The sequence below is a fragment of the Acinetobacter sp. YH1901134 genome (assembly GCF_013416965.1).
Taxonomy (GTDB): domain Bacteria; phylum Pseudomonadota; class Gammaproteobacteria; order Pseudomonadales; family Moraxellaceae; genus Acinetobacter; species Acinetobacter amyesii.
Genome location: NZ_VPEW01000014.1, coordinates 1 through 57671, shown reverse-complemented (window position 1 = coordinate 57671; position 57671 = coordinate 1). Strand labels below are relative to the sequence as shown.

Below are 57671 nucleotides of genomic sequence, written 5' to 3'. Positions count from 1 at the left end.
ATCATCTAGAAAAATCTCGTTCATTTCGTATTTTATGGGCAATGCAGGAATTAGGACTGGATTATCAGGTTCAGTTTTATCTGCGCCAGCCAAATTTGTCTGCTCCCCCTGAGCTTAAAGCCATCCATCCTTTAGGGAAGTCGCCCATATTGCAGGATGATGGACTGGTCTTGGTAGAATCTGCAGCGATCTTGGAGTATTTACAAGAGAAGTATGATCGGCATGATTTTTTTGCAGCCAAGGCGGAACATTCAAAACAACAATATCGCTTTTGGATGCATTATGCCGAAGGTTCTCTAATGCCGTTGTTGGTGATGCAGTTGGTCATGAGCAATGTGCCACGCCATGTACCTTGGGTCATCAAACCCGTCGCTAATCGAATTTGTGATGGGGTCAAAAAAGGTTTTGTACGACCTCGCTTAAAAGAACATATCGAGTTTTTAGAAAACCATTTAGCGGAAAATGAATATTTTGCGGGACCGTTTAGCTTTGCGGATATTCAGATGACGTTTCCATTAGAAGCCGTCATGACCAGAACTCAAGGGCGATATCCACAAATTCAGGCTTTCTTACAACGGATGCAACAGCGTCCTGCATATCGCCGTGCCAAACAACAAGAACAACAGTTGGAAGCACAGCAAGACCGGCGGGATGATTCTGCTTAGCTCACATGATACAAGCGTTCTTTAGGGAAGACGACTTTAAACAGCGAACCACGGTTTTCTTTGGACTCAATTTCAAGGTGTGCCTGATGTTGCATCAAAACGTGTTTCACGATGGCAAGACCTAAACCTGTTCCTCCCGTTTGGCGACTACGTGCGCTGTCCACACGGTAAAACCGTTCCGTTAAACGGGGTAAGTGTTTCGGGTCAATCCCGATACCCGTATCTTCAACGGTAAAATAACCATGCGTACCATCATCATGCCACCCAATGGTCACAGTACCGCCTTTGGGGGTGTATTTAATTGCATTGGTGATGAGGTTACTAAAGGCACTCGCCAATTCCATATCTGATCCGATCAGGTCACAGTGACTATCAATCTCGAGATTCAGTGTATGTCCATAATCCACATTGTAAGCATGTGCATCGTCATATAGTTGGTTCATTAGGCTGGGCATTTCAATGATTTGATTTTTAGCAACTTTTTTATCATTTTCCAGACGAGATAATAATAACAAGTCATTAACCAAAGCATTCATACGGCGGGTTTGAGACTGCATTTGATCGAATGCGCGTTTCCAGCGTGGATTTAAATCTTCCTGATCGGTAAAGGTTTCGATATAACCACTTAAAACCGTAAGTGGTGTGCGTAGTTCATGTGAAATATTATCGACAAAGTCTTTACGCATTTGCTCAAGGTTATGCATGCGCGTGACGTCATAAGCCACCAATAAACGACTTTCGCGACCAAAACGGGTTAATTTGACTTGTACATAATGGTCTTCAAATACCGATGATTTCATTTTTAAACCATCGGGGGCTAAATCGATATTGGTAAAGTATTCGATAAAACTAGGCTGTCTTAAAATACTTAAAATATTGCGCCCTTGATCGAGCTGTTGAATCCCCAAAAGCTTTTCTGCGGCAGGGTTCCACCATTCGATTTGGTGTAATTCATCAATCAATACCACAGCTTCAGCAAGTGCCACTAAGGAAGATTGAGCGCGGTCGATCAGACCAACCATTTCAGCTTGTACAATGCGTTCTTGACGCTGCGCACGGTATACATTAAAGAGCAAAGCCCCCCAAATACCGTCTAAATTTGGCGGGACATCATAGGGACGATTTGAAATCCATTCGTTGACTAAGTACAGCGAACGCATTTGCAATGCAAAGAACACTGCAAAGGCGATTAAGATGCAGATCCATAAGTACCCGATACCAAAGCCGATGAGTGCAGCAATGAGTAGGAAAAATGCCAGAAGTCTCAAATCCTGCTTGGCAAAAGTCCATAAACTGCTGTAACGGAATTTTTTATGTTCACTGGCAAGTTCAGGGACGGGATACGGTTCGTACATAGAAAATTAAAGACCTAAAATGACTAACCCATCACAGCGTCTGCACGGGTAGAGAAACGGTAACCTGTACCACGAACAGTTTGGACATAACGATCGGCTTGGAAAGGTTCAAGAACTTTACGCAAACGACGAATATGCACGTCAATGGTACGGTCCTCAATATACACGTTTCCACCCCAAACCTGATCTAATAATTGAGCACGGGTATAGGCACGTTCAGGATGAGTCATGAAGAAGGCCAGTAGACGATATTCAGTCGGTCCCATATCTAAAATGGTGTTACCAAAGCTGACACGTTGGCTGACTGGATCGAGGATTAAACCATTGGCATCAATGGTTTTTTCACCCCCCAATGCATTTGAGCGACGTAGCACCGCTTTAATGCGTGACACCAACTCACGGGTGGAAAATGGTTTGGTCATGTAGTCATCTGCGCCCGCGTCTAGACCTTGGACTTTATGGTCTTCTTCGCCGCGCGCAGTGAGCATGATGACTGGAATCTCTGACAAATTTTCATCGCGTTTTAAACGACGACATAGGTCTACACCACTCACGCCGCCAGGCATCATCCAATCTAATAAAATCAGTGCAGGACGCTGATCCACAATCATTTGGTGCGCTTGTTTGGCATCTTCAGCTTGCTGACATTGAAAACCAGCCATATCCAGTGAAGTATGGATCATTTCCCGAATCGGGAGTTCGTCGTCGACGATTAAAATATAGTCATCTTTCACAGCGCAATACCCTATTTTATGTAAACGGTAGACCGTTTTATATTTATGACAGGCTTATTACAAAGATTAATTATGACAGTATCATTGCAAAAATGATCTTTCATTGGGGTTTAGAAAGAAATTGTGACAATTTAAATCCTGAAATATTCAACAACATGGGCTTTGCATCATGCTGTTGTCACAAAAAAATCATTCAAAAAATTGTAAAGATCAGTGTTGAGGCCAAAATTTATTTACTGGGTTTTTCAGAAAAAGCATCCAACAAGGCCAAAAAGACCACGCTACATGACGATAAAACCTCATCAATCGGCTGTTTATAACCACTCATGACCCAACGAATCGCGATTTGAGTGACATAACCATTGAGACCAGTTGCGACCATCGAAATTTCACGTTCTGAACGATCAATATTCGGCATCATGAGCATGACAAAGGCATGAATCATACGGTCAAAGCGCATCATAGTTTCATGAATCGTGGCTTGGTTATGTAGCTCTTGTACCAACATAGCATCGATGTAAATGATGCGCGCCATACGGGGATTATTTTTTAAAGTTAACAGTAGGGCGGTTAAACCTGCTTCAATCATTTTTTTAGAATCGGTAGATGCTTGCATGATGGCTTGCATCACATTTTGTTGCAGTTCATCGATTAATTTTAAAAAGATGGTCTGGAACAGTTGCTCACTTTTCTTAAATGATTCGTAAAAATAGCGTTCGGTCAGCTTGGCTTCCAAACAAATATCTTTCACAGTCACGGAAAAAAAGCCATGTGTACCATAGGCTTCTATACCGGCTTCAATCAGTTTTTCACGTCGCGCTTGCTTACGTTCACTGAGAGAAAGCCCTTTAAATTGACGTTCCTTCACATTTTTTGCCTGTTGTTGTTCTGTGTGATTTGTTGCATCTGTCATGAAAATATACGCTGAACTAAAGCAGAATTTTGTCTTATTTTAGCAATAATTTCAGTTTAAACCTATGTTTAAGCATTGGCGATTTCAACAGCTTACACGTCCTAAGATGACATTGACAATATGTATTGTCAAATCTATATTAAGTCGACGAACTGCACACATTGGCAAATGAGATCACGCTGTGATAAAGCCAAGCGGCAGCATAAAGGAATAAGGAATCACAATGAAAAACTTCAAAAATAAAGTGGCTGCCATTACAGGTGCAGGTTCAGGTATTGGTCAGCAATTGGCTGTGCTTTTGGCGAAACAAGGCTGCCATCTGTCTTTAAGCGATGTGAATGAACAGGGTCTAGCTGCAACCGTTGAATTGGTTAAAGCCAGCAATGTACGTGTAACGACGCAAAAACTCGATGTGTCAGACCTTGCAGCAATGAAAGCATGGGCAGCACAGACCGTTAAAGATCATGGTTCCGTGAATATGATTTTTAACAATGCGGGTGTGGCATTGGGTACGACCGTTGAAGGGGCAAGCTATGAAGAACTGGAGTGGATTGTCAATATTAACTTTTGGGGCGTGGTTTATGGCACCAAAGAATTTTTACCGTATATCAAGCAAAGTGGTGAAGGTCATATCATCAATATTTCCAGCTTGTTTGGCTTAACAGCACAGCCGACACAGTCGGCATATAATGCCACTAAATTTGCAGTACGTGGTTTTACCGAATCTTTACGCCAAGAATTGGATATTGAAAATTGTGGCGTGAGTGCGCTATGTGTACATCCGGGCGGGATTCGTACCAATATTGCCAATGCCGCAAAAATGAATGACAGCTTGAAAAGTTTAGGCATGAACCCACAAAAATCGGCACAGTCCTTTAATAAATTCTTGCGTTGTCCACCTGAAGAAGCGGCTCGTCAAATCATTGAAGCAGTACAAAAAGATAAGCGCCGTTTATTGATTGGTAATGATGCAAAAGCGATTGATTTAATTCAACGTTTGCTACCGACGGGTTATCAAAAATTAACTGCCATGGCGACTAAATTTGGTCAATAAGCGGTAATTAAAATCAATTGAAAAGAGCCCACGTCAGTGGGTTTTTTTATGCTCTAGTAATATCAGAAGCGCAATTTGATCCAAATAAAAGAACGATACGCGGTAGTGTCATCCGCAATTGTTTGAGACAAGACGACTTTTAATCACAAATGTTTTTGCGATCCTTTGAATCATTTGATGGTATTGATCGAGTTTTGTCGGTGAGGTGTATTGCACCGCAAGATGGTTTCCTTGCGAAGCACGCTTCTCATTTTGTCGAATGAGAAACAACGTTTCGTAAGAGTACCTCCAGCCGAAGGCTAATCCCGTTATTCAATCCCTAGATGTAAGACTCCATCGAATAGATTTAAAAATCATTTTAAAAATCCGAAATTACTTTTACAGGCGTAACATCAGTTATTAAAAGCCCAAAGCGTATTTCTTATTTCATAAAATGAGATATAAAAATGGAAATAACTGATGATTTGAAATAAGCAACTGTTGAATAACCAACAGTTTTTTGGCGTTAAAACCAACAGAATTTATCAGATTTAAATAATAAAACTTTAAAAAATAAATACTTAAAATGTTGGCACAGTTGTTGCCATATTAGAGTGAACAAAACTCACCACTGTATGGAACATTTATGAGTACTTTTACGCATCGATATCTTTCTGCTTTTCGTGTCCTACAACAGGCATGTTGTTGTGCTATGACACTCGCGATGATGCGCGCTTAAATTCTAAAAGCTGTCTTCGAGTTTCGGTCGTGCATAAGTTGAATAAAACCTACGACCACTCAGATTAATTTTTAAAAAACCCACGCAGTACATTCACTTCATGCACCTTGCATGGGGTTGGGGGATTTTGCACTTTGGGAAAAATGTTAGTGAAACCAAATCATGAAAAAAACCACATTAACCGTTGCGGTCGGACTGATTTTATCCGCAACCAGTCAGCTGAGTTTTGCATCGGATGAAGCACTTCAGCAAGAACTGAGCAGCTTAAAACAACAAATTGAGAGTTTGCAAAAACGCTTAAATGCCGTGGAATCTGATGCGACGAAAAGCCAAGTCGTCGAAACAGCCGCTGTGACGACAGACGATACGACCAACGCCGCTGATGTTGAAGGTGAAACGCAGGTTTCAGAAGTGACCACAGCAACATCCGAAGATATCGACGGCTTACGTACAGATATTGAAAACTATAAGTACGATCAGTCACGTCAATATGAACGTCAAACCACCAAATCGACTCGTGATACAACCCTATATGGCACGGTTCAACTACGTGCCAGTGCGCTCGATGAAACGGGTGTGTTGGGTGTAACCAAATCAACATTTGATATTGGGACTGCGCTAATTGGTGTGCGCGGGAATTTATTCCGGGATTATAACGAAGGCAAAAACCTCGATTATCAATTGTCCTTTGGTTATGGCAAACGCAATGATGGCACCAATAACAGTAACTTTAACTTACTAGATGCCTTTGTTCGCTATAACGCTTTTGCCACCAATGCGGGCCCCGAAACAACCAAACTCAACTTTACGCTCGGTCAGCAGTTATTGCCCTTTGGTCTAGATGTGCAGTCTCCTGAAGATTTGCGTCCAACCATTAGTACCGCTGCAGCTTCGACCTTTTTAGGACTGTTTAATCGTCAAAATGGATTTATCGTCCGTGGAGATGCCAAACCTTTTGTCGACTTTGCATCGAACTACCGTGCGCCGCTATTTGAGTATGCCTTAGGGGTAACCAATGGGAACGCCAGCAATAAGGCAGATGACAACAACGGCAAAGATTATATCGGTCGTGTGGCTTTTACCTTGCCAGTAGACTACGCCAGCATTTTCCGTGAGTTAAAGTTCGGTGCCTCTTATATCAAAGGCGAATCGAAAATTTCAGCCGGCGGAATCACTGACGATGCTGCAAAACGTGATCGTTTGGGTTTCGATATTTATTATAACCACGCCCCATTTGGTGTGACTTATGAATATGTGCAAGGGAAGACCGATTATGTCGACACCGTAGCCCAAGACATCAAAGAAGCCAAAGCGGAAGGGCATACTTTTACCGCTTTCTACACCTTGGGTGATCAGTTCTACAACAGTATTAAATCCAATGCCAAATTTGATGATTTCTGGCCGAAGTCAGTCCAAGGCTATTACCGTTTTGACCGCTATAACCCGAATAAAAACAACGCAAGCTATCTCGACACCGCGAGCGGTCGTATTGGTGAATATGACATTCACTCTTTGGGCTTAAACCTATTTTTTGCGCAAACCACAAAATTCCAATTACAGCTGAATCACTACCTGTTTGATGTCGAAACGGCAAATCAAAAAGACACCAATGAGCTGCAAGCTCAGGTTCAATACACCTTTTAATTCAGATATTTAAACCATTAAGGAACATTTAAAATGAAAATTATCTCTAAAAAAATCGCAGCCACTTTCTTGGCACTTTCAGCACTTGGTCTAAGCGTTCAATTGCATGCTGCTAATCCCAAAGAAATTCGTATTTCTGTATCAGGCGCGGGTGAGGGGGGTAAACCCAAAGTGGGCGGTAGTTTTGTAGCTACAGCACATTTACGAGGTGTGCTCGAACAAGAATTTAAAAAAGATGGCATTAAGGTAAATTGGCTGTTCTTCCCCGGAGCAGGCCCTGCAACCAATGAAGCTTTAGCCAATGGCAAAGTTGACTTTGCATTGCATGGTGATTTGCCCTCATTGGTTGGACGTTCAACGGGATTAAAAACCAAAGTCTTGTTTTCAACAGGGCGTTTTGGCCCAACTTATGTGGTGGTGCCTGCCGGCTCTAATGCCAAATCCTTTGCAGATCTAAAAGGCAAAAAATTCTCCGTCTTTAAAGGCACCAATGGTCAGATCGTCTTTAACCGTGTATTAGCAAAATACAATCTAACTGAGCGCGATTTACGAGTGATTTCGCAAGATGCATATTCGGCACGTACGGCCTTAGCGACTGGTGATATTGATGCCACGATTACTTCACCGTTTAGTTTGCAAGCGCGTGGTGTGGCGAAAACATTACTAGAAATTAAAGATCCCAAAGTTGCACCGATTGCGCACTTTTGGGTGACAGAAAGTTTTGAAAAACAATATCCAGAGGTGGTGCAACGTGTCGTGACGACACTGATTAAACAAGCGCAGTGGAGTTCTCAAGAAGCTAATCGTAGTGCGCAATATAAACTCTGGGCACAAAGTGGCATTCCGTTGGTGGATTATCAAAAAACATGGGATGGTTGGAATTTAAAAGACCGTACTACACCGCTACTAGACGAGTTCCATCGTTCACAAATTGATAGTGCTTTAAAAATTGCCAAAGACGCTCGCTTAATCCGTCGTGATGTAGATACCAAAACATGGTATGAGCCGAAGTATCTAAATAATGCCTTGAAAGAGCTGAAGTTAGAGGGTTACTGGCGCCAATTTAATGCTCAAGGTCAACCGAAGTAAGTCGCAGCCATGAGTCGTCCGATTGAAAGCAATGTAATTGCCAGTCCATTAACCACCAAATTTATGAGCAGTTTTGTGCTGCTCACGATTTTGGCTGGACTGGGTGTGGGTGTCGCACGGGTATTAATTTCCTTGTATGCCGTGCATTTAGAAGCCACCGAATTGCAATTGGGGTTAATTTCAGCAGCGCAAAATTTTGGCATTTTGATCATGGCATTGCCGATTGGCGTGTTGGTACAGCGCTTAGGGTCTTTGAAAATATTCTGCATCGGCAGTGTGTTGGGCGCTGTGGTCTATAGCTTAACGCCACTCAAAGCCGGTGCATGGTATCTCTTTGCGGTGACAGTCTTGGTGAGTTTTGTCTTACCCATGCGCTTTGTTTCGATCAATACCGTTTTTCTGAGCAATTTAAAGCGTTTAGGTCCAGCCCGTGCGGGTTGGTTTCGCGGTTCGCACATGATGGGCTATTTCCTGATTGCACCTGCGCTGAGCGTGTTGTTGATCGAGCATTTCGGCTATGGCGGAAGTTTTTATGTGGTGTCTTTGCTTTTTTTAGGCACCTTGCTGTTGGCTCCGTGGTGCTTTCAACGTAGCACTCCGCAAGCGACGAATCGCCCGCATTTTCACTGGCGGGATATTGTGGCGCCTTTGGCACTCATCAAAACCCATGCCTCACTGCGGATTGTCTGCATATTGGAATTTTTGAGCAGCGTGGCAAATAACTACTTTGGCTTTTTCATTGTGGTGATTGCTATCCAAAGTTTTGCACTTTCAGAACCAATGGCGGTGATGCTGCTGACCGTACAAGGCATCGTCTTTGTGGGATCGCTATTTAGCATGGGCGGTTTGGCTGAGCTGATGGGTTATCAAAAGTTTTATTTGATTGGCCTAAGCCTGATGGCAACGGCATTACTGATTTTAGCCTTAACCAAAATCACGCTGTTGATGTGGCCTGCTTCGATCATGTTTGGACTTGGACTCGGTATGTTGCATATCGCCAATTTTATGTCTTTCGCCCGAGTCGGTGAGCAAACCGCGATGGCAAAGATTTCTCCAATTTTAGCCCTCGTCGGACCTTCGGGTGGACTGTTGGGGGGCTTGATAGGCGCCGTATTTGGCGCACAGGTTGGACTACAAAATTTATTTTTACCGATCGGGCTGGTGTTTATTGGTCTGATTATTTTGATCAGCAAAGATCAGGAATTTATTCAATTTTTAAAACCTGATGTCTCAGAACAGAGCGTAAAAGGACAAGAATTATGAGCCTTACGGATGTATCTGCACATTCGGTTCCCTTGCAAAGTGACCGAAGTGCGTTGGATTTTTTTAAGACCTATTTAAAACTAACTTTGCAAGTGGCGTGTGGACTCCTGATGCCAGTTTTGTTGTTCGGTCTATGGTATGTGGCAACACTTAAACAGTGGTTGCCTGAGCAGATTTTACCTGCACCGAGTCTGGTGTGGCAAAGCACAGTCGAATTATGGCAAAGCGGTGAATTGAGTTTTCATTTTGCCATCAGTGCCAAACGTATTTTATGGAGTGTCTTGCTTGGTGCCAGTGTCGGGATTTTGCTTGGTACTGTGTTGGGATTAGCAAAGCGTAGTCGGGACTTTATTTTTCCGACGGTGAATCTTGTTGCGCAATTTCCCATAGTTGGCTGGATTCCATTATTGATGATTTTCTTAGGCATCGATGAGGCTTTGAAGATTGCCGCTATTTCATTGGCTGTGTTACCGCCGCTGTTGATTGCAACCTATAAGGGCATTACTCATGTGCCGAATAGTTTGATGGAAGTGGCAGAGGTTTACCAATACAGCAATTGGCAGAAACTCAAAGAAGTGATTTTCCCAGCTGCACTACCCAGTGTGATCAGTGGTTTACGTCAAGGCATTATGCAGGCGTGGTTGGCATTGGTTTTTGTCGAGTTATTAGCAAGTAGTGAAGGAATTGGTTATCTCATGGTGTGGGGACGTCAGCTAATGCAGATGGACTTGATTTTCATGGCGATCATTCTGATTGGTATTACGGGCTATGTCTTAGATACCTTGCTGGCTTGGTTAGAAAAAACTGCGCGCTTTCACGCAATCCGAGTAGGAGGGAACTCATGAGCATTCTTTCATTACACGGGGCAGCGCGCCAAGTCTTAGTTAAAGCAGCAAAAGCACTCGTTCTACCTGTGGCATTTATCGCACTGTGGGCAGTAGCCTCACAGCAAAATTGGGTTGATCCAAAGTTGATTCCTAGTCCATGGCTCGTGCTGCAAAAAGCAGTAACCGTGCTCCAACAACCGAGCTTTTTGACAGGCTTTGGCGAAAGTTTGGCGCGAAATTTTATCGGCTATGGCATAGGTGCGATAGCGGGTGTGTTATTTGGCATCTTAATCGCGAGTTCACGCCTTTCGAATTGGTTATTTGCACCGAGCTTTCATGTATTGCGTCAAATTTCGCTGTTTGCATGGTTGCCACTAATTTCGACCTTTTTAGGTGAGGGACATGGCGCCAAAGTGCTGTTTATTACCTTATCGGTGTTTTATCCCGTGGCGCTACACACCTTTGAAGGTGTGAGCAGTATTTCGCATAAATATCGTGAAGTGGCCGAAGTCTACCAATTTCCCAAGACATACGCGTTTCGTAAATTGATATTACCCGGTGCTTCGGCGCAGATTTTTGTCGGTTTACAACTTGGGCTGATTTTCGCATGGCTTGCCACCATCGGCTCTGAATTTTTATTGGCGAACTATGGCAATGGTCTGGGCAATATCGTGATTCAAGGGCGTCAGGCTTTTGATGTCGAACTGATTATTTTTGGCATGTTGCTGATAGGAATTGTGGGCGTGTCGCTCAATACGGTACTGACTTGGGTTGAGCGTAAAGTTTTAGCTTGGCAGCAGGTTGGATAGGAGAACATAACAATGAAAAAAATGACAATCCATAACATTCCTCCACTCTGGCGCAATATGTTCCTTGCAGCATTGGTCGGTGGCACAGCCTTGGTGGGTTGCAGCACACAGCGAGTGGATGAACCTCAGCAAGTGGCTTTAAAAGAACTACGCTATCAAAGCTATCCGGGACTGGTGTCATTACCTGAATTGGCACAAGACTTGGGCTATTTAGGCGACGTTAAACTCAGTTATGTCGGCACAGTACAAGGTGGGCCACAAGATTTACTCACCTTGGTGGCAGGAGATGTTGATTTCGCTGGCGCCTTTAATGGCGCTGTGGTGAAGGTCATCGCTGCGGGTCTAGATGTCGTCCCCGTAGTGGCTTCTTATGGCAGTGATGCTGAGCAAAACGTGGGTTTCTACGTGCTAGAAAATAGTTCTATTCGTAGCCCACGAGACTTTATTGGCAAGAAAGTCGCAGTGAATGCCTACGGGGCGCATTATGACTTTGTGGTGAAAGATTATTTGGCCCGTCATGGCTTAACTGAGGATGAAATCCGTCAAGTTGAGCTGATTATGTTGCCACCGGTGAGCTCAGAACAAGCCTTAAGGAATGGGCAAATTGATATTGCAGTGTTCTCTGGCATTTTGGAAAAACGGGCCTTAAAAAATGGTGGTGTACGCAGCATCTTTAAAGATATTGATTTATACGGCCCCTTTACCGCAGGGAGTTTTTCGATGCGCGGAGATTTTATTCAAGCGCATCCCGAGTTGGCTCGTACTTTTGTCAGTGGCGTGGCCAAAGCTCAAGAATGGCTACACAACACGCCGAAAGAGCAAATCATTGCCCGTATGGAAAGTATTATCGAAAAACGTCAACGCAATGAAAATACAGCACTGATTCCATATTACACAGGCACAGGTGTCCACGAAGTGGGTGGTGTGCAAAAAGATCAGGATTTTGCCCCATGGGTGAGTGCCTTAGAAAAAGAACACAAATTAAAACCGAATCAAATTGAGGTCAGTCGCATCTATAGCAATGAATTTAATCCCTATGCGAAAGACCAAAAATCAAAAGGAACATAACAATGACCAGTGCATTACATTTAGATCACGTGCGTAAGGTTTTTCCTGCACAGAACCATGTCGGCAGTAAAAACTATAAGCCTGAATTTGTTGCTGTAGAAAATGTTACTTTGGATATTCAGCCGGGTGAATTTGTTTCAATCGTGGGGCCAAGTGGCTGTGGAAAATCTACATTATTAGACTTAATTGCGGGTTTAACCAAACCGTCTGCAGGGCAGATTTTACTGAGTGGTAAGCAGATTACTCAACCGGGTTTAGACCGTGGCATTGTGTTTCAGCAATATGCGCTCTATCCATGGTTAACCGCACTGGAAAATATCGAATTTGGTCTAGAAGCCAAAGGCGTAGCAAAAAAAGAACGCCGTGAAAAAGCCGAATACTATTTGCAGCTTGTGGGTCTCAGTGGCTTTGAAAAGCATTATCCGAATGAGCTTTCCGGCGGGATGAAACAGCGGGTTGCGATTGCCCGAAGTTTGGCTTATGAACCAGAAATTTTATTAATGGATGAGCCCTTTGCTGCCCTAGATGCGCAAACCCGAGAAACCTTACAAGCCGAGCTGATCAATATCTGGAAAAGTTCGAAAAAAACCATTGTTTTTATTACTCACAGTATTGATGAAGCAATTTATCTGAGCCAGCGTGTGGCGATTATGACCTCAAGACCGGGGCGAATTAAGGAAGTGATTGAAATTCCGCAAAGCCTGCGCAGCTCCAGTGAAGATGTCCGTTCATTGCCTGAATATGGCCGAATTCGCCATAAAATTTGGTCATTGCTCAGTGAAGAAGTGATTAAAGCGCAAGCCCTCGAAAAACATAAACAGCTTGCACATAACTAAAATATTCAGAGGATTTATTTATGTCATCGACTAAACAAGCCATCAGTTATACGCAATCGTATAACGACATTAAACCCAGACTACAATTCACTTGGTTAAACACGGTCTTTAAACGCACCATTGCCATTGTAACTTTTTTATTGCTGTGGGAGATTCTGCCGCGGAGTGGTGTGGTCAATCCGGCTTTTTTACCGCCGTTATCTGTAGTATTGGAAACCACATGGCAGCTATATCAAAGCGGTCAATTAGGCATCCATTTTTTGGCCAGTATAAAGCGTTCCATTATTGGTTTCATTTTGGCCCTAGCGATCGCCATTCCTTTGGGTCTCATCATTGGTTGGTACAAGCTCGTGGCTGAAACCTTAAATCCCTTGTTAGAATTGTTTCGAAATACCACAGCATTGGCGTTGATGCCGCTGTTTATCTTATTTTTAGGCATTGGTGAAACCTCAAAAATCAGTCTGTTGGTCTACGCCTGCACATGGCCGATTTTGTTGAACACTATTACAGGCGTACAAACAGTCGATCCTTTACTGATTAAATCGGCACGAACCATGGGCCTAAAACCCTATCAATTGTTCCGAAAAGTGATTCTACCTGCATCCATACCCACGATTTTTGTCGGTATCCGTCTGGCAGGGGCGATTTCGATTTTGGCCTTAGTTGCAGTAGAAATGTTTGGTGCCAAAGCAGGTCTGGGATATCTGATTATTTATTCGCAGTTCAGCTTTGAAATTCCACAAATGTTTGTAGGCATATTAGTCATCACCCTCGTGGGTTTATCCTTTAACTATTTCTTGATTGGACTAGAAAAATACTTCACAGCGTGGAAACGCAACCCTGTGGAATAATCTAAATGAAATAGAAAAATAAATAAAAAACCTCGCTTTATACCGAGGTTTTTTATTACTGATTTTTTATATTTAAAATAATGCAATGAATAAAGAATAATGTAGATGAATATTTATGTATCAGTTTTTGGGATTATTATTTTAATGTGGAGTAAATAAAAATATGACTTATTTATAATAAGCCATATTTAATTAGGCGAGTGCGAATCACGTTCCTTGTCACTCCAAGCAAACGAGCCGTATGCACTTGATTGTATTGACAGTGCTGATACGCACTTCGGATAAATTTTTCTTCAATCAGCTCATTAATATTGTCATGCTTAAGTTGATTTGCGGCTTGAAAAATTTGTAAAAAGGTCTGCTCAAGTAACTGTCCAGCATCTTGAATATCTTTGATGTTGGCTACAGCAGAGGTGGCATTTTGTAAGTTAAAAGGTTCTGCACGCGAAAACGACGATGCACTTTGAATACTCGAAAAACTAATATCTTCTGGTTCAATCACACCTTTTTCACTGACTAAAATCGCATGTTGAATGGTATTTTCTAATTCGCGAATATTTCCCGGCCAGCTATGTAAATGGAGTTTCTTGAGCGCCAATGGGCTGAGGCGTAATGGTGTGTCATGTGGGTTGGTTTGATAGACCTGAATGAAGTGTTTAACCAAAGGCAAAATGTCACCACGACGTTCTGAGAGACGTGGAATGCGTAGCAACGCCACATGTAAGCGGTAGAATAAATCTTCCCTGAAACGCCCATCCTGTACGGCATGCTCTAAATCGACATTGGTTGCGGCTATGATTCGGACATTAATTGGAATGGATTTGAGTGAGCCGACTCGAACGATCTCTCTTTCTTGTAAAACACGGAGTAATTTGACTTGCATAGGCAAGGACAGATCACCAATTTCATCTAAAAATAAGGTGCCATTATGGGCTGCTTCAAACCAACCGATACGGCTATTAATTGCCCCTGTAAAGGCTCCTTTTTCATGTCCAAATAATTCGCTTTCGACTAATGATTCGGTAAAGGCACCACAGTTCACTGCGATAAATGGACCTTTGGCACGATGGCTCAATTGGTGGATTTGGCGTGCAACCAATTCTTTACCTGTGCCTGTATCACCAATGATGAGTGCATTGGCCTCACTTGGTGCAATTTGTTCAATTCGAGACAACAACGCTTGCGATAACGGGTCTGCAAAGACCGTCGCTGTTGCCCGTTTATGTTTCAGTGCAGAGGGCACTGCAGGGTGGGTCAAAATAGACATATCGTTTCTTATAGTTGTTGAAAATGCAGATCATGATGAAAGATTTAAAAATAAAAGATAAATAATAATTCGATATTTAAATATCAGTTTCACCGATAAATTCATGCGTGGATTATTTATCTGATTTTAAGATAAATAAAATCGGGATAACTAAAGGATAAATCAAGATATAGCAAGTGATTGAACTGTTTTATAGTAAAGCTCTCTAAATAACAAAAGGCATAATTAAAATGGCGATTACTTCAGTAAATGTGCGAAACCAATTCAAAGGCGTGATTAATGAAATCGTAGAAGGTCCTGTGGTTTCAGAAATTGATGTGGAAACCAAAGCAGGCTTTTTTACGTCCGTGATCACGACACGTTCGGTGAAGGATTTAGACTTAAAAGTAGGTTCAGAGGTGGTGGTGTTAATTAAATCGACGGAAGTGTCACTGGCTAAACTCTAAGGTTTAGTCCAGCAAAGTTTGTCAGCACAAATAGAGAATAATGATATGAGCGTAGAACAAGCTGGTTCGGTTTCTATTCAGCAGCTAACGAAACATTATCCCACACAAAAGCAAGAAGACTTAACCGTACTTAAGGACATTAACCTGAATATTCAGCCGGGTGAGTTCATTAGTATTGTGGGAAGTAGTGGCTGCGGAAAATCCACATTATTACGGTTGTTGGTTGGTCTAGAGCGTCAGTTTCAGGGCCAGATTTTGGTTGATGGTCAGCCTATACAGGGCACGAGTTTGGAACGTGGTATCGTGTTTCAAGATCATCGCCTGTTTCCATGGTTGACGGTACGGGAAAATGTACGGATTGCATTGCATAAAAGCCAGTTTAGCCGTGCAGAAGAAGATGTATTGATTGATGAACATTTAGAGTTGGTCAAATTAACCCAATTTAAAGATGCTTATCCTTCGCAGTTGTCTGGTGGGATGAATCAACGTGTGGCGATTGCCCGGAGTTTGGTGAATCGACCACAGATTTTGCTGCTCGATGAACCCTTTGGTGCACTTGATGCGTTGACGCGTCAAAATTTACAGGATGAATTACAGCGAATCTGGCAAAGTGAAAAAATCACCATGATCATTGTCACCCATGATGTCGAAGAAGCGGTATTTTTGGGTGATCGGGTGGTGGTCATGCAGCCACATCCGGGACGAATTAAACGTATTGTAGATATTCATTTAGCCCATCCGCGTAAACGCGAAGATGTCCGTCTGACCAATATTAAAAATGACATTTTGACTGACTTTAGTGATCCAGTAAAAGATCAGTTGCTTGAACCTTTATCTCACCGATTTGCCGATTATAGATTTGCATGGTAAGTCTGAATTGACCATCACCTAGACAATGTAAAAGCCCTGAATTCAGGCCTTTTTTTAGGCTTATCAAATATAGGTCAGTATGATCATCGCTTAAGTTGGATTAATATCAGTCCATAAAAATGCCCCAGTTGGGGCATTTGTTTTTCAGTTTTATTAAACGTTGGTTTATGAGGCTTGGGAGGTATGTCTTTTTTCTAAAACATATTGGTTTTCAGGTCGTTTTAAACCTAAGTTTTCTCGTAAGGTCTTGCCTTCATAAGCCGTTCGGAATAGACCGCGACGTTGCAGTTCAGGAACGATGAGATCGACAAAATCATTTAACCCCGCAGGTGTTGTTGGCGGTAGGACATTAAAACCATCGGCAGCGTCATTCTCAAACCATTCTTGCAGTTGATCTACGACTTGTTCAGGCGTGCCAATCAAGGTCCAATGTCCACGGGCTGAAGCGATATATTGATAGAGCTGACGAATACTAAAATTGTGCTTACGGGCAATATCAATCATCATTTGCTGACGACTGGAGAAATTAATGTCTGCATCTTCTATTTTCGGGAAAGGGGCATCTAGATCAAATTTGGCCAGATTAATGCCGCCTGCCAAAGCAGACAATAAACTTAAACCCACTTCTGGGTGAATTAAACTATTTAAAAAGTCATATTTTTCTTGGGCTTCTTGCTCTGTCTTGGCAACAAAAATCGAAACCCCCGGCATAATTTTCAGGTCATCTGCATGGCGGCCATATTTCACTAAGCGGTTTTTGACATCACGATAAAAGGCTTGCGCATCTGCTAAGTTCTGCTGTGCTGTAAAAATCACTTCGGCATATTTACCGGCTAGTTCACGACCATCTTCAGATTGCCCAGCTTGAACAATCACCGGATAGCCTTGCGGTGGGCGAGAGACGTTGAGAGCACCCAGTACCTGATAGTATTGGCCCTGATGATTGGGCTGATGTTGTTTGCGGGCATCAAAAAATTGCCCAGTTTCTTTGTTGTAATGGAAGGTATCATCCTCCCATGAGTCCCAAAGTTTTTGAGTCACCTCAATAAATTCATCGGCACGTTCATAACGCTCTTTGGGTTCAGGGTGCTGCTGAATGTTAAAGTTTTTTGCGGCATCGGCAGAGGCTGTCGTTACTACATTCCACGCAGCACGACCTTTAGAAATATGATCTAAAGAAGCGAATTTTCGCGCCAAAATGTAGGGGTCTTCATAAGTCGTGGACGCTGTGGCAATAAAGCCAATATTTTTCGTCACAGCAGACAGGGCTGCAAACAATGTGACGGGTTCAAAGCCGACGCCTTTATCGCCCAAACCTTTCTCACCTTCGACAGCAGAACTCCAACGGACAGACAGACCATCGGCAAGAAAGTAGGCATCAAATAGACCACGTTCTGCGGTTTTTGCCAGTTCAATTGCATAATCAATATTGAGATGATCTTGTGGGCGAGATTCAGGGTGGCGCCAACCCGCGACATGCTGTGAGGTGGTTGGAATAAAAGCCCCAAGCTTTATTTGACGTTTAGACATAAAAAATTTCTCATCCCAATTATTCTTAAAAGATAAAAGGTATAAGAACAAAATCTATGCCAAATCGTAATTGTTTGAAAATATGCAATTTTTAATTTTAATTGGTTCTAATTGTAGATAAATCAACAGGATATAAAGCTATATGTTGAAATATAAACAGCAGTTTAACAGCAAACTTTATGCATGAATCTGTACAAAATTCCCCATATTGAGATGCAAAGCTGCGGATTGGATTGAACGCTATTAACAAACTTTATAGCAATACTTTGATGGCTTTTCGTCTCCATACCAGTTGGTAATACAGCCCTTGTAAAATACATAAGCTGACAAAAGCCAAAGCATAGGCATACCAAATGCCTTTTAAGCCCCACCATTCACTAAATAGGTAGGCACACGGCACTTCAATGCAAATAATCGCCATAATATTAATAATCATCGGCACGGTCACCGTTCCACTGGCCCGCATAATGGAAGCAAAAATCGCACTGGCACCAAAAAATAAAATCGACCAAAGCACAATGAACAGTAATTCTTGACCGAGAACCACAACTTCAGGATCTGTAATAAACAGCGCCATTAAATATTTAGAGAACAAATAGCCCAATGCCACCAAGATACCAGTAATAATGAAATTCATGCCGATGGCCGTACGTTTCACACGATTAATTAATTCAGAATGACCTGAACCGATGGCTTGTGCTGCAAAAATAGAAGCCGCAATCGCGATGGACAAGGCCGGGAATTGGATATAGTTCAAAACCTGATTGACCGCGCCATATGCAGCAGTAGCATCAGCACCATGGCGGTTCACTAAACCGACAATCACGAGACCGGCCACAGAGGTCGTGACCATCTGAATACCTGTAGGAATGCCTAGTTTTAAGATAATTTTGCTGAGATCATGTTGATGGCGAATATGACGAATCAACTCGAAGTCGAGTTTGAGCGGATGATCTTTCTTTTTTAAGTAGAAATATAAAAACACCAAGGCAATTAAAAAGCCGATATGACTGGCAATGGCAGGGGCAATAATGCCTAAACTTGGAAATCCAAATTTTCCGGCAATCAGCACGGGTGTAATGATCAGCCCTGAACCAATGGTCATACCTGACGCAATCAGCGGTGTTGTACTGTCACCGACCCCACGCAAAATCGAGGTGTAAATAATATAAATAAAGAGCAGTGGACTACCCGCAAGCATCCATTGCACATAAGGCAAAGATAAATGCATCACGTCAGGGGCTGTGCCTAAGGCTAATAAAATGGGCTTGGCAAATATCACCCCTAAAAAGGCAATAATGCTGCCACCAATCAAGGTCATAAAAAGGGTGGAACCCACCACAGTACGGACTTTTTCAAGATTCTGCGCGCCCCAAGCTTGCCCCACCAACACGGTTGCACCTGCCGAGAGCCCGATCACAAAAGCCATTAAACAGAACAAGATCGGGAAAAATACCGCAACCGCTGCAATGGCATGCACCCCAAGCATCTGACCGACAAAAACGGTGTTAATGGTCCCAGATAAATTCTGCAAAATATTGGTGGCGATCAAAGGCACCAGAAAAACTAAAAACGTTTTCCATAAATTTTGCTGAGTAACGAGGGACTGTTGTTTTGACATACTCAGGTCCTAGACGCGGCTTTTTATGATTTTAAGTTACTGATAACATTATCATGTTTGCATTCAAAAAAGCCTTAGTTTTTGAGTAACCAAGGCTTCATTATTTCTACATGTCTGTTTTAAAAAAACGTTTGGGCAGATATTGCTTTAAACCGCGGAGAGGATCTCTGCAGCTTGATCTAAGGTGGCATCTTGTTTGGCAAAACAGAAACGTAATAAGCGTAAATTTTCCGGAGGTTTTTGATAGAACACCGAGACTGGAATCGCCACGATTTTATGCTGTTCTGCCAACAACTGACACATTTCCACATCGCTTAAATCTGGGCGTATGGCACTGTAATCAAGGTTTTGGAAATAGGTACCTGCCGATGGAATCAACTCAAATCTAGAGTGGCTTAAGCCCGCATTGAACCGGTCACGCTTGGCTTGGTAAAAATCGGCCAATTCAGCAATGTGCTCAGGATGTTCTGCCATAAAGTTAGCCAATGCCATTTGTACAGGTGTAACACCGCAGAAATTGGCAAATTGATAGATTTGGCGAAACACTTGCATCAAGGCTGGCGCTGCAATGCAATAACCGGTTTTCCAACCTGTGACGTGAAAGGTTTTACCAAATGAGCCCACGACAAAACTGCGTTCACGCAGCTCAGGAAATGACAAAGCAGATAGATGCTGACGACCATCAAAAATTAAATGCTCATAGACCTCATCCGACAGCACAATAATATTTTTATCTCGAATCAGTTCAATCAAGTTGAGCCAGTCCTCACGATCCCAAATAGCACCTGTTGGATTATGCGGGGTATTGACAATAATCATCCGGGTTTTATGGTTAATTGCAGCGGCAACACGATTCCAATCCACAGTAAAATGGGGCGTCTCTAAGGCAATGTGAATGGGATGAGCCCCAACCAATTTTACACTGGGCGCATAACTGTCATAGCTCGGATCAAAAATAATCACTTCATCATCCGCATGAACCACGGCTTGAATGGCACTAAAAATACCAATGGTTGCACCCGGGGTAATGGTCACTTCGGTGTGAGGGTCAATATTTAATTGGTCTCGATGGGCAAACAGTTGGACCAATTGTTCACGCAAATGTATCAGTCCATCGCCGGGTGCATATTGGTTAAAACCTTGTTGCGTCGCATCACTTAGCGCATTTAACAGCGCTGGAGGTGCAGGAAAATCAGGAAAACCTTGAGATAAATTCAGTGCATTTAGACGCTGCGCCATTGCGCTCATGACGCTAAAAATAGTCACACCTTGTGCAGGCAGTTTGGATTCAATTGTGATCATGGAGCTTAAAATTTTTAATAAGTTGCATTTTGAGTGTAGCAGCATCTCAGCGGCTGCGAAAAATTAGATCGGTAAAAATGATCCACTATTGACATTCCTATTCACTTGAATCCTAAAGTGTTGCAAAAGCCAAAAAGAAGAATTCAACAAATTATTTGCAAAATAGGGTAGACGAAAAAATAAACATTTCCTAAAATGCCGTCATTAAAAAAATTAAATACATAATAACAATGCTTAAAAATATTCACGCCATGGTGGAAAACTTTGGCTTTAGCGTACAGAAACGTGCGCTACACATTCATTTTTCAAATGAATCATTAAACACAGAAGTTTTTATTCAACGGATTGAAGGTCAACACCGTATCAATCAAGGCTTTCGTGCGGAAATTATTTGTCTATCGACCAATGCTCATCTGGCTTTAAAGCAGTTTATCGGTGGCCGAGTGGCTGTCGATCAAGTGACAGATTTGGGACAACTCAGTCGCCTAACTGGTGTGATTACAGGTGCAAGCCAAGGTCAAAGTGATGGTGCATTGACCGTTTATAAACTGGTGATTGAGGATGCCACAGCACTCTGGCATAAGCGTCGTAACAGCCGTGTCTTTATGAATAAGTCGGTGCGTGAAATTACCGAAGTGCTATTTACTGAGTGGCAGCAAAAAAGCACATTATTTGCCGCGAGCTTGAGCCTCAACATGGATGGATTGACTCGAAACTATGATGTTCGACCATTTACTATGCAAGCCAATGAGAGTGACTACGAATTTCTGACTCGACTGTGGCGTAGTGAAGGGATCAATTGGTTAATTGATGAAGCGGAGTTATTTGTCGCATTTTCGGCTGCACCGATGCAAGCACAGCGGCTGCGTTTAATTGATACGAATCAGGCTTATAGTGCTTTAGAGCGGAAAAAAATTCGCTTTCATCGGAGTCATGCCACGGAACGTTTAGACACGATCACCAGTTTTGTGGCAGAACGCTTTTTACAATCGACCACGATTCAAACGCAGCGTTGGCAAGCTCAACATTTGGCACAAGACCAAAGTAATCCGCTCTTAAGCGCCCATGCACAGAGTGAGCAACAGCACAATGAAACCTTAAGTTTAGAGCAGGCTTGGACCGTAAGTTCGGCTTGGACAACTGACCTTAAAGGTGCAGATCAGGCGACCACTTCAAATACACAGCAATTGGATCAGTTGAATCGGCAACTCAATCAATATCAGGAATTACAAGCCAAATATTTTACCGCCAGCAGTAGCGTAAGGGATGCACGAGTTGGGTATTGGTTTGAATTAGAAAATCATCCTGAAATCGATCAACATCAAACGACAGATCGTGAATTTCTCATATTGGGCAAAGCATTTTATAACCAGAATAATTTACCCAAAGATATTTTGGTTCAATTAGAGAAGTTACTTGCGGCGAGCCGTTGGCTATCTTTAGGGGATGAACGGCAGGCCAATGAGCTGTATGTAGTCCGTCGGCAAATTTCTGTGGTGCCTGAATATGACCCTTTATTACACCGGCCACCTGCGTTTCCACAGCGGGCTAAAGTGGTCGGTCCAGAAGGTGAAAGTATTTATGTCGATGCTTGGGGGCGTATCAAAGTTCGGTTTACGTTCACCCGCAGCGATGACCATAGTCATGATGGTGGAGCAGGGAGTAATGATAATGACAGTGACTCGGCTTGGGTCGAGGTACTGACTCCATGGGCGGGAGAAGGTTATGGCGCACGTTTCCATCCTCGTATTGGTGAGATCGTGGTCATCGACTTTTTTGAGGGAGATGTGGATCGTCCCTTTGTAGTAGGACGTATACATGAGGCTGAGCGATCTCAGACCATGTTTGACCTCAAAGGTCAGCTTCCTGAAACCAAAAAACTCAGTGGTATCCGCTCGCAAGAAGTTGCAGGAGCAGGCTTTAACCAACTGCGCTTTGATGACACGACGGGGCAGATCAGTACCCAATTACAAAGTAGTCATGCGGCGACACAGCTGAATTTAGGTAATCTCAGCCATCCTAAAGAACAAGACAGTAGCCATGGCCGTGGTGAGGGGTTTGAGCTGCGAACGGATGCGTGGGGGGCAATGCGTGCAGGTAAAGGTTTACTCATTAGTACCTATGCGCAGGATAAAGCAGTTGCCGATCATCTTGCTGCTGCTGAAGCTCAGTCTCTTTTAAATCAAGGGCATCAGAGCATGAATATGCTGAGTGGCTTAGCCGTAAAACAGCAGAGCGATGCATTAAATGTGATTAATCGTTTGCCGAAGTTAATAAACTCTTTAGAAATCAAAAGTACTGCCGAAGGTGTGAAAGCGACTTTAAATTTGTTCAAGGAGGAGCTAAGTCGAGACCCATTGGCAGCGTTAAAAAACTGCAAAAGTTTTGTCAAAGAAATGGGCTCAATCGCACATGATGTCAAAAGTACAGTAAAAGAATTTAAAGCATTTTTTAATGATGCCGAAGATGCCTTTGATAACTTAAAGTCTGTCATAGATCATATTGAAGAAAATGGTAAGGATGTGATTCAAGGGCGGGTTGCAAGTCTGAAAAGCAACCTAAAAGAAGATCCATTAAAAGCATTAAAAGATGTGGGCAAATTGATCGAAGACATCAAATTTAACCCTGATGATTTATTGAATAATGGTGGTTTTGGTTTGCCACCAGCGATGACACCCATAAAAGCATTAGAAAAAGTACAAGGCTTTATGGAAGGCTATGCGCAAGGTTTAGAAAAATCCAATACAGCGGCAAAACAAGAACAAGGCAAATTATTCCGCCAAGCACTGATGTTACTTGCATCACCTAATGGTATTGCACTCACTACACCGGAAGATATTGTATTACAAGCCTCACAGGATATTGCAGAAAGTGCACAAGGTTCGATTAATTTCAGTGCTCAAAAGAATATTGTTGGTCATGCACAAGACAAAATCAGTTTGTTTGCGGCTCAAAAGGGCCTGAGTGCTTATGCCGCAAAAGGGAAAGTTGAATTACAAGCCCAAGATGATGCTATTGAAGCAATTGCACGAAAGGTGATTAAGCTCATTTCAACGGAAGATAAAATTGAAATTACCAGTCCTAAAGAAATCGTGCTGACCGCAGGCGGTTCACAACTCAAAATTAATGGCAGTGGAATATTTACCACGACAGGTGGCAAGTTTGAGAGTAAGGCGGGGCAGCATTTGTTTACTCTAGGAGAGAAAGTAAACTTAAACAATCTGGAATTACCAAAATTGGATAAAAGTAAATACAGTATTAGATTTGCTCCTTATGGTAGTGATATGAATTTCGATTTAATGGGATTAATTGATCAAAAATACAAAATAATTAATAAAAATAATGGAAAAGAATTATTTGCAGGAATTATTTCTGGATCAAAATTGCCAAGAATTTATAGTGATAGTGCTGATGAAGTTGAATTAATTATTGGTGAAGAAAACTGGAAAATTGATGTCGAGAAAATAACCTCTATTGATAGTTCGATTAGCGATAATGAAGCTGGAATTAATTTATTTCCAAAAATTAATGATTCTCAAGATAGCAATGTTTTCATTGAATCTGAAATGATTGAACTAATAATTAATAATAAGCAGGTTTAATATGTCAAAATTTATAAAAGCATCTCATGATAAGAATACATTGACGGTTCAATATCTAAGTGATAATGGGAATGTATTGCTAAGAAGTGGTGGAACAATCGCATGGCGGTTTAATAATCCTGGAAATATGAGACCAAAATCTAGTGGGCAATATCCAGGACAAATTGGAATTGGTGATACTAAAAGTGGAAAATTTGTAATTTTTGACAGTTATATTGCTGGAAGAAATGAGAAAAAAGCATTGTTAAGAAGAAAATATAATGAATACTCTTTAAAAGAAGCAATATATATTTATGCTCCTCCAAATGAAAATAATACGGAAGCATATATAGAATTTCTTGTAAAAAAAACATCTATTCAACGGAGTACGAAGCTTTCAAGCTTAAACGATACTTTGCTTGAGAAGCTAATGGATGCCATGCAAGAGAAAGAGGGATTTAATGGTAATTTAAATACTAGGAAAGAAAATTGGGTTTATACAACTGCTGTTAGTGTTTCAGATGGCTCGAAGCCATTAAGTGATCAAAAAATAACAGCAACAATAAATGGTCAAAAAAAAGAGTTAAGTACAAATAGTAATGGAACTTTACCCCTCCTACCTCATTCTAAGTCTGGAGAGATAATCACTTTTTCGTCTATAATGGATGGTGTGGAAAAAGTTATTGGTGAGGTTGTAACTTCATTAGAGTCACAAGCTGTTCATTTAATTAACAATACAATAAAATATTCAGCTGAATTAATGCCTCAAAATGGGATATTAAAGACAGATAATAAAAAATTCGAATATAAAGTCGTCAGTGGAGATAATTTAAGTAAAATTTCAAAAAGATTTCGTGTTACTGCACATCAAATTCAAGAATGGAATTACTTAGAAAATCCAAATCAGATTTTTACTGGTCAAATATTAACTATTGGTGGATATGCAGGTAAGAACTCGTTAGCAGATTCAAAATCACAATTTGAAACATATAAAATTAAACCTAATGATTCAGTTTTTAAAATATGTAAACAATTTAAAATTTCTGAAAATGAATTTTTACAGTTAAACCCTCAAATTAAAGATAGAAGCCTCATAAAAGTAGGTGACAATGTAAAAGTTCCTAATAAGAACACATCCAGTGTTTCTCAGTTTGGTAATAACACTAAGGAGTCTTCAAGTAATTCACTGGCTACATCAATAATGAATCAAGCTGAAAATTTATTCACTAATACAAATGGTCAGGTTGATAATGCAAGAAGTAAAGAAGGCACGGGCGAAGGCCTGGCTATTATTCCCTTAAATAACAAAGAAGCTCCATGGATGGCAATAGTATTGCGAGAATTAAAGCAATGGTATGGTAAAAAGGAAGGAGTTATAACTAAAACAGATAACTATCATAAATTAGTTGGTTGGGGTGGGATTAAGACACTTGTGGGAACAGATCAAGCGTGGTGTGCATCATTTGCAAATTACTGTCTCCAAGAAGCTAAATATACTAAGTCAAAAGATACAGTAAGTGCCTTAAGCTTCAGACGGGATACTCAAAATTTTGTAAAAATTGACAAACCTATTTTTGGTGCATTAGCAACGATACCTACCTTTGAAGGTGCTTCATCGGAGGCTACTAGTGGTACTGGGCATGTTGCTTTTGTTTATAGTTTAGATAAAACAGATGGTAGATTTCTTATGATAGGGGGTAATCAAGATGATCAGATTACTATTGTTGATAGAAAAATTTCATCTTTTCGATTCTATGTGCCAAAAGCCTATCATGAATATGCAAAGACACAAAAATTGGAGAAAAAAATAACTGTAGATGAAGTATATATGTTACTAGGCTTAAAAACTGTTAAAACCGGAAGCGGGACAAGATAAGTATGATATTTATAATTTCTAAAATCAGAATTTTAGTTATTGGTCTTGTAATATTTGTTCTGGCTTGTTCAGCGGAATCCAATGGTACAAATGATGATAAACGTCTGATACAAAGCAAAAAAGATAGTACTTATAAAGATAGCAAAATTAGTCTTTATATGGCAGATGCTGAGGATAGCGGACAGGTTACCGTAGATAAGAAAAATGCAAAATATTTTAGAAAAATTTTAAAAAATGAATCTGATAAACGCTATTTAGTTCAAGATTTTTATATATCGGGGCATAAACTATCAAGCCCTTATTGGCTTGTTAATGGTCAAAAAGATTATGTGTTCAATGAAAGTAAGCATAATGGTTATTATCCTAGAGAAGGTGAGCGTACCTTATGGTATGAATCAGGTAGCAAAATGGCTGTTACTAATTATAGAAATAATATTGAAAATGGCTTATGGGAATCATGGTATGAAAATGGTATTTTGAAAGAGCAAATGATATACAAAAATGGTGAGTTGGATGGGTTCGTCAAAAATTGGAACGGCGATGGAATATTAGTAGGGGAATGTTTCTATGTTTTAGGGGAAGAAAATGGTCGATGTTATGAAAAATATACAATTAATCCTGATATTTTTATTTATGATGGTCAATACAAAAACGGTCAAAAAATTGGTTTGTGGAATGAGTGGGATTCAACGGGAAATTTAATAAATTCTGAGAAATTTAACTGAGAAGTATCTTATGATAAAATTAATTTTGTTCATTATGTTATTGTTTAGTTTTCAAGCTAATGCGGCATCAAAATATGAATTTCATGGGGAAATTAAATTAACTAGCAGCGTCGATGAAAATAATAAAAGATATAAATATGATATTATCAGCTTAAGTAAGCCTGAGAATGTTTATATTTATAGTGAAGATGAGAGTTTTCATAATGTAAATAAAATACAATTAAATTACATGGGAAATAAATTAAAAATTAAATATGACAAGCCTGCCACTGTTTATTGTAAAAATGTTTATTCAGCTGATTCCATGTATCATTTTACTGATGTCATATGTATTGTTGGGAAGATTAAGTATAAATAAGCCGACTCTCGTCGGCTTTATTTATTTAACCTTCAAGCACTTCTTCCAACAACTCTTCACTCGGCGCAAAGTAATACGCTCCGTCCATTGGCGTTACAAAATGTAGTAAGCGGTCGTGAATGCCGTCACCGCTAGTACCGAACATGCGAACCAGCATGCTGTCGATAATACTGAGGTCATTGGTATAAGCAATAAAGAACAAACCTTGGTCACCGCGGCCATCGCCATAAGGCAATGAATGACGCAAAATTGCTAGTTCTTCACCCTCACCATCTTCAACAACAGTACGTGATATATGTGAGTTTTCAGGTTGTTCGTCTTCATCCAACTCAATCGATTCAAGTTTGGTACGCCCAATGACATGTTCCTGAGCATCTACCTTTAACTTTTTCCATTTATCTAAGTTATGTGCATAACGCTGTGCAAAGACAAAAGAACCATCAGCAAAAATACCCGCATCTTCTGCTAATAATGCTGTTTCAGCACGGTCATCTGGAAATTGAGGGTTTTCAGTACCATCAATAAAGCCAGTTAAGTCACGGCCATCGAAATTACGGAAGCAAACACGCTCATCTAAAACCTCAACTTTATCTTGAATGCCATCAAAGAAAGCTTGGCTTAAAGCAAAGCAAATATCTGTACGCTGTGCCGCAATGTGAATCAGCACATCTGCTGGCACTACAGGCATGTTAAATGAACCTTGAATTGGATCAAGTTGTTTAAAGCCTGCCGGAGCTTGACTGTAAAGTTGCGCCCAAAGTTCTGGTCCAAAAGCCACAGCCGTTTTAATCTGTGCATTAGGATGTTGGGTAATCAGACGATCACGAGTGTTAAATAAGTCTTCAAGTTGTTCTTTTAATTCGCTAATCGTTAAATCTTTTAAACGTAAAACAATAAAACGAGCATGATCTGAGGGTAATGGCAAAATTACAGATTGAGCAGACATTCATGGCTCCTAAAAATTATAATTTCTGAGTGGCTGTGTATATTGTGCCTTAAGCAGCGCTGAGAGTGTAGCCTTCATTTGGCCTTTTAGCGTGCATTATTGTCATGAAAATAGAGTAAATGTCATATAATACAGACCCATTTCAAACTTGAGCTAATGATGTCCTATCAAATCTGGATTGCATACATGTTGGCATGTTGGGTAATTAGTGTTTCCCCAGGTGCAGGTGCAATTGCGTCTATGTCGAGTGGTTTGAATTATGGGTTTAAGCATGGGTATTGGAATGCAATCGGCCTGCAATTGGCACTTTTGGTTCAGATCGCCATTGTTGCAGCTGGGGCAGGGGTCTTATTTGCGACGACACCATGGGCTTTTCTGATCGTGAAATGGTTTGGAGTGGTCTATTTATTGTATTTGGCTTATTTACAGTGGACAGCGCCAACTGAGTCAATTGAAATCCAACAAGATTTATCAAATAAATCACGTTCAAAATTAATTTTACATGGCTTTTTGGTCAATATGAGCAACCCTAAAGCGATTGTATTTTTGTTGGCAGTTTTGCCGCAGTTTTTAGATTTATCCAAACCCCAATGGATTCAATATGTCATTATGGCTGCAACGATGATTAGCATCGATCTGATTGTCATGGCGGGGTATACTGGTCTCGCTGCAAAAGTGCTGCGGTTATTAAAATCACCTAAACAACAAAAATATTTGAATCGAACCTTTGCGGTATTATTTGCTTGTGCTGCGAGTTTATTGAGTTTGGTGCATCAATAAATCCAGTTAGATGATTCTGAGCATCGTATTTGACGTGCAAAAAAAGCCATGCAACTGCATGGCTTTTTTTTGATATGTCGCGAATTGAGCAATGAACGTTGCTACTTAAGCCACTTTCTTAAATTTTTGCATAATAAAAATCAGGGCAAAGAGCAGCGCCATGGTTAATACAATAGTCAGTCCTGTAGAGGTGTTTAAACCAGCACTTGACCATAACCCCACGGTCACACCGACTTGGGCAATGATGAAAGACCACAGCACCATTTGTTTCGGGGAATTTGCCAATAAACGAGCGGTTAATGCAGGAATCACTAACAATGCACCCATCAGCAATGAGCCGACAGCACGTAAAGCCAATACGGTAAATAATGCCAGTAATAACATAAAAATCAGACGTTGCCATTTAGCGCTGACACCTTCACTGACCGCAATATCGGGGTCAATGGCAATCTGAATCTGCGATTGCCAACTTTTATACAGCACGGTCAGTGCCACAATGATCACTATTGCAAAGACAGGCAAATCTGACCAAGAAATGGTGAGTAAATCACCAAATAAATAGCTGAGTAATTCAGGTCTTAAGCTGGGCAAATGTTGTATGAAGAGTAAGCCAGAGCACAGGAGTGTTGCTGAACATAGCGCGAGCAAAGCGTCATTGGGCAAGCGAGGGTCGTGTAACACCCATAAGATTGCAACCAATAAGAGCGCAATCAATGTAACGCCTGTCCAAAGCGGTAGACTCATCGCACCGGCAATGGCGACACCGAGTAAAGTGCCATGTGCCATGGTGTCCGCAAAAAATGACATGCGACGCCATAACATTAAACAGCCAAGCGGCGCAGTCAGGAACACCAGCAAAGTGCCCATGATCCATGCTGGCAAAAGGAGTTGTAGCCATTCCATCATGGATTATGCTTCCGGTTCAGGGTGAATATGGGGACGAGAGTCATGCTGGCAAGGCGTTGCACTATCGCCATGTGCACAGTGATCATGATGGTGTTGATAGAACACACGATTTGTTCCAAAGATCGCTTGATATTCAGGATGTTGCTGTACATTTTCAGGCAAGCCACTGCAACAAATATGTTTGTTCAGGCAAACCACACGGTGCGTGCCTTGCATGACCCACTGTAAATCATGAGAAACCATCAAAACTGCACAGCCATATTTTTCTGGCAAGCTACGCACGTAGTCATACAGTTCTGCTTCAGACTGGATATCCAAGCCTTGCATAGGTTCATCCAGAACCAATACATTCGGTTGACGCAATAAAGCCCGTGCAATCAGAACGCGTTGACGTTCTCCGCCCGACAATTGCTGAACTTTAGATTGTTGCAACTTGGCAATGCCTGTATCACGAATTATTTCTTGCTTGATATTGGCATCACATTTTTCTAGTGCCAATAAATCACACACACGTAGCGGTAAGCTGTGTGATGGATTAAATTTTTGTGGCACATACGAAAATTTTAATTTTTGTGTGCTGATCACTTTACCAGATACAGGTTTTACAATACCCAACAACACTTTGATGAGCGTGGATTTGCCTGCACCATTGGGACCAATCAAGGTGACAATTTCTTTTTCGTGTAAGACGAAATCTACATTTTTTAAAATGTCACGTTCATCGATTCGGACATGAACATGCTCTAAAGCCACAATGGGCTTTACATTTAGTGTTTGCTGCGGCACTGCTGACAGATCCCTGAAATTTCAATAATACTGTGATGTGCAGTAAAGCCATCGGATGCAGATAATTCATCGAGTTGCGCCATCAAGCCTTGAGCAGATGCTTCTTTGACTATTTTACAATCGGTGCAAATCAGAAATGCAGCTTGATGTCCTTCGCGCGGATGACAACATGGGATGTAAGCATTAATCGACGTTAGACGATGAATCAAACCTTTTTCAAGCAGAAAATCCAGCGTACGATACACTGTCGGTGGCGCTGCAGGTCGGTCAGACTCACTTTTGATTTTAGCCAAAAGGTCATAAGCGCCCATTGGCCCTGTTGCATTTAAGATCAGTTCCAATACTTCTTTACGCAAGGGCGTAAGTCGAGCACCCGTCGCACTACAGAGACTCTCAGCTTCAGCAAGGCGCTGTTCGACATTATGATGATCGTGTACACCATGCAAAGCATTATGATGTTCGTGTGAACATGCGCTCATAGCCAACCTCGAGTACGAAACTGTATAAAGAAAAAGACTTTAAATCTTAACATGAAGCGTAAGGACTTACGAACAGACGTAGGTTTTTTTACGATTTTGTTATATTATAACACTATTCATTTTATGGTGCTCTCTCCCCATGTCCCGTGTAATTCTTTTTTGTAGTTTGGCTTTATTTAGTGTGATGAGCTGGGCGCAAGGCCTCGTTGTTTCTACACAACCGATTTATCTAATCGCGAAGGATGTACTCAAGGGTGTAGAGCAGCCAAAACTATTGCTTGACCATCAATCTGGACATGATGTGAGTTTGACGCCTGCGCACCGTAAAACCGTGCAAGATGCCAATCTCGTTTTATGGTTAGGCCATGCACACGAAGCACCTTTAGCAAAAATGTTAGGTGAAAGTGGCAAAAGTATCGCTATTTTAGACTCAGGCATTATCAGTGCTTTGCCATTACGGGATGTTCGTGGCAATGCATTAAAAGGCACAATCGATACGCATGTCTGGCTTGAACCTAACAATGCAGTTCGAATCGGCTTTTTTATTGCTGCTTTACGTTCACAACAGTTTCCAGAACATCGTGAAAAATATTGGGCTAATGCGCGTGCATTTGCGCAGAAACTCTTGATCACAGCCCAAAAAACAGATGTGTCGAGCCGTGCTCAGCCTTACTGGTCCTACCACGATGCCTATCAATATCTTGAGCGATCACTGAATTTGAAATTTACCGGTGCGTTGACAGATGATCCACATGTCGCGCCGACATTGGCACAAATCAAATACTTGAAAGACCACCGCGTGCAGCCAAAAATATGCTTACTTGCAGAAGCACATGCCAGCCAAAATCAGTATCAAAAGCTCGGTGGCATTGTCTTTCAGCCGGTGGACGAAACCATGAGTGGGGCAGGGGATTTTGTAACAGCATGGAAGATGTTGGCTGATAAAACCCTTAAGTGCACACTAAATGCGCGAAAGTAATGTAAAAAACAAACAACTATTGATTAGTTTGAAAGCAGTTTACCAATTTAAAAAAACACGACTAAGGTCGGGAAAAGATTGCAAGTTAAGGGGTGTAACTCTATAATGCCTGCGATTAAAAATAATCATCAGTTAAACTTGTCAAGCAGAATTGCTGTGAGTGAACAAAAATGAGTCGAACTAGTCGCATGATTGATCGACGATTAGCGAAAGCTTTAGTCATCTTACAAGCAGTAATGATTCCTGTTTCAGCCCTGATTGGTTGGGTCCTTAAAGACACAATCACAGCATATAGTGCAGCTTTGGGTGCGTTGGTATGCTGGCTAGCAAGTAGCTACTTTTCATGGCAGTCGTTTCGTGCGGCTGGTGCCCGTGCCTCTAAACAGGTGCTGTCAAACATGTATCGTGGCTTAATGGGCAAGTTTGCAATCGTGATTGTTGGATTCATTTTGATTTTGATCAATGTCAAACCGTTGTCAGCGGTGGCATTGTTTTGTGGTTTTATGCTCGTACAAAGTATGTCGTGGGTCGCTCCTTTTTGGGCAACACGCTTAAAAAAACGAGTATAAACACAACAAAAAATTGAAAAGTTTTTTGGAGAGTAACGAGATATCAGGCAGCACGCGATATTCGTTTTCTCTATTAGTTTTGACATTGACCAGGTGTGATTTATGGCTGCTGAAGAACATGCCCTTACTTCGACCGAGTACATTCAGCATCACTTGACTAACATGACCTATGGCAAAATGCCAGATGGTACTTGGAAGTTAGCTGAGACTGCTAAAGAAGCTCAAGAGATGGGGTTCACTGCTATTCACTTGGATTCAATGGGTTGGTCTATCGGCCTTGGTATTGTTTTCTGTTTGTTGTTCTGGGTTGTAGCGAAAGCTGCAAACTCTGGTGTTCCGACCAAGTTCCAGTCTGCAATCGAAATGATTATCGAGTTCGTTGACTCAAGTGTCCGTGACACTTTCCATGGCAAATCGCGCTTAATCGCGCCGTTAGCGTTGACCATCTTCGTGTGGATTTTCCTCATGAACTTGATGGACTTGATCCCTGTTGACTGGATTCCTTATACAGCTCAATTGATCGGTGCTAACGTGTTTGGTATGGATCCTCACCACGTTTACTTCAAAATCGTTCCATCTACTGATCCTAACATTACCCTTGGTATGGCATTGTCAGTATTTGCGTTGACTATTTTCTATAGTATCCGTGAGAAAGGTCTTGTCGGATTCGGTGCAGAATTTGCACTTAACCCATTTAACCCAAGTAACCCAGTTTTAAAAGCATTACTTATTCCAGTAAACATTATTCTTGAATTAGTAACTTTTATTGCACGTCCAATCTCATTGGCTCTACGACTGTTCGGTAACATGTATGCGGGTGAGTTGATCTTCATCTTGATCGCATTATTGCCGTTCTGGATCCAGTGGGCGTTGTCTGTGCCTTGGGCGATCTTCCATATTCTTGTTATTACGTTACAAGCATTCATTTTCATGATGTTGACTATCGTATATATGAGTATGGCTAGCGAAAAGCATTAATGGTATTGCTCAACTGTCAAAGGGTGGTTGGGCACACAATTTTTTAACTTAATTTGGTATAAACCTAACCTCTGAGGAATTATCATGGAACTCACTTTAGGTCTAGTTGCAATTGCATCTGCTATCTTGATCGCTTTTGGTGCTTTAGGTACTGCGATTGGTTTTGGTCTTCTAGGCGGCCGTTTCTTAGAAGCTGTTGCTCGTCAACCAGAATTGGCTCCACAACTTCAAACTCGTATGTTCTTAATCGCGGGTCTTCTTGATGCTGTGCCTATGATCGGTGTTGGTATTGGCTTGTTCTTCATCTTCGCTAATCCATTTGTAGGTTAATCAGCTTAATTCCTAAATTAAACTATTGAGGAATAGCAATGAATATCAACCTCACATTGATTGGCCAAGCGATTGCTTTTGCGATTTTTGTCGCATTCTGCATGAAATTTGTTTGGCCACCACTAATCAATGCGATTAGTGAGCGTCAGCGTAAAATCGCTGATGGCTTAAACGCTGCTGAAAAAGCGAAAGCTGACCTTGCGGATGCGCAAGCACAAGTGAAAGCTGAATTAGATGCGGCTAAAGCACAAGCGGCTCAATTGATCGAACAAGCGAACCGTCGTGGTGCGCAATTGGTAGAAGAAGCGCGTACTCAAGCTGCGGCTGAAGGTGAGCGTATTCGTCAACAAGCTAAAGAAGCTGTTGATACTGAAATCAATGCTGCTCGCGAAGAATTACGTCAACAAGTTGCTGCTCTTGCAGTTACTGGCGCAGAAAAAATTCTGAACCAGCAAGTTGACGCAGAAGCTCACAATGCCATGCTGACTCAGCTGGCTGCTAAACTTTAAGAGAGGCGGATTATGGCTGAACTCTTGACGTTGGCACGCCCATACGCTAAAGCAGCATTTGCTTACGCTTCTGAGCAAAATGCAACTGACGCTTGGTCAAATGCATTAAACTTGCTCAGTGCTGCGGTGCAAGACGAAGCATTTTCAGCTTATCTAAATCGCCCTGAGCTTACTCCTGCTGAGCAGGTAAGTGTTTTCGCAAAAGTTTTAGGTGAAGACCAGACTGCAGCAGTGTCAAACTTTTTGACATTGCTTGCTGATAATGACCGTCTGGCACTTCTTCCTGAAATTTCAGAAGAATACGAACAGCTCAAATCACAGAATAACAATACTGTGGATGTAGTGATTGAATCTGCATTCCCATTGACTTCTGTACAAGAACAATTACTTGCGCATGCATTAGAGAAAAAATTCGAAGCTGCCGTAAATGTTTCAGTAGAAGTTAACCCAGCGTTAATCGCGGGTGTAGTTATTCGTGCAGGCGACCAAGTGATAGATGATTCTGCGCTTAACAAGCTTGAAAAAATGCGGACTCGTCTTCTTGCTTAACAGCTTGAAGACTGAACTTTAAAAAGATTGAGGTATAGCGCAATGCAACAACTGAATCCATCCGAGATCAGTGCGCTCATTAAACAGCGTATCGGCGATCTGGACACCAGCGCGACCGCTAAGAACGAAGGGACCATTGTTATGGTTTCCGACGGTATTGTGCGCATTCACGGCCTTGCTGATGCAATGTACGGTGAAATGATCGAATTCGACGGCGGCTTATTTGGTATGGCACTGAACCTAGAACAGGATTCAGTGGGTGCCGTTGTCTTAGGTAACTACTTAAGCCTTCAAGAAGGTCAAAAAGCTCGTTGCACAGGTCGTGTATTAGAAGTTCCGGTTGGTCCAGAACTTTTAGGCCGTGTAGTAGATGCTTTGGGTAACCCAATTGATGGTAAAGGCCCTATTGACGCAAAACTTACTGATGCTGTTGAAAAAGTAGCACCAGGCGTAATTTGGCGTCAATCAGTGGATCAACCTGTACAAACTGGTTATAAATCAGTAGATACAATGATCCCTGTTGGTCGTGGTCAACGTGAGTTGATCATCGGTGACCGTCAAACTGGTAAAACAGCTATGGCGATCGATGCGATCATCGCTCAGAAAAACTCTGGCATTAAATGTATATACGTAGCAATTGGTCAAAAACAATCGACTATCGCTAACGTTGTGCGCAAGCTAGAAGAAACTGGCGCTATGGCGTACACAACTGTTGTAGCAGCTGCTGCAGCTGATCCTGCAGCGATGCAGTATCTTGCTCCGTATGCTGGTTGTACAATGGGTGAGTACTTCCGTGACCGCGGTGAAGACGCGCTTATCATTTATGATGACTTGTCTAAACAAGCTGTTGCTTACCGTCAAATTTCATTGCTTCTACGTCGTCCACCAGGTCGTGAAGCATATCCTGGTGACGTATTCTATCTACACTCACGTTTACTTGAACGTGCTTCACGTGTATCTGCTGACTACGTTGAGAAATTCACTAACGGTGAAGTTAAAGGCCAAACTGGTTCATTAACTGCATTACCGATTATTGAAACTCAAGCCGGTGACGTATCTGCATTCGTACCTACAAACGTAATTTCGATTACTGACGGTCAGATCTTCTTAGAAACATCATTATTCAACGCAGGTATTCGTCCTGCTGTGAACGCGGGTATCTCTGTATCACGTGTTGGTGGTTCTGCTCAGACTAAGATCATCAAAAAATTGTCAGGTGGTATCCGTACCGCTCTTGCGCAATACCGTGAATTAGCTGCGTTTGCTCAGTTCGCTTCTGATCTTGACGAAGCAACTCGTAAACAGCTTGAACATGGTCAACGTGTAACTGAGCTTATGAAGCAAAAACAATATGCTCCATACTCAATTGCTGACCAAGCTGTTTCAATTTATGCATCTAACGAAGGCTATATGGCTGACGTAGAAGTGAAGAAAATCGTTGCATTTGATGCTGCGTTGATCTCTTACTTCCGTTCAGAACATGCTGCGTTAATGCAAAAAATTGACGAGACTGGTGCTTACGATAAAGAAATCGAAGCAGCAATCAAAGCAGGTATTGAAAGCTTTAAAGCGACTCAAACTTACTAAGATTCAACGATGTTGAATCTGGTTCTGGTTTGGTTCACGGATCAACCTTCGAAAGCTCGAAAGGGCTTTCGAATACTAGGTTAAGCGTATGGCAAATTTAAAAGAAATTCGCGCCAAAGTAGCTAGTATCAAAAGCACGCAGAAAATTACTCGCGCGATGCAGATGGTAGCAGCTTCTAAGATGCGTCGTGCGCAAGAGCGCATGGCTCAAGGCCGTCCGTATGCCGAAAATATGCACCGTGTAATTGCTCATTTGGTACAAGCGAACCCTGAATACAAACATCGTTATATGGTTGAACGTCCTGTAAAGCGCGTTGGCTATATCATTGTTTCTTCAGATCGCGGCCTTGCTGGTGGTTTGAACATTAACTTGTTCAAAAAAGTGGTCAAACACGTACAACAGCAACAAGAGCAGTCAATTGAAGTTCAATTTGCTTTAATTGGTCAAAAAGCGGTTTCGTTTTTTAAAAACTACGGCGGTAAAGTTCTTGGTGCAACTACAAACGTAGGTGATGCTCCGAGTCTTGAACAGTTAACTGGTTCTGTACAGGTGATGTTAGACGCGTTTGATAAAGGCGAGTTAGATCGTATTTATCTAGTGTCAAACGGCTTTGTCAACGCCATGACTCAAAACCAAAAAATCGAACAGCTTGTTCCTTTAGCGGCTGCTGAGGAAAGCGAAGGCCTAAATCGTCAATACGGTTGGGACTATATCTATGAACCAGAAGCTGAAGAGCTTCTAAATGGTTTATTGGTTCGTTACATTGAGTCTATGGTTTATCAAGGTGTGATTGAAAACATCGCATGTGAACAGTCTGCTCGTATGGTTGCAATGAAAGCTGCAACGGATAACGCGGGTGAATTGATCAAGAGCCTACAACTTATTTATAACAAGCTGCGTCAAGCCGCGATTACTCAGGAAATCTCTGAGATCGTTGGTGGTGCCGCTGCCGTTTAACATTATTAGTTTGAATTGAGGAGACAGCAATGAGTAGCGGTCGTATCATTCAGATCATCGGCGCGGTTATCGACGTCGAGTTTGAACGTAACAGCGTTCCTAAGATCTATGACGCTCTCCATGTTGATGGTACTGAAACTACATTAGAAGTTCAGCAGCAACTTGGTGATGGCGTAGTTCGTACTATTGCAATGGGTTCTACTGAAGGCCTTAAGCGTGGTCTTACTGTAACTAACACTGGCGCGCCTATCTCTGTACCTGTAGGTACTGCATGTTTAGGTCGTATCATGGACGTTCTTGGTCGCCCTATCGACGAAGCTGGTCCTGTTGGTACTGAAGCTCGTTTACCAATTCACCGTCAAGCGCCTTCTTATGCAGAACAAGCGGCTTCTACTGACCTTTTAGAAACTGGTATTAAAGTCATTGACTTACTTTGCCCGTTCGCTAAAGGTGGTAAAGTTGGTCTGTTCGGTGGTGCCGGTGTTGGTAAAACTGTAAACATGATGGAGTTGATCAACAACATCGCGAAAGCTCACTCAGGTTTATCTGTGTTTGCTGGTGTTGGTGAACGTACTCGTGAAGGTAATGACTTCTATCACGAAATGAAAGACTCAAACGTTCTAGACAAAGTAGCAATGGTCTACGGTCAGATGAATGAGCCACCAGGTAACCGTTTACGTGTAGCGTTGACTGGTTTGACTATGGCTGAGTACTTCCGTGACGAAAAAGACGAAAACGGTAAAGGCCGTGACGTTCTATTGTTCGTCGACAACATCTATCGTTATACACTAGCGGGTACTGAAGTATCAGCACTTCTAGGTCGTATGCCATCTGCAGTAGGTTACCAACCGACTCTTGCAGAAGAGATGGGTGTTCTTCAAGAACGTATTACGTCTACTAAGTCTGGTTCTATTACGTCAATCCAAGCGGTATACGTACCTGCCGATGACTTAACAGATCCATCGCCTGCGACTACCTTCGCTCACTTGGACGCGACTGTTGTATTGAGCCGTGACATCGCATCTTCTGGTATTTACCCAGCGATCGATCCACTTGACTCTACTTCACGTCAGTTAGATCCACTTGTAGTGGGTACTGAGCATTACGAAATCGCTCGTTCAGTTCAAAACGTTCTTCAACGTTACAAAGAATTGAAAGACATTATCGCAATTCTTGGTATGGACGAATTGGCAGAAGAAGACAAACTTACTGTATACCGTGCACGTAAGATCCAACGTTTCTTCTCTCAACCGTTCCACGTAGCTGAAGTGTTTACTGGTGCTCCTGGTAAACTTGTACCGCTTAAAGAAACAATTCGTGGCTTTAAAGGTCTTCTAGCTGGTGAATACGACCACATTCCAGAACAAGCGTTCTACATGGTTGGTGGTATTGACGAAGTTATTGCTAAAGCTGAGAAACTTTAATTAGTTCCCTAATTTAGGAGATTCTCATGGCGACTATGCAATGTGACGTTGTAAGTGTTAAAGAGTCTTTGTACTCTGGCGCTGTAACTATGTTAATTGCTAAAGGTGCTGGTGGTGAGTTAGGTATTATGCCTGGCCATGCGCCACTAGTAACTTTGCTCAAGCCGGGCGCAATCCGCGTTCTGCTTGAAAATGGTACAGAAGAATTAATCTATGTATCAGGTGGTGTACTTGAAGTTCAACCGCACGTTGTTACTGTACTTGCAGATACTGCAGTACGTGCTGACAACCTTGATGAAGCAGCAATTATTGAAGCTCGTAAACAAGCTGAACAATTGTTAGCAAATCAAAAGAGCGACTTGGACTCAGCTGCTGCTTTGGCTGCTCTTGCAGAAACTGCTGCTCAGTTGGAAACCATCCGCAAAATCAAAAACCGCGCTCAATAAGACGCTGTTTGAGATTGAAAGAGCCACCCGAAAGGGTGGTTTTTTTATGGCTAAATAATAAATAAATTTGATTATATTATGATTAATTGTTATTTTTCAAATGCTTAAAAATATATCAATGGAATTAATGATGTCTAATAAAATCTTTTTTACATTACTATTATCTTTGGGATTTGTTGGGTGTGCATCCGTACCTAAAGCAGATCAAAATGCTTCAGCACTAGTCGAATAATTTAATTCCCCCACAAGAAGTCAATGCAGGAATTTACGTATATCGCTCAGCTTCTGTGAAAGGCCCTGCCTTAAAGAAAGATGTATGGGTAGATGGGGAATGTTTAGGTGAAACCTCTCGTGGAGTATTTTTTATAAAGAAGTAGTTGGTAATCAAAAACATACAATTTCGACTGAATCAGAATTTTCACCTAACCATTTGGATATTGAAACTGAAGCAGGTAAACAATATTTTGTTCAGCAATTTATTAAAATGGGCGCATTTGTAGGTGGGGCAAATTTAAAACTGGTTGATGAGCAAACAGGCAAAAAGGCCGTAATCGAATATGCATTTGCACAAGGTGGTAATTGCAGCAAAGCCACCATCGCATTGAAATAAAGGTTTATATGTAGATAAAAAACTACTCGAAAGGGTAGTTTTTATCCCTAAATTATTTGAAATTGATCAATCTAAAGTTGAATATATTTTATTCAATACAATCTTTATGGTGATTAAATTCAATCAGCTAGCATTGCACCATGAACCTTATCGCCTATGAGCCGCATTTTTGGGAACTTTATCAAGACTTTGATCAATATTATTTGAGCATTGCGGTTGATCTAAGTTCTGTCGTGTCATGTTGGGATGTTGAACTCACCCATGAAGAAGTCCAGCAATATGAACACCGTGGGCGCGTGAGTATTCAAGAACTGGCAAAATCGATGGTCGCTGCTGCCTATAAAGGTGATTTTGCTTTATTAGAAAGTCGTTTAGTGAAACCATATGAGCGTCAGGCCATGCAATCAGCTTTTAAAAAATGGCAAGATAGCCAAAAAGCAGGTTAATGCTCGTTATTCATACATGGGTAAAATTGAAAATTCGCCGTGACTGATAATTTTAATTTTAAAAATTTGATCAAAGCCTTCATCCCGTGACGGAACTTGAAGCTTTCGATAGGTCGCATGCACGCCAACTTCTGGAATATGAGCTTTGCCTTCACGTAAACTGTTGCGCTTTAAGGTACTGTCCAAATCGGTTTCAAAATAATAAGCAATGACTTCAAACCCTGCATCAACTGCGCGTTGGATATAGCGAGCACGAGCTTCCTGATCTGGATTGGTATTGTCAATCACCATTTTGGTTTTGGATGCCAAACCTGCTTCAAAGATCATATTTTCCCGATGTCGGGTTTTCAACATATCCAAATTAATACGTAAATGGCTATGATATAAATTCAACATGTAAAAGGTTGATTTGCCAGAGGCTTGAACGCCTGTAAAAATAATCAGCTGCATAGCATTTGCAATGAAAGCACGGAATGAATAGTAGAGTATTAAATCAGCAACGCAGTTTTGCTACAATCTCTACAAAATAAATAAGAACAAGTTGCAAAGGTCTGTATGCACAAATTTTTCAACAGTTTATCGCTGTGTCTTTGTTGTAGTTTTCTCGTTGCATGTCAAAGCCAATACGTCACGACACCCAATCTTCCCACTGAAGCTGCACTTGTCGCTGAATCGGTTGATAATGGCATCAGTACGGAGCTTAAAATCCCATATATGACCGCCTTTCGAAATCTGCGACAAGCCTATAATCACTGTGTTGCGTTTACCGCGAACAATCGATACGTCTATACCGATAATCGTTTAGAAGAGCATTTGGAGCAGGGGACATTGATGGCACGAACTGAGCATGGGGCGTATTTGCATAAAATGTTGGTCGAAAGTTTAGATCCACAGACGACACGTATTACCTTATTTTTACCGAAGCAATATACCTTTGCCCAAGCACGTTTTAAACAAGATGTTCAGCGCGCACTTGGACAAGATAAAAACTGTAATACCTTTGAATTTGCTCAATCCAACTAATTGAACTTTAAAACGCTTGTGAGCTTTCCTGCTCTGGGTGCTCTACACGTTTACCGCCTTCATAACTGGCAAATCGAGCCTGATCACGTTTGAAGACCGGTGCGGGTGTTGGCCAAGGCCAATCTCCAAAATGGGTTTCACGATAGCGTTTAAAAGCCGCATCGAGTTCTTCCGTGGTATTGAGCACAAATGGACCACGCATCGCCACGGGTTCATTAATCGGTTCACCTTCTAACCACAGAATCCGTGCTTCTAATCCACCTGCTTTGAGATGGACGTCGGCATCTGATTGGAGTTCAACCAAATGCTTCATCTGAATGGTTTGACCTTCTATTTCTAATGTATTGCCTTGATAGAAATAAGCAAAACGGTTGGAGCTACTTGTTGTTGCGGGAATCACCAACTCTGCACCTGCTTGCATGGTGATTAAATAAATGTTGACCTTATTTTCTGCGGCAGCCGCCCATGAGTGTGGCGGTCGGGAAATAGCATCAGTGGATTTAAACTGCCCTGAAATCACGCGAATATCCGATTTTTTTCCTTCACTATCCGTTTCAAAGACGTGAGGAATCTCTTCACGCCAAAACATTTTATAGTCGGCATCATGGGTTTTCTGTTCAGCTGATGAATTAAACCAAATTTGGAAAAGTTCAAAAGGATTGGCTTTATCTTCATGCAGTAGGGGGAACATTTCACAGTGTTCAACGCCATTGCCTGTAGACAGCCATTGCACATCACCCGCGGCATAGCGTCCGCCATTGCCTAATGAGTCAAAGTGATCGACATAGCCTTGTTCAACCAAGGTAATGGTTTCAAAGCCAGTGTGTGGATGCTCTGGGAAACCTGGAACCACATCGCCATAGTACATATTGAATTCATCTTTCTCTGCGGCTGTTTTTGGCCCCATGTCTGCATTTGCAGCAGGAAAATGATCGATATGATGAGCAGTAAATAAGAAAGGATCTTTTAAATCTAAACGAAAGGTAATGGGTGTAATGTTATAAATCACAGCGTTTGACATAACTGTTCCATCATTGGCTTTATTATTAAGCATTAATCTAAAAGGAAAAACAGTCGTGTTCTATAGCGGAACTGTAAGAAAAAAGCGTTAGCTCAAGGTCTAACGCTTTTTTGATTTACAACAGGTTGAATGCAATGGAAATACTAAATTTCGCTACTTATTCAGTTTTAGTGGTTGCATTAGATGAGCTTTTAGCTGCTTGGTCTTGGATCAACATACCTGCCAATTTCAGCATTTCCACTTGAATATTTCCCATTTGATTTTGGATTTTCTGAAAATCAACTTTGCTTAAATCGACTTGTCCATTGAGAAAAGGTGAGGCCAATACTTGCTGATTCGCTGCCTGTAGATTGCTGCGAATATCATTAATCTCAGTGCTTTTTAGATTTAAATCATTCAAAGCTTGATTGAAACCTTTGAGCTGCTGTTGCAGCTGGGTTGCTGCTTTTTGCAATTGGAGATGATCTTGGTTGCTGACTGCGGTTTCTAAATCGACCTGCGTTTGTTTGAGTTGTTCAACATAAGTGCCCGCTTTAAGTTGCATATCCGCAACATCGCGAACGATATAAAACATATTGCCACTTTTTAATTGGCTTTGATCGGTCGCCTGACTTTGTGTCGCGGATTGATTTTCACTTGTTGGTGAAGTTGCAGGATGATCATTTTCTGCAGCGATTTCTTGTTCCTGTTGCGGTGCTGTAGCAGGTTCACAGCCAATCAGCACCAAAACACCACTAAAAATGGCAAAAGGGAGAAGAGCATTCTGCACGAGCTTTTTCATTCAATGATCACACTATAAATTAATTCTATACTTTAAATATAGGGGTAGAATGTGGATTAAAAATAGATTGTTGCAAAGCAATAACAAAATAATCGCTTGAGCAAAAAAAAGAGGGCATTTGCCCTCTTTTGATATTTTATAATGTGTTAACCCGCAATGATTTTGATCATGGCGTGGCTGACAGCATTCATTAAAATGTAGTCACTATTCACTTTAATCCATTGTTGGTTTTTGCCTGATTTAGACAATTTTTTATATTTGTTGAGGTCACCTTTGTAGCGATGACCACGGTATTCAGAAGATACTTTTCGTCCAGAACGCCAGGTATGTGATGGATTTACCGCTTTTTTCTTGTTCTGACTTTGGTTTTTTACCGGTGTGTTTTGTTTAGTGTGTTATTGAGCTATCGTATTTTGGTTATACGCAGGTGCATGTTGTTGGCTATTTTGCGGTGCAACCATTGCTGGAGCAGCAACAAGTGCTGTCGAAATAGATAAAACGATAGCTTTCATTAATGTATTCATAAGTTCACCTGTTTACTGCTGGATGTGAATTGATAAGACTCATCATAATGAGTATTTACAGGGAAGCTTTGAACAATGTGTATATGAAATATTAAAGCAATGGATAAAATGTGTAAATTATCAATATGTGATAATTATTAAATATTATTGTGATAATTTAAAATGATCAATCTCAGTTAAAATCACAACAATCTTAACTGAGAGACTGAAAAATTGTCGAATTATTTGGCTAACTCAGCGTTAATGGCATCGACAATACGAGCATCATCTGCCTTGATATCAGGCGCAAATCGAGCCACAACTTCGCCTTGTTTATTCACGAGGAATTTTTCAAAATTCCATAAAACTTCAGGCTTAGGATTTGGTGTTAAACCGTATTCAACTAAATCATCCCACCATGGGCCTTCACCAATGCGTTCAGGGATGGCTTGGGTTAAGGTTTGATAAAGTGGGTGTTTATCCGCGCCTGCCACAGAAATTTTTGCAAAAAGTGGGAAATCAACCTTGTAGTTGATTGAGCAAAATTCTTGAATTTCAGCTTCAGAACCAGGTTCTTGTTCTAAAAAGTTATTGGCAGGAAAACCTAAGACTTCAAAACCTTGTGATTTCTTCTCTGTATAGAGTTTTTCTAGGCCTTCATATTGCGGTGTTAGCCCACATTTAGAAGCTACATTGACCAATAATAAAACCTTGCCTTGGTATTGATTGAGTGTGGTGTCATCACCTTGGATGGTTTTTACCGGGATATCGTAAACTGAAGCTGACATATTCGTTCCTAATTGAAGTTGTGCCTTTCATCCTTGTTTTAAAGGGAAATCTGGTGAACAGCAAGCTTTTATCGATAAGCTTTTCGCATAATTTTTGTAGTAGTTTGCAGAATTCGAGCTGATGCTTGCTTGAGTGCTTGACGTTTAACTAGTGGCGCGGTGTTGGTTTGGGGTTTTTCCTGTATAGCGTTTAAAAAACTCAATAAAGCTTGAGCTGTGTTGATAGCCCAATTCATAGCTGAGAGCTTTAATTGACTGACCAGCGCGGAGCTGTTGAATGGCATAAATAATTTTTGCACGGTTTCGCCATTCAGAAAGGCTCATTTGCAGTTCGTTCTGACTCAGCCGCAATAACTGACGCTCACTCAAACCGACATTGGATAAGCATCGCTGTAGGCTCAAACTAAAATGATCTACATCTGCAAGCTGCGCCAAGATCGGCTTTAACACCGCATCATGGCTTTGCGGTAAATAATGTTGATGTTTGGGCGCAGTTTTTAACTGGTCGAATAAGACCTGTAGCAGGTGTCGATAGGGTGGTGTGGTATGTTGCTCTGTAGGAAAGGCCAAAATTTCTTGCACCAATAAACGAAAGAAAGGCTGGATACTAAACACTTCAGTCTGCTTGGGAAAATCTATGCAGAGATCTGGTGCCAGTCGGATTGCCACATAATGAATGGGTTGTTCATCAATCGCGACTGAGCAATGTTCTGTCTGTGGGGGAATCCACACCCCATAACTGGCAGGTGAGAGATGATGTTACCCTTGTATTTCATATTCGAAAATACCATCGAGACAAAAATTAAAATCACCCCAAAGACAACTGTGCGGATAGACAGCATCTAATGTGGTGTAGTGTGCTTCAAAAAGCTCGATCTGTTGTTCAATCGGTGGTGATGTCATATATGCCTAGGTGTCGATGTCTGAACTACAATATAAATGTCTGAAATCATGTATTTCAATTAAAACAGACATCACTCAAAATACCTAGACCAATCTTTGCACGATATATTGAGGAGTCAGACATGTTGCTTCAAGCGCGTTGGGCGAAATTTGCAATTTGTTTGCCTCTGATCGCGGTATTTATATGGTCGTTAAATATTACCGTCACCCGCTATGTGACTGATTATATTTCACCAGTCAGTATTAGTTTTTATCGATGGTTTATTACATTTTTGATATTAACCCCCTTTATGCTGAAAACCGTTTGGCAGCAAAGACAGCTTATCGGGCAGCATTGGCAGCAATTGGCTGTGCTGAGTGCTTTTGGCATGGTGTTATATCAAGGCTTGGGCTATACCGCTGCGCATTATACGACGGCGACCAATATGGGCATCATCAATGCCTTTATCCCTGTTTTTACGATTGCCGTTGCATTTTTCATACTTAAAGATGTACCCAATCGCTATGCCATCTTGGGCTGTGCGATCTCATTTACAGGTCTATTGTTTGTCATTGCACAAGGCGATTTCAGTCAATTACTGAATATGGGCGGACATTTCGGCGATATCCTCATGATCTTCGCAGTGTTCTTTTATGCCTTTTATGGGGTGTTTTTAAAAAAATGGCAATTGAAACTTCCGCTACTGTTGAGCTTATATGTACAAATTTTCTTTGCTGTTTTATATCACTTGCCATTCGTGTTGTATTTAGGCATTGACGCGATTAATCCTGCGAATGCGCCAAGTGTATTTTATGCGGCAATTTTTCCATCATTGATTGCACCGTTGGTATGGATGTTGGCTGTGCAACATCTCGGGCCGAATCGCACCAGTATTTTTATGAATTTGATGCCGGTATTTACCGCGATTATTGCCTATTTCTGGTTGGCTGAGCAATGGATGTTTTATCATACCGTCGGCACAGTGATGGCGATTACTGGGGTGATCTTGGCGCAGCGTAAGTAAGTCTAGTAAAAAGATGAAAATTTACGAGAAGTGTTGATTAAAAAATAAACAAAAAAACTTATTTTTTTATAGAGCAAATCTTTTGAAAATGGATTTTTGAGTGTAAAACTGAATTAAAAAAACAAATTCTCGTCTTAAAAATCAATCAAAAATAGATACATATTTTGACTAAGTGGTTATAAAATCACAAATAAAGTGCTTATCAGTAGTTTTATTTATATAAAAAATATATTTGTTAAATTTAAAAAAATATTACATAATACTTTCATCGTAAATGAGGAAGTAATTCTTAATAATTACTTGATATTTACCCAGAGATTGCAAGACCCTCTGGATGTGATTTTATACACATCCTTTTTTATGCTCAGCCATCCCTATATGGCTGAGCTTTTTTTTGTTTGTATTTTCTAAAAGGCAGGTATAGACAGGCATCCGAGCTTATGCGCGGATGATTTCACCTGTTTCAGCATCAATAATTTTGCTTGGTTCTTGGCTTAGGCCGAGATCACCATTTAAGTAATTTAGTTCATTAGCAAAATACTGATTGGCTTCTTGTAAGGAACGTGCAGGGGTTAATCCCGCAGGATTGGCACTGGTAGATACAATAAAGCCATTAAAAGCTTGGCATAAAGCTACACATAAAGAATGGGTAGTCACACGGACTGCGACTTTTGGATGATTGCCTTTAATCCATGTTGGAATATGGTCGCCAGCCGGTAATAACCATGTAGTTGCACGTTCATTGGGTTTACGGTTGGTCCATGTTGCAATGACTTGCTGACGCATATCTTCTGTTAAACCTTGAAGCAGGTGTTCAACTTGAGCGACATTGGCCGCCAACAAAATCACACCTTTTTCAATGGGACGTTGTTTTAAGCGCAAAATTTCGAGAAAGGCTTGCTCATTGTAGGGATCACAGCCCAATCCCCAAACAGCCTCTGTAGGATATGCGAGAACCTGACCTTTTTTAAGACAGGAAGCTGCTTCTGCAACAGAGGTGGTAATCATTTCTATAGACCTTATCTGATTCAACAAAGGACTATTGTGAACCTAATTTACCCATTCGACAACGTAAGTAGTGTCCGGCTTGTTGTGCGGCATAGCCCATTAACTCTAATTCCATCAGTTGACTGGTCAATGTTGCGGTATCAATTTTGAGTTGAATGGACAATTGATCAAGGCTTTGTCCGACCCAATCAAGCTGCCGATACAGCGCAATTAAATGCTCTGGTATAGGTTCGGGTGGAGGGGTGTCCGGTATTGCTGTTTCGGGTGTCGCTATTTCGGTGTTTGTTAAGGTCTCGGCAGCCTGTGATTGCCACTGTGTGGCTAGTGCCAAGTCTTCAATAACCTGTTGTGGATGATCAATCAAAATTGCACCTTCGCGTATGAGTTGATGGCAACCTTGATGCGACTCACTATAAATATGGCCTGGAATGGCAAAAATAGATTTGCCTTGTTCGGCAGCGCGTTGAGCCGTGATCAGTGAGCCACTTTTTAATGCCGCCTCCGCCACGATGACACCAAGACTGAGCCCACTCACGATACGATTTCGATGTGGAAAATGGTGTTGCAATGGGGGAGTGTGTGGAAGAAACTCACTGATTACGGTTCCTCCATGTTGGATGATCTCTTGTCTTAAACGCTGATGTGCGGTCGGATAAGTTTGATCTAAACCTGTACCCATCACGGCAATGGTTCTGTGGTGTTGTATGGCAGCGCGATGTGCCGCTTCATCAATTCCTTGTGCTAAACCGCTATTGATATAGAACCCTTGCTCACTCAGATAATAAGCAAAATCATAGGCAATTTGTCGACCTTGGGGACTGGGTTTGCGGCTACCCACAATCGCAATTTGGGGTTGCATCAAGGCTTGAGCATTACCTTGCCCAAATAGAATCGGCGGCTTGTCGCTATAAGGTAAAAGCTGTTGTGGATAGTTTAGGTCTTCAGGAATCAGTACAAAGTCACTGTATTGTTCAATATCCTTGAGACATTTTTCAAAGCTAAGCTGTCCACTTGGACTATGAAATTCTTCAAAGCGCTTTAAATGATTTTTATGCAGTCCTAATTTTTGCCATGTGGTGATTTGATTAGGCTTAAGGGCGTGGTGTAGGGCAGGATAGTGCTGCTGAATTTTATAGAAACTACGAAGTGAGTGTTGCACCACAAACCACAGGCGAATGTAATCTAAATGCAAGTCAGTCAATGAGTTGAGCATAATGAGACCTTTGAATATGTCTTCTTTTTATGGTTTAAAATTATTAGTGATATCGTTGTTGGATAATAAAAATGAGGCTGTATACAGCCTCATTTTTATGGATTTGGTCTTAGTCATCCATCAGTGGTGGCTGAATCGTTGCACCCACTTTGATTGGTAATTCGCTCTCAAGTACATAAGCATAGCTTAAGTTATCAAACGTTTTGAATACCATGATGTTGCCAATACGTTGTCCTGGAAGTTGAACACGTTCTTTGGTTTTTGGATCAGTCACGATTTCACCTTTTTGGTTCACGCTAAAGACTTGACCAGATTGAACGCCTTGCAAGCTACCACGGTCGATCGTCACAACACTGTGAACCGCTGCAGTACCAATCGAGCCCATGACACGAACAATACTACCGCCAGCAGTGACATTTTCAGCATTGGTTGGGTAGAACAGCGTTGGCAGCATTGGGTCATATTCAGGAAGAACACGATCGCCACGACGAACTTCGGCATTATAAGTATCGGTCAGTTCTAAAGTGGTAATGTCATTTTCACCACGAACGGCAACACCTGAAGCGACTTGAGTCAGTTCTAAACCTGCGTTGTATTTTTTGCCGTTTGCATCGGTAAAGATGTACGGTTCGCCTTCACGGTAAACAGCATAACGTTGACCGACTTGCATACCTTGGCCGCGTGCATAAACTGTTTGGCCTTTGGCAGCTAATACACGTTGATCAGCTGTACCTAAAATGTAAGGTGTGCCTTCAACAGAATCAGCGGCAACAATCATGCTGCGCTCAAGCCATTGCTTAATATATTCTAATGGGATAACCGGAATCGCACTGTTGAGGGATTCAACACGAACTTGTGGTTGAAGTTTAGTGCCACCTGTATAGCGACGAATAATGCCTTCACAACCATCACCTTCATCTTTACCGATGATTGGGCGGCCATTGTAGGTACACATTAATAGGCGGTCACCTGGGAAAATCCAGTGTGGATTTTTCACGTGTTTATTGCTTGCCCAGATTTCAGGCCAGCGCACAGGATTTTTTAAGAAACGCTTGGAAATATCCCACAACGTATCGCCTTTTTTCACCACATAAACTTGAGGCGCACCTGCCTTCAATGATGGTGGATTGACGTTGCGAGCAGGGGCAGCTTCTGCAACACTGACCATTCCCATCCCCACACTTACACAGACTGTAAGTGCCAATAATTGTTTTTTAAACCCCAAGGCACTAAAAGTTGGCATGCCCTTCAAAACCTTTTTCATTATCATAATTCCTAAAATTATGTATGTAACTGCGTTATAATAACGATATTACACACAATTTTTTGATGAAGCATTCCTTCATTTTGTTTTTTGATCAATGGCATAAGTGAGGACGTCGTATGGCCTTATTACCTATTTTAAGTTTCCCCGATCCCCGTCTTCGTACCATTGCAAAACCAGTCGAAGAAGTTACTGATGAAATTCGTCAGTTAGCAGCCGACATGTTTGAAACTATGTATGAAGCACCGGGAATTGGCCTGGCAGCAACACAGGTAGATCACCATATTCAGCTGATAGTCATGGATTTATCTGAAGAAAAAGATCAACCCATGGTGTTTATTAACCCCAAAATTACGCCATTGACGCAAGAGACGCAGCCCTATGAAGAAGGCTGTTTATCAGTGCCTCAAATATACGATAAAGTTGAGCGCCCGTCACGTGTAAAAATTCAGGCAATTAACCTTGAAGGTCAATCATTTGAAGTGGAAGCGGACGGACTTCTCGCAGTTTGTATCCAACATGAAATGGATCACTTAAATGGTAAGTTATTCGTCGACTATCTATCGCCTTTGAAACGTCAACGTGCACGTGACAAAGTGGAAAAATTAGTTCGCCAACGCCAAAAAGATAAAGTCGCAGTTAAGCGTTAATTGATCGCGGTTAAAAAATACCTGAGACAAGCCCAATTTCGATTGGGCTTTGTTATACTTGGTTCAGACAAATGTTAGGGTTTGCCTGTATTGTTTCGTAGTGGAGTGCTGCTGTCCTTTGCAGCCGTTTTTTTGCAGATTGCTGTTTTTTTACAGCCATTGTTGCCCAAGCAATATCAAGTTGCTCCGGTCTGCGAAACCATTACGCGTGCACTTTTACTTCCCAATGTTCATGCTGAACATACCGCACATTCACACCATTCATCTTCCGCTCACGCTGAGAAAGTTCAAGTCGATCATACTGCCCATGAACATGATACCAGTCATCAATGTCAGTATTGTACGGTCTACGGCAATTTGGTTTTGCCCTCTGAACTTGATGTAAAAGAAGTGCTTGATCGAATTCAAGTGCGTTTAATTGCTTTTCAAAAAGCTTTCAAGCATGTCTGGTTTGTTCTTCAACAACTCTTTTTACTTCCGCAAGGTCGAGCCCCGCCACTCGCTGCATAAATCCGACGTTTTTTAACTTGGGTCTTTGAGGACTCAGGTACGCCTTTATTTATGTATTTTGTGAGATAAACATGGCTCAGCCTAAATTTTTTCTACAGCCTCTTGCGGCTGCAATTTGTGTTGCCTGCTATTCAACTTCTGTGATGGCTAACGAGATGTCCGTAGAGATGACGGAAACCAATGCGGTACAGACTTTGGCACCGATTGTGGTGACATCACATCAGGGGAATGATGCCAATGGCCTAATTGTTCGTGCCAACCCCAAACAGCCGATTCAACCGATACCTGCCAGTGATGGGGCTGATTATTTAAAAAGTATTGTGGGGTTTAGTGCCATTAAAAATGGGGGAACCAATGCAGATCCAACCTTCCGTGGCATGTTTGGTTCACGCATTAAAATTTTGACCGATGGCACAGAAAATCTCGGGGCGTGTCCAAGTCGTATGGATGCACCAACGTCTTATATTTCCCCTGAAAGTTATGACCGAATTTCAGTGATTAAAGGCCCTCAAACGGTTCAATATGCCAATACAGGTTCTGCTGCAACAGTCTTGTTTGAACGCAAACCTGAACAGTTGGATGCTGATAAAAACTACCGTGGTCAAGCCAGTGTGATGATCGGTTCTTATGGTCGTTTAGATCATAATGTCGAAGCGGCCGTAGGGGATGAACATAAATATGTCCGTTTAAATGCTAGCCGGTCTGTTGCAGACAGCTACCAAGATGGAGATGGTAATACTGTGCCGTCAGACTGGGAGCGTTGGAATACAGATTTGGCACTCGGTTGGACGCCAAACGAAGATACATGGGTAGAACTTACTGGAGGTAAAGCCGATGGTGAGGCGGTATACGCAGGCCGTTCAATGGATGGTTCGCAATTTGCCCGTGAAAGCTTAGGCCTTCGTGTCGAGAAAAAGAATGTCACGGAGGTGATTAAAAAAATCGAAGCACAGGTCAACTATAGTTATAACGACCATGTGATGGACAACTTTAGCTTACGTACACCACCATTGGTTGAAATGAAAATGGATAATGGCATGACCATGCAAATGCCGAATCCAATGGCGATGCAGGTTACACGTCGTACGTTAAATGCACGTATGGCGGTAACGCATGAATGGGATAAGCTACAGTTCATTACTGGGCTGGATACGCAGAATAATAAACATGCCGGCAGTATGACGTCGAAAATGATGCCTTCGATGAATAAGCCCTTAACGCAAGATATGGCATTTCAGTCCTATGGCGGTTTTGGAGAAGTCAGTTATCAATTGAGTGACAACAATAAATTGGTTTCAGGTCTTCGTCTTGATCAAGTGCAAGTGAAAGATGAGCGTGCCGCTTCGAAAGCGAGTGGCTATAACACGGAGCTGAATGAAACATTGCCAAGTGCTTTTATTCGTTTTGAAAATAAACACCCTGAACATGACAATGGTAAAACCTATATCGGTCTAGGCTATGTGGAACGCATGCCAGATTATTGGGAATTATTTAGCCCTAAACACGGTAATGCAGGCACAACAAACACCTTTAATGGCGTCGAGACTGAAAAAACCTTGCAGTTAGATGTGGGCTATCAACATGAACATGGCGCATTCAGTTCATGGGCGTCTGCCTATGCGGGACTGATTCAAGACTTTATTTTGATGAGTTATCACGATCATCCAAATACAGGTGAGCATGATCATGGTTCAACCTTTAGCGCGGGTGCGAAAAATGTCGATGCGACTATTGCGGGAGCTGAAGCGGGGATTGGCTATCAATTTAACGATCATATTCAAGCCGATGTCAGCGCAATGTATGCGTGGGGAAAAAACACCACAGATGGCAAGCCATTACCACAAATTTCACCTTTAGAAGCACGTATCAACCTACGTTATATCCAAGATAATTATACTTTGGGAGCGTTTTGGCGTGTGGTTGATGGGCAAAATCGTATCAGTGCGCACCAAGGCAATATCGTGGGTTATGACCTGAAAGAAAGTGCAGGTTTTGGCACACTGTCTTTAAATGGTACTTATCATATTAATGAGGGTGTAGATGTATCTGTGGGTGTAGATAATCTCCTGAATAAAACCTATACCGAACATCTGAATAAACTAGGTGATGCAGGGACAGGTTTAGCGACCGATCAACAGTTTAATAATATTGGTCGCAATTATTGGGCACGTATTTCGATGAAATTCTAAATCTTGATATTTGTCATCTAAAAAGCAGAGCGATCGCTCTGCTTTTTTTATTGGTGCATACTCGCCAGTTGTTTGACCTTACTTTGATACAGTGCTAAACCGAGTTTTTGAATCGCACGGCCTTTTTGCTGTAATTTTTGATTTAAACTCGGAACATGCTTAGCACCTGAATATAGGACGAGATTTCTAGCCAATAAATAATAGGCAAACCATGCTGCGGACTGGGGTTTGAGCCCTAATTTATGCATGCGTTTTTTGCCAATAAAAAATTGTGTCAGCTCCAGATGTTGTCGATAAGCCAGTTTTTGCTGAAATGGTCGGAGGTATTTGTATTGTCTTTCAAAAGGTTCTTTAGAGAGACTAGCACCGAGAGCCATACTGCTTGCATCGGATTGAGGATGTACAAATTGCATCCAATACAGCAGTTTCCAACCATCAGATTCTTTTTCAATTAACCATTTTTCATCAATACCCATCAACCAGCCGACATAGCGCCAAAAATGCAAAAAGCTTTCAGTTTCTTGTTTTGATGGGAAAATCCCTAAAGCGCGAATGCCCAAAAGTACCACACTGCTAAAGGCAAGATTGGTCATCGCCAAGTCAAATTGATTCATCGGTACCCCCCACGTTGCAAAATCCCAGTCTTTGCCTTTTTGGAGTTGATGCCGTACCAAAGCATGAATAAAACGCACATAAATCGTCGATGTAAACCCCGCATGCAAACGTTCGAGTCCGCGTTCTTCAGTGATATCTACCCACCATTTAGTGGTCTCAGCCAGACGTGTACCGGCTTGTTTATTTAAAGCACTCGTCAGCATGAGCGGTTGATTGAAACCGGGGAAGAGATAACCGACCATGAGTGAAAGGTCTCGCAAAATAAAGCCATTATTAATCCCTAGCCGATGGGTGAACTCAAGGGCTTGCTGTATTTTTTCTGGCTCTAGCCAGGGCGGTATTTGTTCAACATGCTTAAAAAATGTTCGAGTTCGGGAATAGAAAAGGGAAGTTGCTCTACACCTTTAAATAAAGCGATTTCAAAATATTCACGATGCTGTTTAGGGTTCTGCATCATCCACGTGAGCACTTTTTCCATCTGTGGATCACCACATTGCAGGGCTTTATTGAGGGCAAGATATTGAGGGTAATTCGGCTGTGCAGCTTGACCCGTCAAATGAGACAGCAGAAAACTCAGTAGATTAGATTGCTGCGTGGCTTGAAATGAAGCCAGTCGGGTATTGAAGTGAGTGGTCATGTTTTGATCTTCAATGTTATTGTTGCATACCACACTAATATGAATATTTATTCGCATTCAATTCGCATAACACTATCGCATTGGAGAGAAATAGAATGAGAAAAAGGCCACAACAACAACGCGCGAAAATGATTGTGGAAAGCATTTTGCAAGCAGCGCAGTTGTGTATTGCAGAGCAAGGTTTACTGGAGCTGACGACGCCCAAAATTGCGGAAAAATCTGGGTTGAGCGTTGGGTCGATTTATCAATATTTTGAAAATAAAGAACAAATCGTAGAAGAGTTACTGCTCAGAAAATCAGAACAATTGGGGTTGGCACTAAAAAATATAGTCGTGGAGCAAGAGCAGTACAGTATTTATGAGGTGATTCCACTTTGTATTCAGTTTGGCTTTGATATGTTGAAAGCTGATCGCGGCTTCTTGATTGAAATCTTGAAACATTGGCATCAATACAGTCATTCAGATGCCTCTCAGGTTTTGGAAAAGCATTTTTTTGAAGTCGGGATGTATTTATTTAATCGCTATTATTCACATTGGAACTTTGAAACGCTGAAACATCGCTCTTTTGTGATCATTAATAGTACCTTATTTACCATGATGCGCTATGTGAGCAATAATAGTTTTTTAATTACAGAACAACAACTTAGAGTGGAATTGTCGAAGATGGTTTTGGCGTATTTAGATAGTGAATAACATTGAAAAAAATAAATTTATCTATTAAATAATCTATTTAATTCAGATCTAAGATATGTGAAGATAGATTAATAATAAATCAATAACTTAAGATAATAAATCAGGAACATCATGATGGTTTCTTTGAGCTTGCAGCAACTGTCCAAATCTTTTGCGGGAAAATGTATATTTTCAAATTTAAATTTAGAGTTAAGCGAATTCGGAATTGTCGCTGTTGTTGCTGAGAATGGAGTAGGGAAGTCCACCTTACTTGCGATGATTGCTGGGATGTTGGATTTCGATACAGGCAATATTTTGATTAATGATCAACAATATGCCCCTCACAACAATGAATACAAGAAACTTGTGGCCTATGTGCCAGATAAAAGCCCTATTTATGATTTTTTACAAGGGCAGGAGTTTCTGAATTTAATGTGTGATATTCGAGGGATAGCGCATGAGCAGTATCAAATCTTCATTGAAAAATTTAAATTAGAACACTATTTATCCACGCCATTTGCTGACATGTCTTTTGGCACAACCAAAAAGTTTTTATTGGTTGCTGCCTTAATGACCACGGCACCTTTACTGATTTTGGATGAACCGAGCAATGGCTTAGATCAAAATGCCTTGGCTGAATTAACAAGTATACTTTTACAGCAGAGCCAATCGAAATTGATTCTATTGTCTTGCCATGATCCAGTATTTAGAGACAGTCTTGCAGCAAAAATCATCGAGCTAGATCGGCTAAAGTCCAATGAGCAGGCGGCATGAATAAACAAAGACATGTTGGGCAGCGAACAATCATAAAAACGCTTTTGAAATACCGATGGACATTTTATGTCAAAACCACAGCAGACGCAGTTGCACGGCAAAAGCATTTACTTATTTTAGTCACATTAATTCTCGGGCCAATGTTATTCGGACTGCTCTTATCATTAGTGCAGCCCATTATTGATTTGGTTTATTGCAAATCATTAATCACGAATTTGTTTCTTTGGACAGGCTTTCTTGCCTTAAATGTATTTTGGTGTGCGATACAACGTAAAGCTTTGAGCGGTGGGGAAGGGTATCGCTATCTAGCGCTATTGCCCATCACGCTTAAAAGTCGTTTTGCAGTGGAAATCAAATTTTTAGGGAGTTTAAGCTTCTTGCTGATACTGCCATTTGTTTTAGCGCTTCTATATGTTTGGGTAGAGTATGAATTTTTGCCTTCCATTGGTATGAGTGTATTGATGCTTCTTTGGATCTTTAATTTATTAATCATACAAATGCTGTTTTTACAACAGAATCAATATTTCGGTTTAGTCTGTCTTTTGACATATTTGCCCATTTTGAGCCTAGCGATATTGGACGCTCAACTCGTTGCGGTACTGTTGTCTACTTTCATCTGTATAGCGGCAATAAAATTTTGGCTGCTCGGCAGAAAATTAAAACCAATAAAGCTGCAAGTACCTAGCTTATTTCTGATACAGAAATATAGCCCACTCTGGCTCAACCAAAATAAACTCATTATTCGTCAGGCATTTCATAAAAGATTTCTAACCCACCGTATTGTCAGTATCGGTATTTCGGTTACTGCGGTCGTGATTTTGTATTGGTTCGCCACACAGGTGGATACTTGGAACATCATGAGCCTTGATTTCACTGCTTCACAATTATTCCAATTAATGTGTGCCATCTATATTGCACTGAGTTTATTCAATCTAGGCGTGATCAAAATGGACTTAAAATCAAATTTTGAATCTGCAGAACGCTTCTGGATCATTCAAGGGTTCACACTTTGGCAGCTCAGGAAATACGAATACTGTGTTTTATTGATAATTGGCTTGGTGATGAGTGTGCCAGTATTGCTGTGGCTACTGCTGAAAGGTGGATTCATTGATGTGCTATTAATGGCGACATTATTTGGTATCGCCATTCCATTTATTCAGTGGTTGTATAGAAAACCTGAAGAAGTGCACGGTGTTATGCCAGTTTTAATGTTTATCTTATGGGTACCTGTGGCATATTGCATGCTTTCTGTACGCTAAAAGCACTTTTTTAAGTAAAAAAACTTAATTTAGTAGAATAAATAAATAAACGTAATGAAAAATTAAAAATAAATGGAAAAGGGTGTTGCGTTGGATCAGAAATGCTGTAGAATGCACATCCATCGGCGGTGATGAAGATTAAAACTTCTGATAAAACAATGACTTGGTTGAATT

At 41.4% G+C, this 57671-nt stretch carries 55 protein-coding genes and 4 pseudogenes (1 of these 59 running past the window's edge); 37 read left to right on the top strand and 22 right to left on the bottom strand.

The genetic code is table 11. From position 1 onward, the window contains the following. Nucleotides 1-665: the 3' portion of a glutathione S-transferase family protein gene (locus FTV50_RS13540; RefSeq protein ID WP_180024720.1), read on the top strand. It extends 13 nt beyond the left edge of the window; only the last 665 of its 678 coding nucleotides appear in the window; its start codon lies off the left edge, out of view; the stop codon is at nucleotides 663-665. Here the strand turns inward: FTV50_RS13540 and phoR are convergent. The 3 genes from phoR to FTV50_RS13525 all read right to left on the bottom strand — a co-directional run bounded on the left by phoR (nucleotide 662) and on the right by FTV50_RS13525 (nucleotide 3667). Continuing rightward, nucleotides 662-2020, bottom strand: coding sequence for a phosphate regulon sensor histidine kinase PhoR (gene phoR, locus FTV50_RS13535; protein ID WP_180024719.1), 1359 nt, complete (start codon nucleotides 2018-2020; stop codon nucleotides 662-664). The genes FTV50_RS13540 and phoR overlap by 4 nt on opposite strands. Nucleotides 2021-2043: 23 nt before the next feature. Then, nucleotides 2044-2754 (bottom strand): phosphate regulon transcriptional regulator PhoB, encoded by a 711-nt coding sequence (gene phoB / locus FTV50_RS13530; RefSeq protein WP_078194048.1) that lies wholly within the window; start codon nucleotides 2752-2754, stop codon nucleotides 2044-2046. A gap of 229 nt (nucleotides 2755-2983) precedes the next feature. Then, complete coding sequence (locus FTV50_RS13525) at nucleotides 2984-3667, bottom strand: TetR/AcrR family transcriptional regulator (RefSeq protein WP_078191503.1); 684 nt, start codon at nucleotides 3665-3667, stop codon at nucleotides 2984-2986. A 223-nt stretch (nucleotides 3668-3890) separates the two neighbouring features. Here FTV50_RS13525 and FTV50_RS13520 point away from each other — a divergent pair, with 223 nt between their 5' ends. The 9 genes from FTV50_RS13520 (at nucleotide 3891) to FTV50_RS13480 (ending at nucleotide 13826) form a co-directional block, all read left to right on the top strand. Next, the gene (locus tag FTV50_RS13520) at nucleotides 3891-4721 is read left to right on the top strand and encodes an SDR family oxidoreductase (RefSeq protein WP_078194047.1); all 831 of its coding nucleotides are present in this window, start codon (nucleotides 3891-3893) and stop codon (nucleotides 4719-4721) included. Between the two features lie 880 nt (nucleotides 4722-5601). After that, nucleotides 5602-7083, top strand: coding sequence for a carbohydrate porin (locus FTV50_RS13515; protein WP_180024718.1), 1482 nt, complete (start codon nucleotides 5602-5604; stop codon nucleotides 7081-7083). Nucleotides 7084-7116: 33 nt separating this feature from the next. Next, a complete protein-coding gene (locus FTV50_RS13510) occupies nucleotides 7117-8172 on the top strand; it encodes an ABC transporter substrate-binding protein (RefSeq protein ID WP_078194045.1) in 1056 nt (351 codons plus the stop codon). 9 nt (nucleotides 8173-8181) lie between these two features. Then, complete coding sequence (locus FTV50_RS13505; protein ID WP_180024717.1) at nucleotides 8182-9435, top strand: MFS transporter; 1254 nt, start codon at nucleotides 8182-8184, stop codon at nucleotides 9433-9435. Continuing rightward, on the top strand, nucleotides 9432-10280 hold the full coding sequence (locus tag FTV50_RS13500; protein ID WP_180024716.1) for an ABC transporter permease: 849 nt from the start codon (nucleotides 9432-9434) through the stop codon (nucleotides 10278-10280). The genes FTV50_RS13505 and FTV50_RS13500 overlap by 4 nt, the downstream gene beginning before the upstream one ends. After that, complete coding sequence (locus tag FTV50_RS13495; protein ID WP_180024715.1) at nucleotides 10277-11071, top strand: ABC transporter permease; 795 nt, start codon at nucleotides 10277-10279, stop codon at nucleotides 11069-11071. The genes FTV50_RS13500 and FTV50_RS13495 overlap by 4 nt, the downstream gene beginning before the upstream one ends. 12 nt (nucleotides 11072-11083) lie before the next feature. Then, entirely contained in the window at nucleotides 11084-12139 is a 1056-nt protein-coding gene (locus FTV50_RS13490; protein WP_257223920.1) for an ABC transporter substrate-binding protein, read from the top strand. A 2-nt stretch (nucleotides 12140-12141) separates the two neighbouring features. Next, nucleotides 12142-12975, top strand: coding sequence for an ABC transporter ATP-binding protein (locus FTV50_RS13485; RefSeq protein WP_078191496.1), 834 nt, complete (start codon nucleotides 12142-12144; stop codon nucleotides 12973-12975). Nucleotides 12976-12995: 20 nt separating this feature from the next. Continuing rightward, nucleotides 12996-13826 carry an ABC transporter permease gene (locus FTV50_RS13480; protein ID WP_180024714.1) on the top strand — a complete coding sequence of 277 codons (831 nt, stop codon included), beginning with the start codon at nucleotides 12996-12998 and terminating at the stop codon, nucleotides 13824-13826. Nucleotides 13827-13998: 172 nt separating this feature from the next. On the opposite strand, the gene FTV50_RS13475 is transcribed toward FTV50_RS13480, so the two are convergent. Then, a complete protein-coding gene (locus FTV50_RS13475) occupies nucleotides 13999-15093 on the bottom strand; it encodes a sigma-54-dependent Fis family transcriptional regulator (protein ID WP_180024713.1) in 1095 nt (364 codons plus the stop codon). 230 nt (nucleotides 15094-15323) lie between these two features. Here FTV50_RS13475 and FTV50_RS13470 point away from each other — a divergent pair, with 230 nt between their 5' ends. Together FTV50_RS13470 and FTV50_RS13465 are read left to right on the top strand one after the other, a co-directional pair. Continuing rightward, a complete protein-coding gene (locus tag FTV50_RS13470) occupies nucleotides 15324-15539 on the top strand; it encodes a molybdopterin-binding protein (protein ID WP_067765474.1) in 216 nt (71 codons plus the stop codon). 45 nt (nucleotides 15540-15584) lie between these two features. Then, nucleotides 15585-16409 (top strand): ABC transporter ATP-binding protein, encoded by an 825-nt coding sequence (locus tag FTV50_RS13465; RefSeq protein ID WP_180024712.1) that lies wholly within the window; start codon nucleotides 15585-15587, stop codon nucleotides 16407-16409. A 165-nt stretch (nucleotides 16410-16574) separates the two neighbouring features. Here the strand turns inward: FTV50_RS13465 and FTV50_RS13460 are convergent, their stop codons facing one another. The 3 genes from FTV50_RS13460 to FTV50_RS13450 form a co-directional block, all read right to left on the bottom strand. After that, the gene (locus tag FTV50_RS13460; protein WP_180024711.1) at nucleotides 16575-17939 is read right to left on the bottom strand and encodes an LLM class flavin-dependent oxidoreductase; all 1365 of its coding nucleotides are present in this window, start codon (nucleotides 17937-17939) and stop codon (nucleotides 16575-16577) included. Nucleotides 17940-18192: 253 nt separating this feature from the next. Beyond that, complete coding sequence (locus FTV50_RS13455; RefSeq protein WP_180003516.1) at nucleotides 18193-19560, bottom strand: MATE family efflux transporter; 1368 nt, start codon at nucleotides 19558-19560, stop codon at nucleotides 18193-18195. 147 nt (nucleotides 19561-19707) lie between these two features. Next, complete coding sequence (locus FTV50_RS13450; protein ID WP_180024710.1) at nucleotides 19708-20862, bottom strand: methionine aminotransferase; 1155 nt, start codon at nucleotides 20860-20862, stop codon at nucleotides 19708-19710. Between the two features lie 230 nt (nucleotides 20863-21092). Here FTV50_RS13450 and FTV50_RS13445 point away from each other — a divergent pair, with 230 nt between their 5' ends. The 4 genes from FTV50_RS13445 to FTV50_RS13430 are packed head-to-tail and all read left to right on the top strand — an operon-like array spanning nucleotide 21093 to nucleotide 27402. Further along, the gene (locus FTV50_RS13445) at nucleotides 21093-24464 is read left to right on the top strand and encodes a type VI secretion system Vgr family protein (protein ID WP_180024709.1); all 3372 of its coding nucleotides are present in this window, start codon (nucleotides 21093-21095) and stop codon (nucleotides 24462-24464) included. A 1-nt stretch (nucleotide 24465) separates the two neighbouring features. Next, the gene (locus FTV50_RS13440; RefSeq protein WP_180024708.1) at nucleotides 24466-26319 is read left to right on the top strand and encodes a TIGR02594 family protein; all 1854 of its coding nucleotides are present in this window, start codon (nucleotides 24466-24468) and stop codon (nucleotides 26317-26319) included. Nucleotides 26320-26321: 2 nt separating this feature from the next. Continuing rightward, a complete protein-coding gene (locus FTV50_RS13435; RefSeq protein ID WP_180024707.1) occupies nucleotides 26322-27044 on the top strand; it encodes a toxin-antitoxin system YwqK family antitoxin in 723 nt (240 codons plus the stop codon). Between the two features lie 10 nt (nucleotides 27045-27054). Next, a complete protein-coding gene (locus FTV50_RS13430; RefSeq protein ID WP_180024706.1) occupies nucleotides 27055-27402 on the top strand; it encodes a hypothetical protein in 348 nt (115 codons plus the stop codon). A gap of 25 nt (nucleotides 27403-27427) precedes the next feature. Here FTV50_RS13430 and FTV50_RS13425 read toward each other — a convergent pair whose 3' ends face one another. Beyond that, nucleotides 27428-28348 (bottom strand): Dyp-type peroxidase, encoded by a 921-nt coding sequence (locus tag FTV50_RS13425; protein WP_180024705.1) that lies wholly within the window; start codon nucleotides 28346-28348, stop codon nucleotides 27428-27430. Nucleotides 28349-28507: 159 nt separating this feature from the next. Here FTV50_RS13425 and FTV50_RS13420 point away from each other — a divergent pair, with 159 nt between their 5' ends. Then, nucleotides 28508-29128, top strand: a complete 621-nt coding sequence (locus FTV50_RS13420; RefSeq protein ID WP_180024704.1) for a LysE family transporter — start codon at nucleotides 28508-28510, stop codon at nucleotides 29126-29128. Between the two features lie 105 nt (nucleotides 29129-29233). Here the strand turns inward: FTV50_RS13420 and znuB are convergent, their stop codons facing one another. The 3 genes from znuB to FTV50_RS13405 are packed head-to-tail and all read right to left on the bottom strand — an operon-like array spanning nucleotide 29234 to nucleotide 31299. Beyond that, nucleotides 29234-30034 (bottom strand): zinc ABC transporter permease subunit ZnuB, encoded by an 801-nt coding sequence (gene znuB, locus FTV50_RS13415; RefSeq protein ID WP_180024703.1) that lies wholly within the window; start codon nucleotides 30032-30034, stop codon nucleotides 29234-29236. A gap of 3 nt (nucleotides 30035-30037) precedes the next feature. Continuing rightward, nucleotides 30038-30829, bottom strand: coding sequence for a zinc ABC transporter ATP-binding protein ZnuC (gene znuC / locus FTV50_RS13410; RefSeq protein WP_180024733.1), 792 nt, complete (start codon nucleotides 30827-30829; stop codon nucleotides 30038-30040). Next, nucleotides 30802-31299, bottom strand: coding sequence for a transcriptional repressor (locus FTV50_RS13405; RefSeq protein WP_078191481.1), 498 nt, complete (start codon nucleotides 31297-31299; stop codon nucleotides 30802-30804). The genes znuC and FTV50_RS13405 overlap by 28 nt, the downstream gene beginning before the upstream one ends. Nucleotides 31300-31438: 139 nt before the next feature. Here FTV50_RS13405 and FTV50_RS13400 point away from each other — a divergent pair, with 139 nt between their 5' ends. The 12 genes and pseudogenes from FTV50_RS13400 to FTV50_RS13345 all read left to right on the top strand — a co-directional run bounded on the left by FTV50_RS13400 (nucleotide 31439) and on the right by FTV50_RS13345 (nucleotide 40684). Further along, complete coding sequence (locus FTV50_RS13400; protein ID WP_180024702.1) at nucleotides 31439-32278, top strand: metal ABC transporter solute-binding protein, Zn/Mn family; 840 nt, start codon at nucleotides 31439-31441, stop codon at nucleotides 32276-32278. Between the two features lie 170 nt (nucleotides 32279-32448). After that, a complete protein-coding gene (locus tag FTV50_RS13395) occupies nucleotides 32449-32847 on the top strand; it encodes an ATP synthase subunit I (RefSeq protein ID WP_078194025.1) in 399 nt (132 codons plus the stop codon). 102 nt (nucleotides 32848-32949) lie between these two features. Then, nucleotides 32950-33825 carry a F0F1 ATP synthase subunit A gene (gene atpB / locus FTV50_RS13390; RefSeq protein ID WP_078194024.1) on the top strand — a complete coding sequence of 292 codons (876 nt, stop codon included), beginning with the start codon at nucleotides 32950-32952 and terminating at the stop codon, nucleotides 33823-33825. 84 nt (nucleotides 33826-33909) lie between these two features. Beyond that, nucleotides 33910-34155 (top strand): F0F1 ATP synthase subunit C, encoded by a 246-nt coding sequence (gene atpE / locus FTV50_RS13385; protein WP_000424060.1) that lies wholly within the window; start codon nucleotides 33910-33912, stop codon nucleotides 34153-34155. A 38-nt stretch (nucleotides 34156-34193) separates the two neighbouring features. Beyond that, the gene (locus tag FTV50_RS13380; RefSeq protein ID WP_078191477.1) at nucleotides 34194-34664 is read left to right on the top strand and encodes a F0F1 ATP synthase subunit B; all 471 of its coding nucleotides are present in this window, start codon (nucleotides 34194-34196) and stop codon (nucleotides 34662-34664) included. A 12-nt stretch (nucleotides 34665-34676) separates the two neighbouring features. After that, nucleotides 34677-35213, top strand: a complete 537-nt coding sequence (locus FTV50_RS13375; protein ID WP_078191476.1) for a F0F1 ATP synthase subunit delta — start codon at nucleotides 34677-34679, stop codon at nucleotides 35211-35213. Nucleotides 35214-35255: 42 nt separating this feature from the next. Then, the gene (gene atpA, locus FTV50_RS13370) at nucleotides 35256-36800 is read left to right on the top strand and encodes a F0F1 ATP synthase subunit alpha (RefSeq protein WP_078194023.1); all 1545 of its coding nucleotides are present in this window, start codon (nucleotides 35256-35258) and stop codon (nucleotides 36798-36800) included. Between the two features lie 88 nt (nucleotides 36801-36888). After that, nucleotides 36889-37758 carry a F0F1 ATP synthase subunit gamma gene (gene atpG / locus FTV50_RS13365; RefSeq protein WP_078191474.1) on the top strand — a complete coding sequence of 290 codons (870 nt, stop codon included), beginning with the start codon at nucleotides 36889-36891 and terminating at the stop codon, nucleotides 37756-37758. Nucleotides 37759-37787: 29 nt separating this feature from the next. Continuing rightward, complete coding sequence (atpD, locus tag FTV50_RS13360; protein WP_078191473.1) at nucleotides 37788-39182, top strand: F0F1 ATP synthase subunit beta; 1395 nt, start codon at nucleotides 37788-37790, stop codon at nucleotides 39180-39182. Between the two features lie 26 nt (nucleotides 39183-39208). Beyond that, entirely contained in the window at nucleotides 39209-39628 is a 420-nt protein-coding gene (locus tag FTV50_RS13355; RefSeq protein ID WP_078194022.1) for a F0F1 ATP synthase subunit epsilon, read from the top strand. A 130-nt stretch (nucleotides 39629-39758) separates the two neighbouring features. After that, a pseudogene (locus FTV50_RS13350) lies at nucleotides 39759-40238 on the top strand (DUF2846 domain-containing protein). A gap of 140 nt (nucleotides 40239-40378) precedes the next feature. Beyond that, nucleotides 40379-40684: a hypothetical protein gene (locus tag FTV50_RS13345; RefSeq protein WP_180024701.1), complete on the top strand. Its 306-nt coding sequence runs from the start codon at nucleotides 40379-40381 to the stop codon at nucleotides 40682-40684. A gap of 6 nt (nucleotides 40685-40690) precedes the next feature. On the opposite strand, the gene FTV50_RS13340 is transcribed toward FTV50_RS13345, so the two are convergent. Further along, on the bottom strand, nucleotides 40691-41134 hold the full coding sequence (locus FTV50_RS13340; protein ID WP_180024700.1) for an AAA family ATPase: 444 nt from the start codon (nucleotides 41132-41134) through the stop codon (nucleotides 40691-40693). A gap of 105 nt (nucleotides 41135-41239) precedes the next feature. On the opposite strand from FTV50_RS13340, the gene FTV50_RS13335 reads away from it, so the two are divergent. Continuing rightward, a complete protein-coding gene (locus tag FTV50_RS13335) occupies nucleotides 41240-41707 on the top strand; it encodes a hypothetical protein (protein WP_180024699.1) in 468 nt (155 codons plus the stop codon). Nucleotides 41708-41714: 7 nt separating this feature from the next. Here FTV50_RS13335 and FTV50_RS13330 read toward each other — a convergent pair whose 3' ends face one another. From FTV50_RS13330 to FTV50_RS13310, 6 genes and pseudogenes are all read right to left on the bottom strand, one after another. Then, nucleotides 41715-42728: a pirin family protein gene (locus FTV50_RS13330; protein ID WP_180024698.1), complete on the bottom strand. Its 1014-nt coding sequence runs from the start codon at nucleotides 42726-42728 to the stop codon at nucleotides 41715-41717. Nucleotides 42729-42885: 157 nt separating this feature from the next. Further along, on the bottom strand, nucleotides 42886-43509 hold the full coding sequence (locus tag FTV50_RS13325) for a hypothetical protein (protein ID WP_180024697.1): 624 nt from the start codon (nucleotides 43507-43509) through the stop codon (nucleotides 42886-42888). Nucleotides 43510-43655: 146 nt separating this feature from the next. After that, a pseudogene (locus tag FTV50_RS16755) lies at nucleotides 43656-43811 on the bottom strand (RcnB family protein); the annotation flags it as partial. 93 nt (nucleotides 43812-43904) lie between these two features. After that, nucleotides 43905-44033 (bottom strand): hypothetical protein, encoded by a 129-nt coding sequence (locus tag FTV50_RS16750; RefSeq protein ID WP_257223919.1) that lies wholly within the window; start codon nucleotides 44031-44033, stop codon nucleotides 43905-43907. Between the two features lie 221 nt (nucleotides 44034-44254). Next, on the bottom strand, nucleotides 44255-44800 hold the full coding sequence (locus FTV50_RS13315) for a glutathione peroxidase (protein ID WP_111885877.1): 546 nt from the start codon (nucleotides 44798-44800) through the stop codon (nucleotides 44255-44257). 144 nt (nucleotides 44801-44944) lie between these two features. Further along, nucleotides 44945-45703 (bottom strand): annotated as a pseudogene (locus FTV50_RS13310) (helix-turn-helix transcriptional regulator). Nucleotides 45704-45825: 122 nt separating this feature from the next. Between FTV50_RS13310 and FTV50_RS13305 the strand changes: the two are divergent. Beyond that, entirely contained in the window at nucleotides 45826-46707 is an 882-nt protein-coding gene (locus FTV50_RS13305; RefSeq protein WP_180024696.1) for a DMT family transporter, read from the top strand. Nucleotides 46708-47145: 438 nt separating this feature from the next. Here the strand turns inward: FTV50_RS13305 and FTV50_RS13300 are convergent, their stop codons facing one another. The 3 genes from FTV50_RS13300 to FTV50_RS13290 all read right to left on the bottom strand — a co-directional run bounded on the left by FTV50_RS13300 (nucleotide 47146) and on the right by FTV50_RS13290 (nucleotide 50192). Continuing rightward, nucleotides 47146-47715, bottom strand: a complete 570-nt coding sequence (locus tag FTV50_RS13300) for an L-threonylcarbamoyladenylate synthase (protein WP_111885874.1) — start codon at nucleotides 47713-47715, stop codon at nucleotides 47146-47148. A gap of 31 nt (nucleotides 47716-47746) precedes the next feature. Next, nucleotides 47747-48928 (bottom strand): DNA-processing protein DprA, encoded by a 1182-nt coding sequence (dprA, locus tag FTV50_RS13295; RefSeq protein WP_180024695.1) that lies wholly within the window; start codon nucleotides 48926-48928, stop codon nucleotides 47747-47749. A gap of 109 nt (nucleotides 48929-49037) precedes the next feature. Next, complete coding sequence (locus FTV50_RS13290; RefSeq protein WP_078191460.1) at nucleotides 49038-50192, bottom strand: LysM peptidoglycan-binding domain-containing protein; 1155 nt, start codon at nucleotides 50190-50192, stop codon at nucleotides 49038-49040. 119 nt (nucleotides 50193-50311) lie between these two features. On the opposite strand from FTV50_RS13290, the gene def reads away from it, so the two are divergent. The 3 genes from def (at nucleotide 50312) to FTV50_RS13275 (ending at nucleotide 53541) form a co-directional block, all read left to right on the top strand. Next, nucleotides 50312-50842, top strand: coding sequence for a peptide deformylase (def, locus tag FTV50_RS13285; RefSeq protein WP_078191459.1), 531 nt, complete (start codon nucleotides 50312-50314; stop codon nucleotides 50840-50842). 90 nt (nucleotides 50843-50932) lie between these two features. After that, nucleotides 50933-51352 carry a DUF2946 family protein gene (locus tag FTV50_RS13280; RefSeq protein WP_180024694.1) on the top strand — a complete coding sequence of 140 codons (420 nt, stop codon included), beginning with the start codon at nucleotides 50933-50935 and terminating at the stop codon, nucleotides 51350-51352. A gap of 143 nt (nucleotides 51353-51495) precedes the next feature. Then, nucleotides 51496-53541, top strand: coding sequence for a TonB-dependent copper receptor (locus FTV50_RS13275; protein WP_373683692.1), 2046 nt, complete (start codon nucleotides 51496-51498; stop codon nucleotides 53539-53541). 47 nt (nucleotides 53542-53588) lie between these two features. Here FTV50_RS13275 and FTV50_RS13270 read toward each other — a convergent pair. Next, nucleotides 53589-54793 (bottom strand): annotated as a pseudogene (locus FTV50_RS13270) (oxygenase MpaB family protein). Nucleotides 54794-54888: 95 nt separating this feature from the next. On the opposite strand from FTV50_RS13270, the gene FTV50_RS13265 reads away from it, so the two are divergent. The 3 genes from FTV50_RS13265 (at nucleotide 54889) to FTV50_RS13255 (ending at nucleotide 57497) form a co-directional block, all read left to right on the top strand. Then, entirely contained in the window at nucleotides 54889-55485 is a 597-nt protein-coding gene (locus FTV50_RS13265; RefSeq protein WP_180024692.1) for a TetR/AcrR family transcriptional regulator, read from the top strand. A gap of 111 nt (nucleotides 55486-55596) precedes the next feature. Beyond that, a complete protein-coding gene (locus FTV50_RS13260) occupies nucleotides 55597-56238 on the top strand; it encodes an ABC transporter ATP-binding protein (protein ID WP_180024691.1) in 642 nt (213 codons plus the stop codon). Beyond that, nucleotides 56235-57497 (top strand): hypothetical protein, encoded by a 1263-nt coding sequence (locus FTV50_RS13255; RefSeq protein WP_180024690.1) that lies wholly within the window; start codon nucleotides 56235-56237, stop codon nucleotides 57495-57497. The genes FTV50_RS13260 and FTV50_RS13255 overlap by 4 nt, the downstream gene beginning before the upstream one ends. The last annotated feature ends 174 nt before the right edge of the window (nucleotides 57498-57671 follow it).

Bases quoted from the DNA above. Each gene is read 5' to 3' on its own strand.
- phoR (WP_180024719.1), bottom strand. From the start codon at position 2,020: ATGTACGAACCGTATCCCGTCCCTGAACTTGCCAGTGAACATAAAAAA.
- FTV50_RS13525 (WP_078191503.1), bottom strand. From the start codon at position 3,667: ATGACAGATGCAACAAATCACACAGAACAACAACAGGCAAAAAATGTG.
- FTV50_RS13520 (WP_078194047.1), top strand. From the start codon at position 3,891: ATGAAAAACTTCAAAAATAAAGTGGCTGCCATTACAGGTGCAGGTTCA.
- FTV50_RS13515 (WP_180024718.1), top strand. From the start codon at position 5,602: ATGAAAAAAACCACATTAACCGTTGCGGTCGGACTGATTTTATCCGCA.
- FTV50_RS13510 (WP_078194045.1), top strand. From the start codon at position 7,117: ATGAAAATTATCTCTAAAAAAATCGCAGCCACTTTCTTGGCACTTTCA.
- FTV50_RS13505 (WP_180024717.1), top strand. From the start codon at position 8,182: ATGAGTCGTCCGATTGAAAGCAATGTAATTGCCAGTCCATTAACCACC.
- FTV50_RS13500 (WP_180024716.1), top strand. From the start codon at position 9,432: ATGAGCCTTACGGATGTATCTGCACATTCGGTTCCCTTGCAAAGTGAC.
- FTV50_RS13495 (WP_180024715.1), top strand. From the start codon at position 10,277: ATGAGCATTCTTTCATTACACGGGGCAGCGCGCCAAGTCTTAGTTAAA.
- FTV50_RS13490 (WP_257223920.1), top strand. From the start codon at position 11,084: ATGAAAAAAATGACAATCCATAACATTCCTCCACTCTGGCGCAATATG.
- FTV50_RS13485 (WP_078191496.1), top strand. From the start codon at position 12,142: ATGACCAGTGCATTACATTTAGATCACGTGCGTAAGGTTTTTCCTGCA.
- FTV50_RS13480 (WP_180024714.1), top strand. From the start codon at position 12,996: ATGTCATCGACTAAACAAGCCATCAGTTATACGCAATCGTATAACGAC.
- FTV50_RS13475 (WP_180024713.1), bottom strand. From the start codon at position 15,093: ATGTCTATTTTGACCCACCCTGCAGTGCCCTCTGCACTGAAACATAAA.
- FTV50_RS13470 (WP_067765474.1), top strand. From the start codon at position 15,324: ATGGCGATTACTTCAGTAAATGTGCGAAACCAATTCAAAGGCGTGATT.
- FTV50_RS13465 (WP_180024712.1), top strand. From the start codon at position 15,585: ATGAGCGTAGAACAAGCTGGTTCGGTTTCTATTCAGCAGCTAACGAAA.
- FTV50_RS13460 (WP_180024711.1), bottom strand. From the start codon at position 17,939: ATGTCTAAACGTCAAATAAAGCTTGGGGCTTTTATTCCAACCACCTCA.
- FTV50_RS13455 (WP_180003516.1), bottom strand. From the start codon at position 19,560: ATGTCAAAACAACAGTCCCTCGTTACTCAGCAAAATTTATGGAAAACG.
- FTV50_RS13450 (WP_180024710.1), bottom strand. From the start codon at position 20,862: ATGATCACAATTGAATCCAAACTGCCTGCACAAGGTGTGACTATTTTT.
- FTV50_RS13445 (WP_180024709.1), top strand. From the start codon at position 21,093: ATGCTTAAAAATATTCACGCCATGGTGGAAAACTTTGGCTTTAGCGTA.
- FTV50_RS13440 (WP_180024708.1), top strand. From the start codon at position 24,466: ATGTCAAAATTTATAAAAGCATCTCATGATAAGAATACATTGACGGTT.
- FTV50_RS13435 (WP_180024707.1), top strand. From the start codon at position 26,322: ATGATATTTATAATTTCTAAAATCAGAATTTTAGTTATTGGTCTTGTA.
- FTV50_RS13430 (WP_180024706.1), top strand. From the start codon at position 27,055: ATGATAAAATTAATTTTGTTCATTATGTTATTGTTTAGTTTTCAAGCT.
- FTV50_RS13425 (WP_180024705.1), bottom strand. From the start codon at position 28,348: ATGTCTGCTCAATCTGTAATTTTGCCATTACCCTCAGATCATGCTCGT.
- FTV50_RS13420 (WP_180024704.1), top strand. From the start codon at position 28,508: ATGTCCTATCAAATCTGGATTGCATACATGTTGGCATGTTGGGTAATT.
- znuB (WP_180024703.1), bottom strand. From the start codon at position 30,034: ATGATGGAATGGCTACAACTCCTTTTGCCAGCATGGATCATGGGCACT.
- FTV50_RS13405 (WP_078191481.1), bottom strand. From the start codon at position 31,299: ATGAGCGCATGTTCACACGAACATCATAATGCTTTGCATGGTGTACAC.
- FTV50_RS13400 (WP_180024702.1), top strand. From the start codon at position 31,439: ATGTCCCGTGTAATTCTTTTTTGTAGTTTGGCTTTATTTAGTGTGATG.
- FTV50_RS13395 (WP_078194025.1), top strand. From the start codon at position 32,449: ATGAGTCGAACTAGTCGCATGATTGATCGACGATTAGCGAAAGCTTTA.
- atpB (WP_078194024.1), top strand. From the start codon at position 32,950: ATGGCTGCTGAAGAACATGCCCTTACTTCGACCGAGTACATTCAGCAT.
- atpE (WP_000424060.1), top strand. From the start codon at position 33,910: ATGGAACTCACTTTAGGTCTAGTTGCAATTGCATCTGCTATCTTGATC.
- FTV50_RS13380 (WP_078191477.1), top strand. From the start codon at position 34,194: ATGAATATCAACCTCACATTGATTGGCCAAGCGATTGCTTTTGCGATT.
- FTV50_RS13375 (WP_078191476.1), top strand. From the start codon at position 34,677: ATGGCTGAACTCTTGACGTTGGCACGCCCATACGCTAAAGCAGCATTT.
- atpA (WP_078194023.1), top strand. From the start codon at position 35,256: ATGCAACAACTGAATCCATCCGAGATCAGTGCGCTCATTAAACAGCGT.
- atpG (WP_078191474.1), top strand. From the start codon at position 36,889: ATGGCAAATTTAAAAGAAATTCGCGCCAAAGTAGCTAGTATCAAAAGC.
- atpD (WP_078191473.1), top strand. From the start codon at position 37,788: ATGAGTAGCGGTCGTATCATTCAGATCATCGGCGCGGTTATCGACGTC.
- FTV50_RS13355 (WP_078194022.1), top strand. From the start codon at position 39,209: ATGGCGACTATGCAATGTGACGTTGTAAGTGTTAAAGAGTCTTTGTAC.
- FTV50_RS13345 (WP_180024701.1), top strand. From the start codon at position 40,379: ATGAACCTTATCGCCTATGAGCCGCATTTTTGGGAACTTTATCAAGAC.
- FTV50_RS13340 (WP_180024700.1), bottom strand. From the start codon at position 41,134: ATGCAGCTGATTATTTTTACAGGCGTTCAAGCCTCTGGCAAATCAACC.
- FTV50_RS13335 (WP_180024699.1), top strand. From the start codon at position 41,240: ATGCACAAATTTTTCAACAGTTTATCGCTGTGTCTTTGTTGTAGTTTT.
- FTV50_RS13330 (WP_180024698.1), bottom strand. From the start codon at position 42,728: ATGTCAAACGCTGTGATTTATAACATTACACCCATTACCTTTCGTTTA.
- FTV50_RS13325 (WP_180024697.1), bottom strand. From the start codon at position 43,509: ATGAAAAAGCTCGTGCAGAATGCTCTTCTCCCTTTTGCCATTTTTAGT.
- FTV50_RS16750 (WP_257223919.1), bottom strand. From the start codon at position 44,033: ATGAATACATTAATGAAAGCTATCGTTTTATCTATTTCGACAGCACTT.
- FTV50_RS13315 (WP_111885877.1), bottom strand. From the start codon at position 44,800: ATGTCAGCTTCAGTTTACGATATCCCGGTAAAAACCATCCAAGGTGAT.
- FTV50_RS13305 (WP_180024696.1), top strand. From the start codon at position 45,826: ATGTTGCTTCAAGCGCGTTGGGCGAAATTTGCAATTTGTTTGCCTCTG.
- FTV50_RS13300 (WP_111885874.1), bottom strand. From the start codon at position 47,715: ATGATTACCACCTCTGTTGCAGAAGCAGCTTCCTGTCTTAAAAAAGGT.
- dprA (WP_180024695.1), bottom strand. From the start codon at position 48,928: ATGCTCAACTCATTGACTGACTTGCATTTAGATTACATTCGCCTGTGG.
- FTV50_RS13290 (WP_078191460.1), bottom strand. From the start codon at position 50,192: ATGAAAAAGGTTTTGAAGGGCATGCCAACTTTTAGTGCCTTGGGGTTT.
- def (WP_078191459.1), top strand. From the start codon at position 50,312: ATGGCCTTATTACCTATTTTAAGTTTCCCCGATCCCCGTCTTCGTACC.
- FTV50_RS13275 (WP_373683692.1), top strand. From the start codon at position 51,496: ATGGCTAACGAGATGTCCGTAGAGATGACGGAAACCAATGCGGTACAG.
- FTV50_RS13265 (WP_180024692.1), top strand. From the start codon at position 54,889: ATGAGAAAAAGGCCACAACAACAACGCGCGAAAATGATTGTGGAAAGC.
- FTV50_RS13260 (WP_180024691.1), top strand. From the start codon at position 55,597: ATGATGGTTTCTTTGAGCTTGCAGCAACTGTCCAAATCTTTTGCGGGA.
- FTV50_RS13255 (WP_180024690.1), top strand. From the start codon at position 56,235: ATGAATAAACAAAGACATGTTGGGCAGCGAACAATCATAAAAACGCTT.